Here is a 46,000-nt window from a genome sequence, read left to right on the forward strand (position 1 = left end):
GTAAAAAGTAAAGTACCATATAGCCGAGATTATATATGCCTTGACCCTAGAGAAAAGAATATTAATAATAGCTCCTCAAAAAATGTGGCTTAAAATTTTGATTTTACTAGAGTATATCACCCGACCGCACTTAGGTATTGCAATAAGAATCATGATCTTTTTAATGTAGCCTTGACCTTTTTGCTTCGTTTTTGGGTCAAGCCAAAAATGAAGAGCCCATCCGGCTCGAGGACAAAAACAATACACTTTCGATCGGACCAAACCAATCCGCAAAAAATATATGAGCCTTTCAGGCTCTTTCAATACCAATCGGTATTATTTTCCTACATTTGCGCCACTCAACCAATCAGCTTAAAGTTCAGCCATCATGGAAAACAGCAAGAACAACACCATAGGATACATTTACGCTCTTCAAGCCTTTTTTGCCTGGGGTATACTTCCTTTATTCTGGAAACTCCTAAGTCATGTTCCCGCAGTCGAAGTTTTGGCACATCGAATATTTTGGTCTTTCGTGTTTTTGGCAATTCTTATTCTTTGGAAACGACAAAAAAACCTTCGTGAACTTTTATCTCAGAAAAAAACTCGCAACAGCCTCTTGCTATCCTCAATTCTGATAGGTGGCAATTGGGGATTGTTTATTTATGCTGTAAACAGCAATCAAATAGTAGAAGCCAGTTTAGGATACTATATCAATCCCATTGTTAATGTTCTACTGGGCATGATGGTATTAAACGAGAAATTAGACAAATTAAAACTCACTGCCCTACTCATCGCTACATCAGCAGTAATCTACCTAACCATCGATTACGGACAATTTCCTTGGATATCAATTATATTGGCTTGCTCATTCGGATTGTACGGATTGGTAAAGAAAACAGCCGGCATAGAAGCAATTCCCGCCTTAACGGTTGAAACCTTAATATTAACCCCTTTTGCAGCCATATTTATCGCCTACAAGTTAATTGACAGTACCGGAGCTCTATTTGTAGGTTCTTACTCTACCGATTTGTACTTAATGCTTACCGGAGTGGTAACCACATTGCCATTGTATTGGTTTGCAAAAGGTGCTCAAAGAATTCCTTTATCTGCGGTTGGATTCATGCAATACATAGGTCCAACTTTAATGCTATTGATAGGAGTAGTTATCTACAAAGAAGAATTTAGAAAAGAACAAATTATTGCTTTCGCATTGATATGGTTCGCACTTGCTTTGTACACCACATCGATGATTCGAAATACACGAAAGAAAATCAAATCGAATTAAAGAGGAACAATTACCGAAAAGGTACTTCCCTTTTCATACACACTTTCTACTTTTACTTTGGCGCCAATCTTTTGCGACAATAATTTTACAATGTATAAGCCCAATCCGCACGATGATTCTTCATTGGTTGGGCGCGAACTTAATTTGGTAAACTTTTTAAAGAGCATGGGCATTTCCTTTTCCTTAATGCCTTTTCCCTTATCGATAAAACTCATGATCAAATTATTCTTTTCGGATTTTAAGCCCACAGTTACCTGAGCACCAATAGGACTGTACTTTATCGAGTTCGATAGTAAATTATCAACTATTCGATTCAATTCATTGGTTCCTGTTTCTATATCGTTCTCAGAAACATTATAATCTGCAACAATTTCAATCTCTTTCTTATTTGCCAAAGGAGCAAAATCCTTTATTTTTTGATCTAAAAAATGAACCAGATCAATTCTCTCCTTTTTCAATTCCGCTTTATCGTTCTCAAGTTTATTCATCTCCAGAACATCAGCAATTAAGTCCTGTGCAGAATTAACCTGCGATTTTAACAAAGAGAAATATTCCTTTTGTTCAGAATTCAACTCTCCAGCAAGACTAACCAGATTAATTACACTTTCTATACCTCCTATCGGATTTCGCAAATCATGCGCCATGATACCTAAAAGCGCATCTTTTTCTGAGGCAAGATCCTGTAGTATCATATTCTTCCCTCTCAGAGTTTGATTCTTTTCCTTGATCTCATTATTCACTTTTGCCAATTGTGCATGCTGGGCACTTATCCTAAATTGATATTTCTTCACCTGATAATGAGTCACAAAATAAGATAAAACAGAAAGAAAGACAGTTAATACAATTCCACCCCAAAGTAATGGCAACGATTTTTCACGAGCATGCCCTCTAATCATCTTAGCACTTTGATGCACCAGCATTTTATAGCCCATCATATCATAATTCATGGCAACAACAATATCTGAATAATCGTATTGTTCATACTCATAATAACCAGTAAAGGGTTTAGATTCATAAAAATCAGTAAAGGAAAAAGATTCATCTCGATTAAGTGAACGAAACGATGCGGAAGCAATATTTACTTTCTTATCTGCCTTAAGACCTGGTGCAGCCAGAAGATTTCCTACCGAATCAACCAAGCAAATGTATCCCTCGTTGGGCAATTTTAAAACATCGCAAGTCTCTTGTACCAATTGCAAGAACTCTTCTTTATTTTCGACAGGAACATCAGCCTTTTCAAACATATCAAATACCGATTCACCAATGGTTAAATTATCATCCAAAGCTTGTTTGGTCAAATTGTTATAAACGATATTCTCTACCCAAACAAAGTACAGGAAGAAGCCTAAGAACAAAATAACAAAAACACTAAACGATAAAATAAATTGAAATCGATTCTTCATTCGCTGATAAAATAAAAGACTATTGTACTGTACGCGAAAATATAGAAATAGTTGGACTTATTAGAATGGTTTAATAAACAATACATACAACTATTTGCCGAGTCCCTCATTGCCAGAATCTAAAACATATTTCCATTCCCCTTTAGCATTCTGCTTCCAAATCGAAACATAGGTTCCTTCTAGTAAAGTATCCGCAGTTTTAATTTTATAAGTTCCATAAGTATACCCTAATTCTCCGGAATTTGCAACATCCGCATCAATGGGTTGCCAGCTAAATTCAAAAGAATTGTCATTTCTTTCCACAAACAAATCCCTGATATTTTCCCGCCCAACAATTGGATAAGAATTCTCACGCAGCATCACAGCATTATCCGCTGCATACTGGTAAAATGCCTTTTTCATTCCATGCTTTAAGCAATAATTAGAAAACTCTACATCTGTATCTTTTAATTGCTGTTTACTGTTTTCATTACTCACATTCATATTACAAGACATTACGGTTAAAGATATTAGAACAATCACACTTGCATTAAATCGTTTTGAATTTCGCATCGATATTTTTGTTTGAATGATACAGCTACTTTATCTTCGGAATTTAATTATTTTACGCCTATAAAACTAAACACTCTAAGCATGTTACTAAAAAACCTATCCGATAAACTGAATGTTTCTAAAATTCAAAAAGAACAAATCTACTCCAACGAAAAGTTTGAAAGTTTAATTGTTACGCTCGAAAAAGGAATGGAAGTACCTGCTCAACCAGCCCCTGCAAATGCCGGTTTATATCTTATCTCAGGTGAGCTTATCTTTGATATTGAAGGAGAAACGTATACGGTTAAAGCAGACGATTTTTTTAGTTTTAACAAAGATCAAATGCATGGCTTAAAAGCAATTGAAGATTCAAAGTTTTTAATTTCGAGAATTTTACCAGAATAAGAATAAAAAAAGCTTGATCAGCACCACTACTGATCAAGCTCATTTTGAATTGATGTAATGAACTGCCTGTTAAGGCATTCTTATCGATAACCCTAAGCTAATAAAAAAATCCGGAGAAACCTCACTTAATCCAAGTCCGGTTGAGAAATCTAACTGTAAATCAGCATTTACTGCATAGGTTAAACCTCCATTCCATCTGTGATCATTTTTTCCTTCTCCTGGCAAATAACCATACAATTCCGCGAATACATTCAATTTTTCATTCAAACTGATATCAATAACTGTTGAATAAAAACCAATAGCGTAATCTTCATTCTCTTTTCCACTCCATATCACTCCAAGATTAGCTCCCAGAGCCATGCCCTCGTTTAAAGAATAATCTGCATTCAATCTAAAATCAACACCTAAATTATTATTCTCGAAAGCACTACTACCTGAATTAGGAATAAATAAGGTGGTTAAAAATGCCAAAGCCGGCATTGTTTCACTCTCTTCCTTTAAGAAAAACTTCCCTCCAATAGTAATGGGTCCAAAACCATTTTCATCAATATCTCCGCCATCCAATGAAATTTCAGTTCCCAAATATTGCAATCCTAATCGAAGCTCTACATTCTCAACTAATCCATATCGAAATACAGAAGAATTATAGGTGGTATTGTTAATACGATCATTCACTTTCTCAAAAGCAAACCCAGTTTCCAATTGCAACTTCTTTACAGGAATTACAACAGTAGATTCCGACTGACTTGGTCTGTCAGTTGATATTTTCGCTTTTCCCTGCCCTCTTATCTGTCCACAAATAAATAGAACAAGAACTATTATGAATATCTTTTTCATTATCAATTTGAATAATTGCTCTCTTTATTCCTGACTTTGCAAATTCGCAATACATTTTCTAGCTGATTCTGCATCACTTTCAGCAACCAAGAGTTCAACACTATCTGGAGTTCCTCCCATTCCTACTATTGTTCCTGATTGAAACTCATCTTTCCATAAAGATGCTATTCCAATCTCATCCAATCTCTCTTTATAATATTTTACATCGATGAGCGAGCCAACAAAAACGCAAGTTAAATCTGTTCCTTCTGTCATAATTCTAATATTTAATTTATGTTTTCTATTTCTAAGATAATTAAATTCCAATCACTTTCCTATTTCTTATAATATCTGTATTGTAATTTATCAACTATTTATAATGATGAATTTAATAACAAAAAAGTATCTAAGGACAATTGTCCCTGTTTCTTTGTAAATTCATGTGTTATTTTACAACTCAAATAAATCATACAAATGAATTACGCAGAGCTTGTTGCAAAAAATGAATCAGGCATACTAAAAGACAAGGTTAAACCAATTGAACTAACCAATGGTGAATTCGTTATCCGACAAGGAGAGTTACCATATTATTGTTATATATTATTAGAAGGTAAAGTAAAAGTTTTTCATACAACCTCAATTGGGCAACATTTCCTTTTTGGTATTTTCGATCAATCTCAACTTTATGGCGATTTGGAAATACCCAATAACGACGTTTTCTTCAACTCGGTTCAATGTGTTAGCACTTGTAAGTTTATTAAGATCGATAAAGACACATTCAAACGCTGGCTAAAATCGGATTTCGATTTTGCTACCAAAGTGAATCAAGATTTATGCACCAAACTAATGAAGTCATCGTACAGGATGGTGGATAATAATTATTTTCCCCTGGAATATCATGTAATAAAATACATCATAGAATCTTCGAACAATTTTGAAACCAAAGCATTTAGCATTAACAAAGAGGATTTAGCGAATTATATTGGAACGAATATTAGAAGTATAAATCGAATTTTAAAGCAACTAAGCTCCGATAAAGCGATTTCACTAAACAAAACACAAGTTCAAATTTTAAACCCTGAGATTTTAAACTCTGGAATTAAAAAACACTTTTAATGAAAAAAATAGATTTATCTACCTGGAAAAGAAAAGCACAATATGACTTTTTTAAAGATTATAAAAACCCCTATTTTAATATCTGTTCCGATATAAAATGCACCGCATCCTATCTTAAATCAAAAGAAGAGGGCAATTCGTTTTTCATTACATATATGCACAAAGCATTAAAAGCTTTAAACGAAATTACGGAGTTCAAAACCAGGATTATTGAAGATGAAGTATTCGAATTTCAAATCATAAACGGAACAAGTACCGTATTCAAGGATGATTACACTTTTAGTTTTTGTTATTTCAGATATCATGAGGATTTTGAACAATTTAAAAATGAAACTCACAAAGCCATTCAGGATGCAAAAAACTCAGACGAATTGGAATCTAATACAGACGTAGATTTAATATATGTTTCGGTAATACCCTGGCGAAGTTTTACCAGCATTCAACATCCGGTAACAAATCAAGAATCAAATTCGGTTCCCAAAATTGTATTCGGTAAAGTATTTGAGCAAAATGGCGAATTTTATATGCCTTTGAGTGTAGAGGCTCACCATTCCCTGCTTGATGGATATCATGTGAGTACTTTTTCGAACCGACTAGAAGAATTACTATGTCAGTAAAATTACAATCGGTAAATTAAATTCTCCATTTCATTAACTACAAAAGCTTTGTATTGTTTAGATAAAGTGTTTTTTACAAAAAAAAATACTTTATCAGATAATTTGATCACTTTACGACATAAAAATAAAAACTGTTAAAATATTTCTCGAAAAATCTAAATTTATTTCTTTTCATCGTTCAGAAAAGCTATTTTTGGTATACTAAAGAACGCCAATTATGAGTAAATCGGGTCAAAAAACAATATTAATCGTTGAAGATGAAGAGTTCAATCGCATCTATTTCGAAGAATTGCTTAATCAGATTAATTGTAAAGTTGTAATTGCAAAAAATGGTATTGAAGCTGTTGAAATTTGCAAGAAAAATGCCTCCATTGATTTAGTTTTAATGGACATAAAAATGCCACTAATGAATGGCTATGAAGCAACTCAAGCCATTAAAAAAATTCGACCAAATTTACCTATTATCGCCCAAACAGCTTTTGCATTGCTTGGAGATAAGAAAAAATCATTGGAAAATGGTTGCGACGACTATGTTGCAAAGCCAGTTAAAAAGGACACCTTAGTTAAATTGATTAATAAACACCTCACTCTTTAAGAAGCTTTATGGCATCCTTACTCTATAAATATTATTGAGTATTGATATTTTAAGAATTAATAACATTTTGCCTCTTGCATTTCAGACAAAAAAGTATTTTATTACATTACTTGTCTAAATAATACGCAAATGGAGGGGAAATGAAGAGAAAGATTAAGAAATTCGTATTGATATTTAGTACAACCATTCTACTGGTTGTTCTCCTCGCATTCTTTTTAGTATTTAAAATCAGATCTTCTTTTGATCATCAAACTGTATTAACTGAAATACAGGCTAAAAATGTTTTCCCAAAATCTAAGGACATTCCTTTTGGAGATTTTACCATCCACACAAACTATACTGGCAATTTAAACAATCAAAAAGTTCTGTTTATTCATGGATCACCAGGTTACTGGTTCGATTTTAAAAACATCATTACAGACTCTACTCTCCTTGAAAAGTTCTGTTTAATTACTTTCGACCGACCTGGTTATGGTAAAACAAGTGTTCCTTCACAAGCAAATTTGAACAATCAGGCTGAAATTGTAGATGCAGTAATGCAACATTTCCAAACAAATAATGAGAAGTTTATTGTATTAGGACACTCATATGGAGGAGCTGTTCTGGAACAAACCATTCTCAATTATTCTAAGAAAATAAAACATGCTATTTATGTTGCACCATGTCTTTCGCCTAAGCATCAAGAAGCAAAGTGGTACAACCTACTCATATCGGGAGGATTGCCAAATAAAATAATGCCACATGAACTTAGAACAAGCAATTTAGAAATGATGGCTTTATCTGAATGCTTGGAAAAGAATGAACAAAAACTAAAGGATATTAAAGTACCAACTACATACATTCAAGGTAAAAAAGACATTTTAGTACCTTATCAAACTTTGGATTATTACAAATCGCATCATCAAAATATAGATTTTAGCTTACTGGATGAATTGAATCATTTTGTTCCTTGGTCAAATCCAGAAATTATCATTAAAAATATAAATAAGCTACAATCTACATACAACAGTAAATAAAGACATATGCACCAAGGAAACGAAACAAGAAACTGGATTATGAGAAAAATATTAATTTTAACAGGAATTGTACTTCTTATTAGTACTAACCTAATAGCGCAGAAAGCAATGAATAAAGAAAATTACAATAAATTAACCGAAGCCGAAAAAAGAGTAATAATAGATAAGGGTACCGAATATCCGGGTACAGGAAAGCACTTAAAGAATAAGCAAGCAGGTATATACACATGCAAGCAATGCAACGCCGCTCTATACAAATCGGATGACAAGTTTGATTCACATTGTGGTTGGCCAAGTTTTGATGATGAAATTGAAGGAGCGGTGACCAAAATATTAGATGCCGATGGAAAAAGAACTGAAATTGTTTGTAGCAATTGCGATGGACACTTAGGACATGTCTTTATCGGAGAAGGATTTACCGAAAAAAATACCAGACATTGCGTAAATAGTATTTCTCTAAATTTTGTTCCGGCAAATGAAGTTAAAAAGAATTAAAAAAACATTCATTTATATCATGTAAGAGTTTCATCAAGGTGAAACTCTTTTTTATTCGCTAAACTTCAAGAAATTCATTTTCAATTTTCAATCTAAAAATATATCTTCGCGCAGAATTTAATTTTTAACACAATAGAAGATTATTTGTTGTAATTTTAACATTAGATCCTATTTTGTGAAAATTCATTCATTTAATTGCTCCTTACTTTTTAAAATCATTTCGTTTAAGTTATTGAGCAGCAGAAAATATTGTAAGTTTACAAGTAAATCAAAACTAAAACCTCTTAAAAACACATATTATGAATCTAAATTTTCTTGAGATTGTTTCCGCCTTTATGGTTCTTTTTGCTGTAATTGATATTATTGGATCTATCCCAATTATTTTGGATTTAAAGAAAAAGGGAGGTCAAATTGAGGCATTAAAAGCAAGCTTAGTTGCATTGACTGTTCTAATCATATTTACTTTTCTTGGAGAAAAATTATTGGGTCTTTTTGGCGTAGATATTTCGAGTTTTGCCATTGCGGGTTCCTTCATCCTTTTCATTATGGGTGTTGAAATGGCTTTGGGAATAGAAATCATTAAATACGATGGTCCAAGTGGAGTTTCCATTGTACCAATCGCCTTTCCATTAGTAGCTGGAGCTGGATCTTTTACTACGGTTGTTGCACTTCGTGCAGAATATGCTGTCGAGAATATTATAATTGCCTTAGTTCTAAATTTGGCGGTTGTCTATCTTGTATTAAAATCAACCAGTCTTGTTGAAAAATTTCTTGGAGATAGTGGAATTCATATCCTGAGAAAAGTTTTTGGTATTATTCTTTTAGCCATATCTGTTAAGCTTTTTATGAGTAATGTTGCAATTCAAATTCATTCACTTTTTCCTTTTCTGAAAGAGGCTTTATAACATCTTTACATCACCATTTTTAAGCAAATTTAACACTGAACTTTAGCGTGATTCAAATAACTTTGTCTCATTCTAAATCCTCAATTAAAGTAAGTTTGCCTAATGCATGATATTAGTCTGATACAAATTGTACTTTGCGGTATCGTAATTCTGTCGGCAGCATTCATAAAAGGAATGACTGGTTTCGGATTTGCGCTACTTGCTGTCCCTTTTTTATCATTGATTTTTCCAATGCAGGTTTTGGTACCTGCGATGAGTCTTTTCAATCTTATTACCAGTTTGGTTATTTTATTTAAGCTAAAGGAAAAAATAAAAGCTAAATTATTCATCCCAATGTTTATTGCAAGTTTAGGTGGTATCCCACTTGGAATTTATGCATTAGAATACATGAGTAGTGATAATCTGAGATTATTAACTGGCATATTGGTAGTACTTTTCTCCTTAAGAATGCTTGGGAAAGAACGTTTGGCAAAACACTTTATAAAATTACCAATCGTATTTGCAGGCTTTGTTAGCGGAATACTAAATAGCTGTATTTCAGTAGGCGGACCTCCTTTGGTTATTGCAATGAACAGAAAAGGTTACTCAAAAAATACTTTTAGAGGTGTATTTGCATGGTTTAGTACTTTCTCATCATTCTTTACAACAGCTGCTTTTATCATGAATGGAATGATAGAATCAGAATCGGTAAACCTGGCATTATTTTGCTTACCAATTCTGTTTTTTGGATCGCATTTAGGATCTAAATTTTCAGGAAAAATAGAGCCAGAAAAATTCCGTAAAATGGTTATCGGAATTAATATCGTTACAGGAACTTTTATTGTTATTTCAGCTTTAATACACCATTAATTACTTCTGCAAGCCGTACAAAAGTTCAATTTCCTGTTGCCAGTTATCCGAGTTTGGTGTTTCCAGTACCATAGGAATATGATTAAACCTTTCATCATTCATAAGGTACTCGAATGCTGTTAAGCCAATAAAACCTTCACCAATTACTTCGTGGCGATCTACCCTGCTAGCAAGTTCCTTTTTGGAATCATTAAGGTGCATTCCTTTCAGATATTGAAATCCAATGGTTCGCTCAAAATCTGAAAATACTTTGTTAAAGCCTTCCTTTGTAGATAAGTCATATCCTGCAGTAAATACATGACAGGTATCAATACAAACACCTACTCTATCTTTATCTTCCACTTGATGAATAATAGAGGCTATTTGCTCGAATGTGAATCCCAAATTACTCCCTTGCCCAGCAGTATTTTCTATAACAGCTGAAACTCCAGATGTTTTATCCAAAGATAAATTAATCGATTCAGCAATTGTTCGTAAACACTCTTCCTCCGATACTTTTTTCAAATGACTACCAGGATGAAAATTCAATCGATCCAATCCTAAAAGTTCACAGCGTTGCAATTCATCCAAAAAGGCGTTTCTTGATTTTTCCAAAGCCATAGCTTCCGGATGTCCTAAATTAATTAGGTAACTGTCATGTGGCAATATGTGATTCGGTGTATATCCGTACTTATCACAATTCTCTTTAAACTTTGCAATATTCTCCTCTCCCAATGGCTTAGCAGTCCATTGTCTCTGATTTTTAGTAAATAAAGCAAATGCCTTTGCTCCAATTTTATGAGCATTTAGCGGAGCATTTTCTACTCCACCTGCTGTGCTTACATGCGCTCCAATATATTTCATTTGCTTATCATTTATCACAATTCTTATTTCTGCAAAATAGCACAAAAAAACTCACGAATAGATATCCGTGAGTTTCTAAATCGTTTAAATTTGCTCTTACATTTCAAACTCTTCCACATCAACACCATTCGCCGATCTTCTTCCTCTTTTCATCTTATAGTTGTTAATTTTATAACTTAACTTCAAACGAACCATTGGTGTTTTTGGGTCCATTTGGCTATAGTTGTAAAAATCGGTTCCTGTATATAAAGTTTCATGTTTCGATGTACCAAACACATCTCTTACCTGCAAAGTTGCAGATAGTTTGCGCTTAAAGAAATCCTTTTTAAAAGCAGCCGAAGTACTTATAAATCCTTCTCTTTTTCCCTGAGCCCAATCTGTATCCGATCTGTAATTTACGGTAAATTGAAATCTGGTTGATTTGTTTAAAATTAAAGTTGAATTATTTCTTAAACTCCAGTTGTAACTTTCTGTAGAAAAATCTTGAATAATATCTTCTCCTGCAGAGTTTTGTGTTGCAAAATCTCCTTCCTCCTTGTAGTGGTAGAAATTACCTATCAAATCATTTTTAAACCATTTGGCAAAGGAAAGATTTAAGGTAGCCTCAATTCCTAAAGAGTAATCTTTACCTACATTTTCCATTGTACTCAACATCACATTTTCCTCATAAACGCTTCGTACTCTTTCTATTTTATTGTGTGTTACTTTATAGTATGTCTCAACAGAAATAGCTTGATCCCCAAAACGTTTCATATATCCCAACTCATAAGAATCGATATATTCCGGATCCAAAGCTGCATTTCCCTGACGTACATTATAAGCATCTGTCCATGTTACAAATGGTTCCAAATACCAACCTCTCGGACGTTGAATTCTTCGAGTATAACTAGCCATTATTTGGTTTTTATCTCCTAAATCCATTTGCGTGTGAATGGTAGGAAAGAAATCCCATCTGTCAATTTTAAACTTCTCAGAATTATCTTTGTATTTGATTTCTCTACCGGTATGTTCCGTCCTAAAGCCTACTTGATAACCAAAACTTCCAATTTTACTAGCATATGTAGTGTACAAACCATGTACATTTCTATCGTAAGTCACATCATGGCTAAACAATGGCATAAAAACATACTCCCCAGTCAATGGATTATATTCTTCTTGTCTTGTATCAGCTTCGGAACTTCTTATTTGTCCCTGATACCCCATCTCAAATTTCTGGTCCTTTCCTAATGGCAAAGTATAGTCTGAACGAATTTCCCATCTGGAACCAGGTCCTTCTTCTGTAGCAATCTGACCTGATGTTTGTATACCATTTTCATCAAACAACGAATTAGACGATTGCTCATCACCACTACCTCGTCGTGAGTAACTCAACTGGCTAGACCATTCATGTCCTTTTCCTTCGAATTTACGAGTGTAAGAAAAACTTGAATTCACAAATGCCATATCTCTCTCCCATTTGTTTTTGCTATCAGATTTAATTCTAGTTGGATTCTCACTGGTGTATTCCTGATAATCCTGTGTGGACTTACGTTCCATATCACGCATTCCCATTCTAAAAGCAAAAGAGAAGCTATTTTTCTTGTTTAAATCATAATCAACTCCAGTCCTAAAGCCATATCCAACACGAGACATTTCAGAATCTCCATCAGATAAAACAAAATTGGTTACGTTTTCAAAAGTAGTTCTATTCTCACTTTCATTCTCAGCTTCAAACTGTCGGTTGTTATAATCAACTCCGAAATTAAAATTCCACTTTTTCTTTCTGTAATTGATTAAAATATCTGCACCATTATTATTCTGTGTACCTAAATTTAAATTGGCAACTCCATTTAAACCGGATTCTTTATTTTTTTTGGTTATTACGTTGATAATACCTGCTGTTCCTTCCGGATCGTATTTTGCCGATGGATTGGTAATAATCTCGATATTTTCGATAACACTGGCAGGCATTTGCTCTAATATATCGGATGCCTCTAATATTGAAGGCTTTCCGTCAACCAATACCGTAAAATTCGAACTTCCTCTTAAGCTGATATTCCCCTCAATATCCACACTAACAGATGGTACATTTTCCAATACATCAACAGCTGTTCCACTGGCAGCTGTAATTTGACGACTTACCGGAATTACCTTTTTATCAATTTGATATTGTACTGGCAATCGTTCCGTTGTAACCGTAACCTCATCCAACGACTCGGTAGATTGACGAAGATTAACCACCTTAAGATCTATAACTTTTCTTTTTTTATTGATAGGGATATTTCGAACGGCAGCCTTATTGTATCCTATAAATGATACTTCGACATAGTAACTCCCGGGTTTTAATTTCTTAAGAACAAAAGCCCCTTTAGCATCGGTTATTGTTCCATCAATTAATGTAGAATCAGACATGGTATAAACCGAAACGGTTGCATATTCTACTGGTGTATCATGAGAATTGTCTTTTACGATACCTTTAATTACTCCCCCTTGTAATTCAGGTTTAACAGCCGGTTCTACTGCTTTAATAGATATTGCCGCAAAAAGAAAGCAAAGCAATAGTGTTAGTTTGTTCATGTAAGTAGGTTAAAAGGTTATTTATTTTGTTCAAGCAAACTTACAATTCCTATTCGGTTTTATATTTACCAAAAGTGCATTTTAGATATTTATTAACATTTCCCCGATAAGAAATAAGAAAGCCTGGTTCTATATCTTACCATAGACTATAAAAACAAGAAAAGGTTTAATAGCTTTATTGAAATTTCTGAAAAAATCGGATAAATTTAGATAATCGTTCTACTGATTCCAACTTTGGATAGCATCTCTACCCGCCTGTAATCCCAATTGGTAATCTTTCATTAACATATCGTAATCCTGAGTAAAACGTTTTGTCTGGAATGTTTCTGGTGGACTAACATCAATCATTTCAATTCCACTAGGTGGATTTTCAATAAAATCTATTGATGAATTATATGTTTCAGGACGTTTCTGTAGAGCAGTTACCAATCCTGGATGCTTCCGAAATAAAAGCTTGGCGAGTTTTGATTCCATCCCTTTTTCCATTCTAAAACTATGAGGACGCGATCGAATTACCATAATTTTATTTGCACCTTTCTCTATAGCTCTGTTTACTGGTATTGGAGCAGAAACACCACCATCAGAAACGATTTGATTATCTATTTCAAGAAAATTACGATAAAAAAGTGGTACAGTGCAACTGGCTTTCATTACATGACTTAATGTGTCTGAATCTGGCTTAATAAACACAGATCTACCATCTGAATTCATAGTTACACCAATCTCAAAATCAGGATTATCTTCAAATAAAACATCTGTATTAATTGGTAATTCTTTGGTTGTAATATCCCAGGACCAATCCAAATCCATTAAATGCCCGCCTTTAAGAAATTTCTTCCAACTGATGTATTCCGGTCGTAATGAATAATCGGTAAAAACTTTAAGATTCCTTTCCTTTTGCTTAGATAAATAAGCTGCTGCATTAATTGATCCTGCAGAAACCCCAAGTATCATATCAAACGGATTAAAATTCTCTTCTATAAAAGTATCTAGAACACCTGCGGCAAAAATTCCTCGCATCGCGCCTCCTTCAACTACCAGTGCCGTCTTTACAGAATTATCCATCAATTATTGATTTAACTTTTTGCGAATCACTTGCTCAGCTTCTTCAGTAACTTCGGTTGCAGTTTTCCCTTTTGTTTCAATTGGATCAAGAATACTGTACTTTACTCTCTGACCAATACACAACGGAAACATTCCTCTTTTTTCAATTTTATAATTTCCGTCGACGGCAAAAGGAACAATTAAAGCATTTGGAGCCGCTTTTAATAAGGTCTCTATACCACCAGCTTTAAACTTCTTCATCTTTCCAGTCTTGCTTCTGGTTCCTTCTGGAAAAATACAGGCTGCATAATTATTCTTAGCAATCAATTCTCCTAATTTATAAATTTCAGGAATTGCCTGTGCTCTATTTCTTCTATCGATTAAGGCTGCACCACTATGGCGAAGATTATAGGAAACACTGGGAATATTTTTCGCCAATTCAATTTTTGAAATAAACTTTGGATGATGTTTACGAAACAACCAAACAATTGGGGGAATATCATAGGTTCCCTGATGATTGGATACCACTATGATAGGACGATTATTTGGCAAATTTAACTTGCCCTCGTATGTAATTCTAACACCTAAAATTCCTACCAGTCGCATAAGGAAAAAGTTTAGAACATCAACCGAATTCTTATGAGCTTGATAGCCAAACAGCTTTAAGCTTATTACCTGTATTGGATGAAAAATGACCAATAAAAGGAAAAATAAAATATAAAATATTGGTGTAAGAATGTATGCAATAATCTTCAACATCGATAAAATTGTAATTTAAATTTTCACAAAAGAACAAAAAATTCGTTTATCGATAAAATTCAGTCACAAAAAATGCAGCTAAAAAGCTGCACATCTTCAAATATCAAAGAGAACATTGAGTAATATGCCGTCCTCCAACTTGCATAAAACACAACGATCTCCATGAAAATTTTTAAATAAATTTATTACAAGGCAAAACGCAATTGCACAGTATATTCCAGTTTAATTTTTTCGAAATCCAACGATGGCATTTTTACTTTTCCTAAACTTGAAGCACCTCTGATACGAATAGCTGTATTGGCATAATCATTTTGATATCTCGAGCCTGTTTCATTGATATAAATCGCTTTTCCCAATTGCTGTCCTAAAGCTTCAGTTAAAGCTTCAGCTTTTTCCTTTCCTGCTTTCACAGCATTCACTTTAACCTGTCGTCGGTATTTTTCAATTTCGGAATGAGCCGTTCTAACGATACTCACATTCGAAATTTTAATTTGCTCTAATTCGGCAAATACTTTAGCGAGGGTATTCGATTCATGAACCACAAGTTCGAATACTTTCGATTTTAGAACATTTGCTCTTTTGAACAAGTGAAATTTTAAATTGCTAGCGAAATCGGAAACTGCTAACTGCTTTTCCAAATTTACTCCAGCCTTCTCAAGAGCAACATACATTTGTTGTTCCAACTCCTCAATACTTTCCTTATTTTTCGTAGCTTTTTCATCCAAAACAATGTTTAGATAAATTTCATCTGGAACAATCTCCATTTTGGCTACTCCATTCACCTCAATGTAATTTTGATCAATAAAATTCTTTTGAGATTGAGCCATAACATTTAAGCTCAGAACCAATGCCAATAATATGATGATACTTTTTTTCATATGTAATTATTTTACGTTATTATTTGATTTTGTAACGCTGCAACAAATAACATATATTGTGCCAAAACGCAATAAAATAGGGATGTTTATTAGATTATTTTCGAGAGTTCATCCTATAAAAAAATACCCCTCGTATAAATACAAAGGGTAAAATATTATGTATCAACCAATATCTCTCTTAAAAATTGAATTTTCCATTTTTATTTTGAGACTCTGATTCAGGAATCAATTTTTCAATGGTATCCCAATGTTCAACAACTTTGCCGTTCTCTATTCTGAAAATATCGTAGAATGCGACTTTCTCTTTCATGAAAATACCCTCGGATACAGATAGCACGAAATTCCCCTCGCCCAAAACAATATGATTCTTTTCGTAAACCATTGGCATGCCAGCCTCGGCAAGAGCTGTCAAAGCTTCTCCTAATCCCACTAATCCATCTTTTACTCCAGGATTGTGCTGATCGTATTGTTCTGTCGAAATATAATCTGTGATTTTATCTGGATTCGCACCAAGAAATACATCATTCAATAGACTCTTAACCATGTTCTTATTTTCTTCAGTCTTATCAAGATCTTTCACCTCGGTAGGTCCATCAATCTGGCTACGCCCAGATGCAGTTTCAGTAACTTTTTCTTGCAAGTTATCCCAGTGCTCAACAATCAATCCATCTTCGAAACGAAAAATATCTATTCCGATTTTTGGACCAAAAAAATTGTAATCAGTATGTGCAATCACATAATCACCATATTCAAAAACACGCACTGTATTTACTTTTGCACTGCCTTCGGGCAACTTCTGTAGTAAAGCTCCAAATCCTGCCAAACCATCCCCTACAGCTTGATTGTGCTGAATGTATTTATTCGGATTAATGTAAGCAATTGGTTCTGTTGCTCCAGTTTCGATGCTTTTTAAAAGCTCAACAACTTTTTGTTTGTTTGATGTTTCCATTTTAACCTCGTTATTATCTGCCTCACATGCTACAAATGAGGCTATTGTTAATACTGTAATGATGAATAATTTTCGCATTATTTTAATTTTTAAGTACAATGCAAAGATGAGGTGAAAAGAATGGCAGATAAAGGTAAGATTACTCCCTAGTATGATACATTTACTCCAAAGTAGATTATTTACTTAAAATTGCTCTCTAAATTCTGATGGAGTTGTAAAAACATGTTTCCTAAAGTATTTTATAAAATTGGTTGGCTCATTAAAACCAAGCTCATAGCCAACCTCTTTAATACTCATTCTACTGTGAACCAATAAACGTTTTGCTTCTAATAAAACACGTTCATCAATTATTTGTTTAGGAGTTTTATCAAGTAAGTTGGTAGTCGCTTTATGCAATTGCTTCTCCGAAATACTCAACTGAGAGGCATAACTTTTTACAGCCTTTTCATTACTAAAATTCTGTTCCAACAAATCTTTAAATAATATCAAATAATCAAGATTTGCACTGGCTTTCAATTCTTTAAATCCTTGTTTACGTAATTCACGTTCCGACTGTAATAATAGAACATGCAAAATATTATGAAGAATCAGATAATGGGAATCATCTGCAGTTCTTTGGTATTCTGTCTCCAATGCATTAACAAGTACGCTTATTTCTGAGATTATCGGATCTACCTTTATTTTGGCAATATCATAAAGATCGCTAAATAAAATACTAGAATGTAAAAATTGCCTGTCCTGATTGTTCTTCGAAAAAAAACTATCCGTAAAAAGAATCGTTTTTCCCTTGTAGCTTCCACTTTTATCGAATAGGTTTACGCAATTCTGTGGGATGAAAATTATGGAATTATCCCTTATCTCAATTGGATTAAAATCAACAAAGTGTGTTCCTTCCCCTTTTTCTATCCAAAGCACATGGTAAAATTGCGCTCTGTGAGGAACAGTCATCATATGCTTTTTGGAATTGAAAATTTCAGAAAGATCTAAAATTTCAAATTCTAGTTTCAGATCTTCTCGAAATGGGTATTTCTTTATTGATTCGCACATATTAAAACTAATTGAATGATTCAGTTTATTGATTCTCCTCTTCCATTTTTTGTCTTGCCCAAGCTCCCAGGTGATCAATAAATGGAATTAACTCTGCGCCTGTTTCGGTAAGAGAATATTCAACCTTTGGAGGTACTACAGGATATACCTTCCTATTAATTAGCTTATCTTCCTCCAATTCTCTTAAGGTTTGGGTCAACATTTTAGACGTAATATTTTGTATCATTTTTTTTAGCTCACCATACCTTAATACATTGTTTTCAGTATGGATATACCATAAAATGCGCCCTTTATGTTTTCCGCCTATTCGTCGAAATGCATAATCCAATGCACAAATGGGTGAATCTAATCTTTTTTTAGTCATATTTTATTTTTCACAATAGTGTATCTTACTCATAATCAACAATACTATCTTTTTAGGTACTATATATCAAAAAAGTATGTACTTGATACAAAAGTATATATAAAATATATTTGTACCAATTCTTGTAAAGAATGTAAGCATAAAAGGCTCTGTACCAAAAAAGCATTCTCAGATCCTTTTGGCAAGTAATGATAAAATAGAAGAATCATGCAAAAGAGAAAAGAAGAAATATTAAAAGCACATGGATACAGACGTGCGATAAAAGAGTTTGAAGCTAGTCAAAAAATTTCTGATGAGGATTTTGAGTTTATTCTGGAAGTGGGAAGAAGATCACCAAGTTCATTTGGTTGGGAACCATGGAAATTTGTGGTAGTACAAAATATGGAATTACGTGAGAAGTTAATGGAACCAAGTTGGGGTGCACAAAAACAATTGCCCACGGCAAGCCACTTTGTGATTCTTTTGGCTAGGAAAGGAAACGAAATGCGCGTAGGCTCTAATTATTTAAAATACAAATCGCAAGAGGTAGACAAATTACCTACTGATGTCGAAGAAATGAAATTGAAGTTCTTTAAAGGATTTATGGAAAACGAATTTGATTTAACAGATGATCGTAAAATTTTTGACTGGGCTTGTAAACAAGTTTACCTTCCATTCGCGAATATGATGACTGCAGCAGCTCAAATAGGAATAGACTCTTGTCCTATTGAAGGTTTCGACCGAACAAAAGTAGAAGAAATTTTAGCCACTGAAGGTGTTGTTGATATTAATAAACTTGGTGTTGCTGCGATGGTAGCTTTTGGTTATAAAAAAGAAGATTCACCATTTCCACAATCGCGTTTTCCTATGGAAGAAGTCGTCGAATGGGTAAAATAAATTATAAATTTTAGGAGATAATTAACTTCTAATAAAACTACTCAAGCACGGATGGATAATCCGTGCTTTTTTTTTATCACAAAAACACTAATTGCTACTTATATAGCATAACATATTTTTTTTAACTAATTTTACATTTACAATATAAAAATCAATCCTATGAACTTTAAAAAATCAATTTTTACCCTTCTTCTATTTTTCTTCACTGTAATTCTAGTTGCACAGGAATACAAGTACGAGGAAAACAATGGAATACGTACCTTTCATGAAGGTAGTATGTTTATGAAGGAAGGCGTATCCTTTTTAACAGTAAAAGGTGAATCCTATGAAATGGGCTTACAATACGGCGTACTTATGAACGATCAAATTCTTGATTTGAATGTTAAAGTAGACAGCATAGTAGATTCTTTCGTAGGCAAATTTTTCTTAAAAAAATGGATTGCCAATAGGGTCTTAAAATCTAAGATTAGGAAGATTGAAAAAAGAATGCCTCAAGAATTTCTTGAAGAATTGGAAGGTATGGCTGATGGCTGTGATTTGAATCTAAGAGAAATTAAAACCATAGCATATTTCCCTCAGATATTTTTTGATATCAGTTGTACCTCCTTTGTATTAAGAAATGAAAATGAAATTGTTCATGGACGAAATCTGGACTGGCCCGATATTGAAATATTTACTCATTATCCTTTAATTGTAAATTATCACCGCAAAGGAAAAATCCCAACCAGTATCTTAACCTTTGTTAGTTACCCTGGAGCCTACACTGGCATGAATCACAACGGTTTAAGCATGTCTATTAACATGAATGGATGTCCAGTTCCAGAAGGAAAAGAGAGCAATGACTATAATACAGACATACCAATACCTTATAAACTAAGACAGGTATTGGAAAATGCAGATGAATTATCGGAAGTAGATGAATTGTTCAAAGATTACAGTACTCACGCATGGTTCATTACGGTTGGCAGTAAGAAAGATCATTCGGGAGCAATGTATGAACTTACTCGCGGTGAATTCATTAAAAACAAAATGAAGGACAATATGGTCGCCGTCACCAATCTTTCTTTATCGGATAAAGGACGATTTAAATACAGTCCTATTAACATGCATGGTGATTCGAATATTGCGCGAGAAGATAAGTTAAACGAGTTAAATCAAAAGTTGGATAACAGTGATTTAACCGAAAAGGCATATCAAATGATTTCTTCTACCGAATATTATCATCTGCAACACGATCCATATAATAATGGCATTAACAATGATATGACTGTAAAAAGCTGTATTCTAGACAATACCAATAATAAAATCTATTTTTCGTATGCAGAACAATTAGCTGGTTTAGGACGATTTTTAGAATATGATATTAGCACGCAAAAAGTATCCCTTTTTAAAGAAGCTAAAGCTAGCCAAACTCAAATAGACTTAAATAGCAAATTAGCTTACTACAAATGGCATAAAGAGAACTTTAATAAAAGAAAGAAACATGACAATGAGTATTATATGACTTTAATAGAATATTTTAAAAACTCATCTCTGGAACCTGCCTATAAAAATAGACAGATTGCCAATTGTTATACTAATATCGAGAATAAAGAAAAATCTTATGAATTTGCTAAAAAGTACTTACAAGAGGTACCAAAGTATAATTCCGCCTATTATACCATAGCGCATATTCAAAATCATTTTAAAGATTATAAAGCAGCAATCGAAACGTATAATCAAATGATGCAAAACGCAATAATGACTCCTGCTGATTATTTCTGGTGTAAAAGAAATCTAATCAAAATTCACGATAAACTGCAGGCACAATCTCCTGATCAAAAAAACATCGATAGAATTAAACAATTGTCTAAGGAAATTAAGGAAGAGGCAAACAAATACTTCTTAGCAACGTGGATCAAAAAGGATTTATCAAAAATTGATGAAATTGTAGCCAAATACAATTAAGAGAATTAACAACAAACACTCCAAATCCCGTTCAATTTATATTGTTCGGGATTTTTTTAATGTCCAATTGAAAATTCCAATTCAAAATTGGCAAATCTGTTTTCTAATTTTTATATGTTTGTAAAGTGAATTTACACACCAAAGTTCACCTCACACCAAAGAAACCCCGATTAATTCTGCCTTTCAGTAGTTAGGTATTTTTTTTTATCTAATTTTACCCACGGGTATAAGAATTTAACAGAATTGTTCTTTTACCCATATTTTTTTTAACAACATACACTAAAATGAAAAGAACAATTATTTTCTTGTTCGCTGCACTTTTATGTGGATTCGTCTCGGCTAAAGGAAATACCGAATGGATACGCTACGCAGCGATTTCTCCAAATGGAGAACAGATTGTATTTGCCAATAGAGGAGATCTTTACTTGGTATCAGCAAATGGTGGCGAAGCTCGTCCACTTACCTTTCACGAGGCACACGATTTTATGCCTGTATGGAGTCATAATGGAAGTAAAATTGCATTTGCATCGGAGCGATTTGGAAACTTTGATGTATTCGTAATGAATGCCAATGGCGGAGCAGCAAAGAGATTAACTTATCATTCAAAATCGGAATATCCTTATACATTTAGTAGTGATGACAAGAATGTAATTTTTGGTGCACAAAGATTGGATGCAGTAAATCACCGTCAATATCCACACAGGTCGCAAACTGAATTGTATCAGGTAGCTGCCAGTGGTAGTCGCATTAATCAGGTTTGGACTATTCCTGCAGAAGATGTAAAGGTTAGCAGAGATGGATCACAAATGATATATCACGATAAAAAAGGTGGTGAGGATGAGTTCCGTAAACATCATACTTCAGCCGTTACTCGCGACATATGGAAATACGATGTAAAAAGCAACAAGCACAGTATGATCACCAGTTTTAATGGTGAAGATAGAAACCCTGTTTACAGTACCGATGAAAAAAGCATCTACTACTTAAGCGAAGAAAGTGGTTGTTTCAATGTTCACAAATTAGAATTGGCGAATCCAGCTAATAAAGAACAAATCACAGCGTTCAAAATGCATCCTGTTCGTTACTTAAGTATGGCGAATAATGGAACTCTTTGCTATACTCACAATGGTGAATTGTTTACAATGACCAATGGTAAGCAGCAAAAGATAAATGTAAGCATCAATACCGAAGGTAAAAGCAATAATGAAAAAATTATTTCGGTTAGTGGAAATGTAAAAGAAATGGCTGTTTCGCCTGATGGAAAGGAAATTGCATACATTGCCAGAGGCGAAGTGTTTGTTTCATCGGTTGGTGCTAAAATGACCAAGCGAATTACTACAACTCCTGCCGAAGAGCGTTTTGTAAGCTTTTCTCCTGATGGGGAAAGCATTATTTATGCTAGCGAAAGAAATGCCAAATGGGGAATTTATCAAAGTAAAAAAGTAAGCAATACTGAACCTTACTTCTACGCTTCTACCCTACTAAAAGAGGAGCCTTTGATCGTAAACGAAAATGAAAATTACGAACCTAAATTCTCTCCAGACGGAAAAGAAGTTGCTTTTATTGAGAACAAAACTTCATTGAAAATTTTCAATATCGAAAGCAAAAAAATCCGTACCATTATGAATGGTGATCAATTGTTCTACATGGGCGATGGCGATCAGTATTTTTCATGGAGCCCGGACAGCAAGTGGTTGCTAGTAGAATATTCACCTGTATTGGCAAATAGCGAAGTTGCATTGATTGCTGCTGATGGCAAACAAAAAATGATCAACCTTACCGAGAGTGGTTATGGTGATGCAAGTCCTATTTGGGTAAATGGTGGTAAGCAAATGCTTTGGTTTAGCGATAGACACGGTTTGCGTTCTTATGCCAATAGCGGTTCTCGTCAGATGGATGTGTACACTATGTTCTTTACGAAAGACTCATGGGACAGATTCAATATGAGCAAAGATGATTATGCTCTGTTGAAAGAGATCGAGAAGAAAGAAAAAGAAGAAAAGGAAAAAGCTAAGAAAGAAGCGGATAAGGATAAGAAAAAATCGAAGAAGAAAGATAAAAAGGAAGAAGTTAAAAAAGACAGCACTCTTACCTTCGATTGGGATGAATTGAAAGATCGTAAGAAACGATTGACGCTTCACTCCTCGAAATTGGCTGATGCGGTTCTTTCTAAAGATGGTGAAACACTTTACTATCTTGCTAAATTTGAGAAGGGATACAATCTTTGGAGTACAAAGTTGCGCACTAAGGAAACCAAAATGTTGATCAAATTAGGTTCAAGAAATGGTAGCCTGCAATGGGATAAGAAAAAAGAAAAGTTATTCCTGCTATCGAATGGTAGTATTTCTACTGTTGATTTAAAAGGGAAATCAACCAAACCTGTTTCTATCCGAGGAGAAATGACTCTTGATGTAACTGCAGAGCGTCAGCAAATGTTTGATCATGTTTGGAGACGTAACAAGAGTATGTTCTACATTTCGAATTATCATGGTGTAGATTGGGATGCGCTAAAAGAAAACTATGAACCTAAGCTACAATCCATCAGCAACGATCTTGAATTCTCACAATTGCTTGGTGAAATGTTAGGTGAATTGAATGTTTCTCATTGCGGTGCTCGATATTATGGTGGTATTTCGAATGGAGACAAAACAGCATCATTGGGTATTTTTATCGACTACGATTACAAAGGCGAAGGAATTAAAATCGCCGAAATCATGAAAGGTGGTCCTCTTGACAAGAAAAACTTAAAGGTTTCTAGAGGTATGATTATAGAGCAAATCGATGGAATTAAAATTGGTAAGGATGTTGATTACGCCAAATTCATGAATCGAAAAGCTGGAAAATTCACAGCTCTGCATATTGTTGATCCTACAACAAAAAAATCTCAAAACATCACTGTTAAACCAATCTCAACCAGTGCTGCAAATGATTTACAGTACAAAAGATGGGTGAAAAAGAATGAGGAAGAAGTTGACAAATTGAGCAATGGAAAATTGGCTTACGTTCACATTCCTGGAATGAACGATGGTGCTTACCGTAATACCTACGAAAAAGTAATGGGTAAATATTACGATAGAGATGGCGTAATAATCGATACTCGTTTTAATGGCGGTGGCGATTTGGTAGGTGACATTACCATGTTCTTAACCGGAGAAACTTTTATGACCTATGCAATTGAAGACAGAGCAATTGGTTACGAGCCAGGATACAGATGGACAAAACCATCGGTAGCAATGGTTAACGAAGCTAACTATAGCGATGGTCACTGTTTCTCATGTGCATATCAGGATTTAGGAATTGGAAAACTAATTGGTATGCCAGTTCCTGGAACTTGTAGTTTTGCAGGTTGGGAAATGTTGCAAAACGGAAACGTACTTTGGGGATCGATTCCTGTTAGTGCAAAAAATAAAGCAGGTGAATGGTTGGAAAACAACGAGACCGTTCCAGAAATTCAAGTGAAAAACATGCCTGGGAAAATTGACAATGGCAACGACCAGCAACTGGAAGCTGCCGTTAAAGCATTATTGGAAGCATGTGAATAAAAATTAATCTGTATTAAAATACAAAAGCCGTTGAGTAAGTTACTCAGCGGCTTTTTTTATATTGATGTCTCGTCCTGAAATAAGTTGACAAAAAGTTGACTTTTTTGAAAATGTAAATCAATTCTCCCCTTTATGTGGAATGTCCTAAGGACAGAAGAGTATTCTTGTTATCTGCTCATCTCTAAAATGCATTCAACCTGACCTGAAACTCCTCCATTTTTCGATGGAAATTCCATAGCAAATGCAGCTGTACCAACAGTGAATCCGGAAGCTCCTTTGGTTTTCACCACTTCAATTCTCTCCTCACGATCGATACTACCTGCAACGATAACCGGTTTTTTTGAAGTGTTGCAAACTTCCTGAATCAACAAAGGAACATCTTCACCTGTAAATCGATAGGCTAAAAGATCCAAACCATCTACACCTTCAATAGAAGTAATCTGCTCAGCATGTGCTGCGATTTCAGAAATACTTCCGGTAAGTATACTTGGATGGTCTTCAATTTTTCCTACAAATGGATAATATTTTAGAGAATGATCTTTCACCAGTTCAGCAATCAACTCAGGTCTTGTTCCGCCCAGCAAATAGTCAACATTCAAATCCATGGCTACTTTAGCTGATTGTTTTTCACTTTCAGCATCTAAACTTACCACCTCTAAATAAACTGTTACTCCTTCTTTTCGTAAATCCTCAGTAAGATTCTTTAATTCTTCAATAGACAAACCTATATCCTTAAATCCTATGTGCTTTGCTCCTGCTGCCGCAATCTCCTTCACATATTTTCTGGCATCAGAAATGGTCTGATCATCCTTGGTCAGCATAAATATAAAATCGATACTCATCTTTCTTGTTAATGTTAGTAGTTGTGTGTTTGAAAGGCAAAAGTAACATTTTATTGAATGCTTTATTCATTATTTTGCGCTCTATTCATCTAGTCTCATATGCAGTATTGGATAAGGTTTACCTGAGGAATCCAATTCGGAACGATTGTAAGTAGTAAACCCAAACTTTTCATAGAATCCAATCGCTTGTGGGTTGTCTTCGTTCACATCTACTTTCGTTACATTTTGTTCTTTTAGAGCATACTGCAAAAGAGCTTTTCCTATTCCCTTTCCACGTGCATTTGGATGAATGAACAGCATCTCCAAATTCTGATCTGCAACACCACTAAAACCAATTATATTGCCATTTTCATTTTTTATACATCTCAATTTTACCGCATCCAAATAGGTATTTAAGATCAGCGGCTTAAAATATTCTATATCCTCTTCCTTTAAAAAATCATGAGTTGCCCGAACAGATTCTTCCCAAACATCAACTACAGTCGAATATTCTTCCTTTTTTATTTTCTCAATCTTGTAGTTCATCTATACATTCTTTCTTTTTCAAGTATGAATAGTCATACTTCTATTATCACATAATATATCCCCAAGCATAAATCTCTTTCCATTTATTATTAATTCTTTTATAAATGGAAATCCACTCGTCACCGCAATCTTCTCCACAATCATAATATCTCTTTATAATAACAATATTCATCGATTTTGAAAATAAGGGCATACTTATTCTGAAACACTCCTCATTCATTTCAAAATCTCTAAAATCAAATGTATTGTACTTAATAACCCAAAGAAACTCTTTTCTGGATTGCTCTTGTCGAATGATATACAATTTATCCTGTGGACTAAATATAGAATCCACATTAACTCCTTCAACTTCAAAAAGAGAATTCCAGTCGGTGAATTGACTTGAAAGTTTTTTAGGATTCATCAACTCAACTGGCTGTTTAATAAACGATAATGAATCATTAGTTCCAGTGTTAAATTCATGAGCAATTTTATCTAAATATGCATTTAAAAATTCAATAACAATTGAATCCGAAATGACATCATTATAAGATTGAGCTCGGGCTGAAACTCCTAATATAATTAGGATTGTAATGATTAGAAAATGTTTCATTTTGTAAATTTCGTAACAATAGAACTATAATATTCTCACACTTATTAATTTTTATTAATGACTCGTGTTTCAGATATTTTATCGTGCCAGCCAACCGAACTATCCATAAGAAAAGACAACTGTTCAAAAGGAATAAAACGACTAAATGTTCTTAAGAGAAAATCTAAAAAACCGACCTTATCATTATCAATACGAACAATTTTTGTTCTCGTAATAAGTTTCCCTATTGTTGTTTTAAAAATACCCTCAAAAATTAAATAGTACAGTAGTGCAACTGGCAAAAATGTGAATTCCAAATCCATACTTTCTCCCTCTTTCAAATTCTCAAAGAGCCCCATCTTTGTCATTACTATTATGAATAGCGGCAATAGAATCAACCATAAAATGGAAATGCAGATTGTATCAACCAGCCAATTTGTAAACCTCTTTGTTTTTGATGCAATTGAATTAGAACTCATTTTTTAACTCCGTTCGTATAATAAATTGTTTTTTCTTTTATGCCTGTATTTGACCAATAATTCCATTCTCCCTCTCTCAATCGATGTTTAAAATATCCGCTTATTTTTATCCTACCATTTTCATGATATTCACTATACTTACCATCCAAAACTTCAGGATTTAAATTGGAGCAATGAGATTCACCTTGCAATGTATCATTCATAAAATAATCTCTCATAATGTAATCTCCAGTTACACTGTCCTGGATTGTTTTACGGTAAAATCTGGCTTTCCTACTTTTGCTTGTTACCTGCCAATTTTTATCAAAAAATAAAAGAGTAGAATTGGTGGTAAGAAAATCTTCATCACAATACTTTATATCTTTCCACTCATTTTTTTCTGTAGAAAGCAAATCTGACAAATAGTAAGAATGCTGATCTTTTTTCAGTTCTTCATACAAGTTTATTTTCACAAGCTGAGAAAAATTGCCATTAATACAAATATGAATGTCTCCAGTGTTTAAATTACAAACTGTAGAATAAATGGTTTTTGAAAATAAGTTATTCTGATGTGTTTCTTTAAGAACAGACATAAAGTTATTCACACTTACATCCAGATTATTACAAAGTTTACTCGCCTTATTATATCTTCCACTTCCTATATTGTACCAAGCGGGTTTCTTTTCAACATTAGCACTTTCAATTCTAAAATTAGAACAAACTTGATAATTCTTTTCTTTCCTGCTAATTACTAATCCCTTTTTATCATGAGTTATAATTGCACTTTCACCCTCAGCATCAACCACCATTAATTGAGATATCGAAAAACCTTCCCAATGGTATTTTTCAAACACATGTATTACTTCATTAACAGTAGCACATTCTTCCAGTATTTTATACAATACATTCCCTCCAATATCCAACTTACCAGTAATATTTTCATTTGCAACATAAGGATAAGCTCTTAATCCATCCCAAAACAATCCTTTTTCGTTTATCCCGGACTGAACTGAGCCATTGTATCCAAATAATGCATGTCCATATCTACCCTGTTTGGCTGGAATAATAAAAACCTGAGAATTGCTCGGCTTAAAATCCTCGTTACTACCAACCAATGTTACTTTCTTATTTGCTTTAGTAAAAACTGTACATGCATATGAATCTTTACAGATAAAACAGCTAAGTAAAAAACACAAACCAAATAAGTATTTATTCATTTTTTGATACAATCTATTTAAACAGTGTTAATAATTTCACTATCCACTGCTATACAAAACTTAATAATCTTAATTAAAGATCTTTATGTAAGAGTAGAAGAATTCCTTTATTGGTAGCTAGAAAAACATTCCCCTCACGATCAATAACAAAATCATTTATAATATTCTTATAATTCTTTTGGTCATATCCAAACCGCACGATTCTCTTCTCTTTCATCATATATAAAGCATTAGACTTCGAATTCATCCAAATCTCATTGCCGACTCCTCCCCTAACTTTATTAATATAGTTTGATTTTATAACACTATTCGAAGGATTTATATTTTCCCATTTGTCTTCTTTGTAATATAATAATCCACCGTCATCAACAGACCCACTAAAAGCCATCAACAATCCATTATTTTTTTCACAAAATGATCCGATCCAATTGTTACTTATAAAAGAGTTGACATCTTCTTCATAATGCTCAATTTTATTATCACCATAAATAAACAATCCATCATAAGTTCCAACCCAAATTTTCCCGTTATAAGATTTAATGGCTTTGCAATAGTTGTACGCTTTATTAAAATAGAAGGAATTATATTTACTTTTTGAATCCAATTGAATTGTATCGTATTTTGTTTTATGAATCTTAGGATTAAATAATTTCGACCATTTTTTTGAATTCTTATTAAATATATTGATACAATTATCTGCACCTATAAGAATTGAATCATTTACTGAACTTATACTAGTTATATAATTACAAGTTAAACCTGAATTTTTGGTGTTTAATAAGCGTAGTGAATCATTTACAATATGTATCAATCCAGATTTAGAATAATCTCTTCTGTTTTTATATGGAACCCATATTTCACCATCTTTATCTGCATGTATTTTGGCTTCAAACAAGCGATCCCAATTATCAGTACCATAGGAGTATACTGTTTTATTTTTCAAACAAAATATCCCCTTATATTCAGTAACAAACCAAATAAAACCAAATTTATCAATTTCAATTGCTATAATTCTGTCATCCGGAAATCCTTTAAAACTCTCCTTATTAATAACATAGCTATAATTATCAAGATGTGTAAAGAAGTTATTAATTTTCGGAATTTGCTTATAACTCACCTCTGAAGATAAAGTATAGCGATTTGTTACATAAAGATGATCTGAAAAAAATAAATCATCTATAGATAAAAGAGGCTTTGTAGTTGTCTTTTTATTGAGTAGATTCTTTCCTATCAAAAAACTATCATTTGAATATTTTTCTGTTAAAACTACTTTATCATCAACAGTAGAAACAAATATCCATTTTCCATGTTTTAAACCATTCTTAAATTTACCATTCAATCTGTATTGTTTACTTCCTATTAAAACAAGGTGATCAATTTCGCCATTACCATTCTGCAAAGTCTGAGTATTTTTCGAATTGTAAAATTCCAGTACTTTCTTTTTACCATCAGTATATTCCATTTTTATCAACGGCTTACCTGTCGCATAATAAAATGTCCAGATTCCTTTTTTCTTGCCATTCTCAAAAAAACCTTTTATCAACACATTTTCATTGCTATTTCTTTTAATATATTCCCCAGAAAGCTTCGCATTTTTGTAATTTCCAGATGATATTGAAATAGAATCGTTAATGAGTAAATCTTTAAAACTACCTTCATATACCCCATTCTTAACAGTTGTCAGTCTACAATAAGTTGCTTTATTTTTTACGGTTAATTCCCAGTTAGCATTATAATATAAAGTGTCTTTTTTAGCATCGAAACTTAGTACTGTACTGATATTTACAAAAAAAAGTAGTAACGTTATTCCTAATTTCATTTAATCGTTATTTAAAACAAGTTTTAGTGTAAAATGGATATTGCCTTTTTAAATTGATTTTGATATTCATTCTACCTCCTATTTTTTCAATAAATTCTCTCGCTAAATTATAAATCCTATTATCGAAACAAAACTTCAACTATTTCTAGTTAAAGTTTTACATTCTTCAATCTATCAATACAGTATTTAAACATGTTTATTGCTTCTTCAATTTCTTGTTTATCCATTTCATTTATTACAAAATAAATGGACAATGCATTCTTCGATTTTATCGTATTGAAATCGAAATAAGCAATCTTTAGTTGTTCCAACCAACTCCTAATTTTATGATCCAAAAATGAATTCAATAGTTTTGATTCATTTGTTTCAATGAAAAATTTATCATCAAATTCTTTATCATTTATCTGCAGTTCCTTCTGTCCGAAGACTTTCGATATTTTATCAAAGTAATCTTCGCAACGAATCGAAAAATTGAATTGATTATTAGTAATTAATGGATAGCTAAATATTGGAGTCTTAACCTCGCTGGTAGATACTTTAATATTATTTCTCCCGTACGGAATGTGAACATCTAAAAATAAAAGACTATTGTACATCACATCCTGCCTCTCATAATTTGTTATCTGCTCCAAAAGTCCTTTATCTGAAAAAACTCTCTTTCTTAGCTCAAATTTTCCAAACTTCTCACTGGCAATTTCTTCCCAATTCCTTACCTGTTTATTTACCTGATCAATCGTAAATCTACTTCCTTCTCTTTTCATTTTATAATTGTTCATTTAGATTAAGGTTTGAATCTGCATTCACTGTTTCCTTCCAAAGGATGTTACTATATTCTCTAATGTTATCATTTTATTCATTAGAAAATCTAACTTGATCACTTTAAATATTTAATGCAAAAAAAAGCGTTCCATTGCAATAATTACTACTGATATACTATTTCGGAAAGCATGAATAAAAGATGTTATCCAGAAACTTGATTCTTTCCTATCTTGAAAAATCAGGTACGATTTCGCAAGAAAAAATCCAGATGGAACTACCAAAATTGCATACCAAATACTATAGCTGACATGCAATAAGGAAAAAATTAATATTGAGGCTATTAATCCAACATTATGCGAATTTTGTTTAAAGAATTTTTGAGCAAGATAAATTGGGATAAGCTGTGCCATTATAGTTTCAAAAATAGGTGCTATAATAACAGTAAGAATAATTAAACCTAAAAGGCTTATTACATCAGTTTCAAATCCTCCTAAATCACTGATTTTAAATCCAAACAATTGAAATAAATAACCAATAGGAATTGAACACAAAATCATTAACAAACCAGTTATAATAATGAAATTAAATGGTTTCAAAACTAACCATCTGTGATATAATACAACTATTACATTCATTTTAGTGTTTTTAGTAGCACACGTTATTTAGCGTCCTCAGATAATTGTAATTTATTTTAGGATCCAATCGAATAGTGTTCCTGAAGATTGTGCCAATAGAGCAAAGGAAAGAAAGCCTAGCATGTAAGAAGCGAATGCTTTCCAATAGGAGAAAATTCTTTTCCCATTAAAAAATTGTCCTACAGCCCAGGTAGTATAGATCATTCCAAGAATTGATGCAGTTTGCATCACTCGTATATGCGTTACTCCTTCAAAAATTGCAAAAACAGAATAGATCAACATTCCCATGCCTAAAACAAAACAGAGAAGTATTAAGATCTCGAAATAATTGTAATCGTATTTTCTGAAAAATATTTTAATCCAAATGGCCATAAATGCTCCAATTAATATATTGGTATATCCATAATGAGATTGTATCCAGTTGAAAATAAGATTTGTAGTCGCATCATCGCTGCTAAACTCAATATAACCACCAATTACCCCCAAATATCTACATACAATTGTATAAATCAAGGAACTCACAATTATAAATACAAATGGCTTTATAAGCCGATTTCTATTCTCAAGTACAAACTCCCGAACACAAACACCTGGTTTGGTAAGCAATTCTTTTATGGTATACAATATTCCCTTTTCAAATTGAATCACTTTACGAATTTCAAGTAAAATATAAGTACCATCTATTCTTTTTAGATTTACACTCAGCCCGCAATTGGAACAAAAATTACCATCTACTGTATGCTTACAGTTTTTGCATGTATTCATATTTTTTAAATTAGGTTAGGTTTCATTTTTAATTGGGGTTTTCAGCTTATGCATCAATAAACAGCAATTGCAGGTTTCATTTATTCAATACACTTCTCAAAAATTAAATGAAGATTCTTTAAATCACTTTTTTCTTTCAAGTGTTCATCTATTTCTGTCTCTCCCATGCTTTGAATTTTATAATCTGGAAGAACTTCTCCAAAAAATAGTGATACAAATGTGTCCACAACTCTCTCCTTTAGTATATGTGAAACCTTGTACTTTTGAATGATTGATTTTTCCATACCGATGTGCACAATCTCATGTATTATTGTGTTGGCGGGATTTTCATAATTTTTAAAGTCACCTTCCTTAGTTGTAAATAATGTTACCCACCCGGCATCTTGGTTGTAACTCCCTCCACTTCCATATAAGGTAAGAATCACTTTATAATCCTTAAACATCTTAAATTCCCAATTAAAAGATCTCTTTGATAATTCAATTTGATGAATAATATTACTTATTAATTGTTTCTGCTCATTCACTTTTTCTAGAGCCAACTTGTAATCACTTTCATTATATACTTTTGATTCAAGCAATTGATAAATTGAAGCAAAATCATTATTACTAAAAGTTCCATTTTTTGATTTAACAATCAAAGAATCTATCAATTCATCATCAGGAAGTTTAACAGCGTATCCTTGTTTTTCAAAGAATTCAATATCTCTAATGGTTCTCCATATCGAACTTGCCTCTTGTTCTATCGAAGGAATATCAAAAGAGAATCCCTCTCTTCTTTCTTCCGATTTATACGATGAGAATACCAGTAATGCAATTAAAATTGAGTTTATTAGTTTCATTATATTAAGTTATTCCTTATTCTTATCTCCTTTTTTAAACCAATTTTTAGGATTAAAGTAGGCTTTGTATTTTACAAAGAGCTCCTTGCCAAGTAATAATCCTCCACCCCAAAACAGCACCTCTCCTATTATCAGAGATATTGTTGAGAGTGTAATTATGGTTTTGGATTCCAAATCAAGAAATGGAATTGCAGGGATAATTAGAAAAAACGGAATACAGAAAATCATCAAAAATATTCCTACTCTTATTTTCCAGTTCTTTTTTTCCATAATCCTTGTTCTTGATTGTTATTTAAAATGGATGAAAGTCAATTGATCATCTCTTTCAACACTTCTTAACTCTTAATCATCTGATTATAATATTTGCCTTTTGAAAGACAATACTCACTTTCCCAAATTTCTCTATTTAATTTTTCTCTGTATTTACTCCAGTGATTGTGTAACTTATAAGTTGCCTCCCATGCAATTTCTTTATTCTCTGCACACAGGAGCATTTCTTGCATGTACTTATTATTAACAGCCAAAAAAAAGCGATAGGATAAGATTGGATCGATACTCTCAATTTTAACAATTTTCCTTCTTACCAATGAATAAAAGGGTTCAAAATATGTCAAATAATTCGCCATATCGATGATATCATCCTTGGTAAAAGGATTTTCTTTTTGACCATCGGCTTTTGATTCTTCCAACATCTTATATATTCGAACAATAAATTCATTGGTAATGAACTCCGTATTTATTCTTAAAATAAAATCTGCCTCATTTAAATCTCCCTCGCGTTTAAACTGAAAAAACAATGCAATTACACCTCCTGCAGCTGTTAAATTTGCAAGTGTGCTTATATAAGGGCTTACAGTTTGTTTAAAGGGTTCAGTATTCGATATCACAACAATTAGAAAAACCCCTAGAATAATAAGAACTGATTTTTTCATATTTAATTCATTTAATTGCACTTAATGTAAAAGTTAGATCCTTCGGATATTTCTTAATAATTCCTTAAAAACGCAAGGATAAACAACTCAATCCACCATCCAACTTTCTGAACTCAGAAACATCAATTTCTTTTACTTCATATCCTGCATTTTTAATTATTTCCTTCGCCTTAGGATATCCTTTAGGAACCAAAACTCTATCATTTACCCATATGCAATTGGCTGCATAACTTTCCTTTTCATCAATCTCAAGAATAGTAAATTTTTGAAATTCTTCTTTAGATAAGAATTCACCACAGGCTAATAAATTGTTTTGCTCCAAATAAGCCACTCCAGTTTTCAAATGCAATACCTCTTCCAGTTTCACTGTAAAGCCTCTCATACCGTATTTCTCCAAATATTCAATTACCTGCCTGGCACCTTCTTCATTTGTTCTCTCCGATAATCCGATGTAAAAATCCGATCCTACCATCATTATATCACCCGCTTCAACCGTTCCTGGCAACTCCACCTCTTCAATATTGCTATAATGCTCTTTCAGCACTTTCTTAATTTCTACAACCTCTCCACGTCGCGACAATGCTCCGGGATTAGTGACGATTGCACACTTATGGGTTAGTAATGCTGTATCTTCCACAAAAGTTGAATCAGGATAGTCTTCGTCTGCATTTAAAACAATTACTTCCAATCCACACTCTTGCAATGCCTTTACGTATTCAGCATGCTGTAGCAATGCCTTTTCATAATCAGGCAAACCCAATTCTGCAGTGGTCAACCCTTTTAACATGCTTTTTCCAGGCTTTCGTACAATTGCTTTTCTGAACATATCTTTTTCTTTTATTCTTAATTAAAATAAGCAATTTTAAAAAGTACAATACATACTCAATAAATCAGCAGAATGCACTTCTCAATACATCAACTAAAAATAACGATATATAAATGGTAAACAATAACAGGTAAAGATGTAAACCTATAAAAGCATGTAAAATAGAAAGGATCTACATAATAAAAGAGTAGCGTAATTGTGAGAACCTATGGATAGATTCCCCCACTCGTGTTTTTTAACTAAGCGAATGTTAGATTAAGAATGAGCTGTATTGCTTACCTGCTCGAAGATATGAGCAGGCAATAGCAGCGGAAGTCCTAAAAAGAAGATGAATTGTTTTCAGTAAGAATTTGAAATCTTAGCTGATTTGCGAAAGGTTTAGCCTCCGTTTAGCTCTTTTTACGTTTCAGAATTTTTACAATTCTATTGTTTATGATTTCCGACAAATTCCACATATACAGCTTACGATCAGTTGTGCTGTAAAACTGTACAATAACTGCATCAAGCTCTTTGTTATAATTTGCAAAACTTTGATATCCCGGAACCCAACCTGAATGTTCATACTCATAAATGGAAGCATATATTTCCTGCTCTCCTGGTTCAAACAATGATCCATCGTTCAATGCCCTTAGAAAATTACCCACATCTTCTGCTGTTGCATGCATGCCATAGTCGTTTTCCTTTAAATCATGGGGATATCCTATATGATAACCGCTCATCACATCATCAAGATTCACCTCACTCACCGAACTAAAAGTGTTCTTAAGATGTAGTGGATTTAGAATTTCTTCCTGAATGAATTGAAAGTTACCATAGCCCAGCACCTCATCCATGATTTTATTGAGTAACAAATAGTTTGTATTGCAATACTCATAGTCTTCTCCTGGTTCAAAATTGGCTGGTAGGTCTTTAATTAATGCAAGACTTTCTTCATAGGAACCCGTTGGAGCTGCCCAAAAATTCGGAGCATCTGTAAAATTGGGAATGCCACTTCTATGCTGTATCATCATCCTCAGGGTAATTTTCTCAGCATTTTCGATTCTACCAACAAGATCCGGCAGATAATCAGCCAAGCTTTTATCCAGGGAAAGTTGTCCTTTGCTTACCAACTTGGTGACAGCCACAGCATCGTACAACTTACTGATGCTGGCAATTTTATACAAAGCTTGAGCCTTGGCAGGAATCTTAGTTTCTCGATTGTGCCAGCCCGAAGCATAATACTGAGGAGCTTTGCCAGCTTGATCTACATAAACAATCACTCCTTCAAATCCATGACCAACAGCCTCGTCTAACTGTTCCTGAACGGTATCCGGTAAGGGTAGAATCCATGCTTTTACCAAAAGCCATGGCACAAAAAACATAGAGGTAATAGTTCCTACAAACAAGATAATTCTTACTATTCGTGTGCGTTGTTTCTTTGTCATAACCTATCTTTTTGCTGGCAATAAACTCTATTTAAATTACACCTTACTCTTTAATCAGAGATCAAATCATACAGCATATAAAATTTTGCAATGCTTAATTGCTTTCACTTGTTAACATAATCAGGATGAATTGTAAAAGTTTTAAGTGTACTTTGTCTTTTAATTCTAAAAGTAAAACCCCAGTCATCTTTAAAAATTGAATCTCCTTTTTGAATATAGCTATAAAAACCAGTTCTATCATCTTTATAAGGATGAAAACAAAATGAAGAACCATCCGAAAGCCTAATTTCTACGGTATTCCAATTGTGATTGTGCCTGTCCTTAAACTTTCTAAGGATTACGCCTTCATATGACTTTTTGAAATTTAATTTTCTATGATTCTTTTCACCTGTAGTATAAACTGTATCCGTATCTGCTATCACTTCCTCCTTATCCATAAATATTGAATTTATGGCATTAATAATCATACAAATGACTGCAATACCAAAATAAAGACCGTATGTAATTTTTCTCCTCTTAGATATTTCCATGAATAGTTATTCAATTAAAAAACTTAAGGTAGCACTCTTACTTTTCTTGCAGAGAAGGATCATTAATATATTCGACGAACTAATTCTTCCTTTCACAAACCCATATTCTTCTCGAGAAATAGGATTTTCCTTTTTTAGTAACGCTACAACAATCTGATATTTGGAAACCTGTACCCTCAATCACTTTGGTAATGTCCGAAGTAGATACAATAACCAATCGATCTGTAATTTCTGCAGTTGACTCGATAATATGAATCACATCATTCTCATCGGCACAGCTAAATAAATTGTATGGAAGATCAATTATGGCTGCATCATACCTGTTGGCAATATCTTTTATATCCGATCGGTAAACATTTGCCGTATAGTTAAAATGAGCAAGGTTCACACGCGAGTCTCTAACCACTTTCCAGTTGATATCGCAGCCCTCAATTTTATTACCTGCAAAACAAGCTTCAAGCATTATGGTACCAACCCCACAACAAGCATCCAACAGCTTTGTTTCTTTATTCGTACTTGCTGCAATATTAACTAGAGCTTTGGCAATATTTATACTAATCGAGTTACTATACGAACGTGGTTTCTTATTGTGTTTCTCCCAATCAAAACTATTTTTAACCAAAATCCCAAAACACCAAACTCCCTCGAAATAGCATAAGGCATAAGTTGTAGTAGGTTTGTAATAATCCGGTTCGCCATCAATACTGTAACCAATATCCCTTAACTTATTAAGTCTGTCGGCATACCTGGTTTTATCGCCATCAAACACCAAATACTCAACCTTAAAACCATCAATGCAAATGTTTTCCTTTTTAATTTTATCAATTAACTCCTCATAATCTTCCGAAAATAAAGAAATGTCAAGTCTGTTTTTAATAAATGCACTATCCGAAGGTTCTACTTTTACAACTGAACAAAGTAACTTGTTCTCTTCTTCTTTATTAAAAAGACATTTCGATTCCAGCTTGCACAACTCACTTTCAGTATGGTCGTAAATAAAGGAATAGATATAATTGTTTATCTGCATATTTTTTGATTTGATAATCTTTTGGCAATGGTCTCTTGGTACTATTCTACATTCAATCGTTTTTCAATCTCCTTTAACCTGAGTCCTAACCTGCCTTATTTTCTTTTTAGTGTTTCAATCATTTGATCAATTTCATCTTCCGAAAAATCTCCACTTATCGAAGCCTTTCCTCCCACTATCTCAGAAAGTACTTTTGGAATTGAGACAATATGTTTATCTATTACAATGGCAACTGGTTTTCCAATGTTCTCTTTTGTGAGCAAATAGAACTTTCTTGCTCCCTCTTTTGTGAATACAATACTAATCTCTGATCGGTCACTATAAGTACTAAAAACCTTTTTTACTTCTAAAATATCTCTTGTAGTCAAAGAAGGAGTTTCTTCCAATAAGACATCCTTATCTGCCATAGAATTCTTATAACCAACGGTCGCGTAAAAACCATTCTCCCTATCAACAGGTATTGGCTGAAATTTCTTCGTCGGTTTTTCAATACTTTTGCCGAAATTATCACTTATTCTCTCTATTTCATTATTTATGTCACTAAATTTGTCAGAAATCGCCGCGCTCATCTCTCCCGAACTAAAAAACTTTTCAAAAGCACTCGATTGTAGAAATTCATAAAGGTCATTAATTTCAGCATCACTTAACATTTCAGTAAACGTTTCAGTAAGCCGTTTAACAATTTCCTCATCCGTTAATTGCTTTTCCAATTCACTAATCTTTATACTATCATTTCCTTTTGCCTGATATTTTAAAGCTTCTATTTGGAATTGAAAATTTGTTTTTTGATTCTCTATCAAGTTCAATTTATTGATTATAGCGAGAGTCTTATTATTTCTAGTTTGAGTAAAAGCAACAAATACCATGGATAGCAAAAGCAATCCTATACTTACTACTTTTATGCAATGTTTTCTCATCGAATTGTTTTATTAGTGCTGTTATTTTAGTTCGTGATTTACTACTTATAATAAGTAAGTTTGAAATAGAATTGCAAAAATTAAAATGTTTTGTTCAAAATTCTATTTATTCTTGTAAGCAGAACCCTAAAATACATTTCTATAAAAGACCTACCAAATTCTATTGCCTTTATGTTCACACTTAAGACATTTCCCTTTTAAAGAAACCGATCCGTTTTTAGTTCAATAACTGAAAGCAAAAAACAAAGCCTTAAAAGCTAGCCGAGAGACAAACTTTTAAGGCTCTAATCATTTATTCATCTAATTTTATGAGGATGAGCAACGCTTACTTTTGTTACCGCCTGGTGTTTTTACATTTTACTTATTTTTCAATTTTTTCTTTTGTAAATTTTTTCATGTCAAACTTTAATTGTGCTTCAAAATCATTGGTTCTTTCCTTACAATCTACTCTTTTGCAATTCTTACAGTATTTCTTAAAACATTCATCAGTGTGCAAATTGAAAACAATATCTTCCGAGAAATTTGAAACTAATAAGTTTTTTAATTTTTCTCCTTCTTCATGAGCATCTGATAAATACAAATTCCAAGGTAAAACCAAATCACAATTTATATGAAATACATTTCCGTATTTAACAAGTTTAAAATTGTGTATATCAATCCACTCATCAGGTTTGTTGTTTTCAATTATTTTACCGAATTGCTCAATCAATTTGAAATCTGCTTCGTCCATTAAATTCGATGTGGTTTCTTTAAGTATTTTCAAGCCTGTTATTACAATAATAGTCCCAAAAATCAGGGCTATCAAACTGTCTAACCACGCTAATTTTGTATAGTACAGCAAAACTAGACCAATCACTAAGCCAATTGATGAATAAGTATCGGAAAGCAAGTGTTTCCCTCCTGATATTAAGGCGATTGAATTGTTTTTACTGCCAATTCTTATACTATACCAACCAATTAAATAATTTAACAAACCTGCAACGGCAACAATAACAATTCCTATGTCCAATTGCGAAACTTCTGCTGGAACAAAAAGTCGTTTAATTGCTTCAAAAATGATTATTATTCCAGCAATTATTATTAAAAAACCTTCGACAGATGCAGATAAAAACTCAGCTTTCCCATGTCCGAAAGGATGATTTTCGTCTATTGGTTTTAACGAAATATAAACGGCATACAAAGTAATAAATCCAGTTGTTACATTTACTGTACTTTCAAGAGCATCAGTTAATATACCTACTGAATTGGTCAAGAAGTAGGCAGTTAATTTTCCGATAAAAATTAAGAATGATAAAATTGCAATGATTATTTGAACATTGAATTTCACATTTTTATTATCTGACTTATTATTTCTACTTTTCATATGATAATGTCACTTCTCTCTTTACACTTGGCGTGTAACATTTTGCGCTATGAATAGTTGCCTATTGCAGAGTATTATTTTTCAAGTTTTATCGTCACCCAGTTCTTGTCAATCATGTATTTTACAAATTCAGATTCTCCTTTTTCCTTTATCATTTCAATCCCTTTTCTCCGATTGGTACGTGTTATAAACTGACCAAATCTAATCATGAGCGGATTATAGATTTTACAATCTTTTACAGATGCATATTCATCACAATCTACACATGAGTTGATTCCTTTCTCAATGCAACACGGTCTCACTTTACATGCTTTGTACCCTACGGCACATTTGGGACTTTCTCCTTTACATCCCTGACAATCTCCTTTCACATATTTTGGACAGGCACCACAATAGAATCCGCAGTATGAAATTAAGCCAATCTGACTTGAATCATCAGTTTGATTTGCAATATTTTTCTCCATGCTATTATTGTTTAGAATTTATAATTTCAATTCCTTCTAAATCTTCAAGCTGAGCAATAAACCCCCAACCGAATTTATCTTCGGATACTTCAACAATTAACTCATTTTCTCCTTTTACCAAAGGCAATTCTATAGTGTTGTGTTTATCTAAAACATAGCCTCTATCATCATACTTCCCCGAATCATAGAAGCTATTATCTCCCCTAAACAATTCTTTCGAGTTTAGATAAACCTTTATTTTATCGCTATATCCAAAATGTAAGTTTTTCTTTTGTGCCTTTTCTGAGCTCAAAATCGTTTTTGCAAGAACAGTATTTTGGGTTTCCGATTTAGTAAAATACCTGTTCAGGTTTATTAAATAATTTTCTTCAGCACTTATCTTATGCCATTTGTTTATTAAATCTTTATCTAAAAATGGTTTTTCAATTGCTAAATCGAAATTATCGTATGGCTCAGATATAAGCCAGTTTGAAATGTATGTTTTATCATCTAAAATTGGTGGAATCCTTACAAAAAGCATATTGGTAGGAGCGTGCTTTGTTATTTTTAGGTTTGCAAAAATTGCAGGATGATAGCTACAAACACCAACACCACCTGAAATCGATTCATGCTTTAATTTTACAGACAGAACTGAATTGGAATTGTTATCGAGATAAACTTTTGCCGTGTCGTCCACAACTTCAATTTTTACATGAAACCACTCTTTTGTCGGAACATTTGCAGTCCCTTGAAATGCTTTCCCATTGTAAAGTTGCCATGTGGCTGACCTGTTAAAAATTGGGTCATATTGTACCGCATCCCATTTCCCGCTTGTATGAGGTTGAAAATAGATGTACTCAAAGTTGCTAAGTGAACCAACCCGAAAAACAATCCCTAAATACGCTTTAGGCGAAGGTGAATATACATCACACTCAAGTATTCCATTTTGAAAATCTATTCCATCCAGGTATGCGATTCCTGTTCCACTGGAGATACATGTGGATAATTTCGAATCAAACTCTTTTACCTCTACAGAGCCTAATGTTTTCCAATCATTCGATGAAAAATCAACCTCTATACTACCTTTTTGTGCCAAACAAATGTTTGTGCATATTATCAGAAACAGGATGGCAATCGATTTGTATTTCATTCTTTTGATCTTAATTTATCTTCCTTAACCTATCCTAAAAATACATTTCTATAATACACCTTCCAAATTCCATTGCCTTTCTATTCAAATTCAAGCTGCTTTCCCTCTAAAAGCAACAGATCCATTTTAAGACCTCAATAATTTTACTTTTTCAATTAACTGAAAGCAAAAAACAAAGCCTTAAAAGTTCGCCAAGAGACAAACTTTTAAGGCTCTAATCATTTATTCATTTTATATGGATGCGCAACGCTTACCTTTATTAGCTACAGTACTTTTTTCAGGCTTATCCAATCATTTTTCAGTTTGCTATAAACTTCCAAATCGGTAAAAATTTTTCCAGTTAATAGTTCTCCGTCTCTTTCAATTCCCTCGAATTTAAATCCAAGTCTCTTAGGTATGTTAGCACTAACTCTGTTCTCAACTGCACATTTAATTTGTACTCGGTTAAATCCTTGATCTTCGAAGGCAAAAGCACAAAGTTTATCAACTGATTTTGTTACAATTCCCTCTTTTTGAAATTTTTCAGAAATCCAATATCCAATTTCTGTAATCTTATTTATTCTATCAGAGTCTTTTAATCCAATCAAACCAATAAATTTATTCTGTTTCCTGATTGTGAAGGTGTAATCAAATTTATCTTTGGGAGCATTAACAACTGAATTGACAAAATTTTCAGTGTCTTCAAGTTTTTTTGTAAATGCAACAAAAGGTAACCATTTACCTAAATATTCTCTCTGGCTATCAATCGTATTAAATATATCAGTTGAATCTGATAAGTCTAATTGTCTTAATTCTATTTCTGAATCTATTTTGATTTTCATTAATTTCACTTTTCGGTATGTTTGTTAAGGCACATCCTTTACACAAGTTAAAGAGTAGACTTTACACTAAATTAGTCTCTACCCTTGTTGATGTTTCTTTTGATCTTAATTTATTTTCGTTAAAGAATCCTAAAAATACATTTCTGTAATAGACCTTCCAAATTCCATTGCCTTTCTATTCAAATTCAAGCTGCTTTCCTTCTAAAAGCAACAGATCCATTTTAAGACCTCAATAATTTTACTTTTTCAAGAATTGAAAGCAAAAAACAAAGCCTTAAAAGATTGCCTATTAACAAACTTTTAAGGCTCTAATCATTTATTCATCTTATTTTATGTGGATGCGCAACGCTTACTTTTGTTATGCCTCGGATTTCTCAACTCCTTTTTTTTAAATCGAAGGTTATTCCAAATCTAAAACCAGTCTCCATTAATCTTTGGTGGTGATTTTCGGGTGAGAAAGGAATCAACGAATGACCTTTTAAATAAGGGTTTATAAATACTGTCGCTCCGCAATCGAAGTCATATTTTGCCGCTATCCCTAAAAGTCCACCTATACCAGTTTGACTATCTATTGATTTAGAGTTACCTGCATCAAAGTCAAGCATCAGACCACCATTTATAAAAAAATACTTTAAGAAGTTGGCTCTCAGAGTTAGAGGTATATTTAAAAGAGAGAAATCTGCATTGTAAGGAGAATCATCCATGTCAGGTGGCAGATTTGGTTGAATTGAAATAGTATGATTTGAGTATTCTAAACCAGTTTCTATTTCCAACCAATTATTTAATGGATAAATATAATTGATTCCTAAAGTGTAAAAATTATCACTATTATAACTCGCTGCTCCTGTTAAATCTTCGAAACGAATTACATCATTTTCACCAAATGATGAAAATGAAATTCCAATTTTTCCATTTTTTTTATCGTCAGCAGTTTTTTGAGCATTAGATAAATTACAAGTAACTAAGAGCAAGAATAGTATTGTAAAAAATTTCAGTTTCATAGTTCTTTTACATTAAGTTAGTGTTTATCTGAAAGCAGTTTTATATGTTCGTTAAGGCACATCCTTTACACAAGTTAAAGAGTAGATTTTACACGAAATTAGTCTCTACCCTTATTGATGTATCTTTTGATCTTAATTTATCTTCCTTAAAGTAAGCTAAAAATACATTTCTGTAATAGACCTTCCAAATTCCATTACCTTTCTATTCAAATTCAAGCTGCTTTCCTTCTAAAAGCAACAGATCCATTTTAAGATCTATTATTTTACTTTTTCAAGAATTAAAAGCAAAAAACAAAGCCTTAAAAGCTTGCCTATTGACAAACTTTTAAGGCTTTTATAATACATTCATCTAATTTTATTGGGATGCGCAACGCTTACTTTTGTTAGCGGTACACCTTGATTATTAAATCACAATACATCCGATTATACCAAAAGACTTAGATGTTCATTATTCTTTGGATTAGTAAACAAGGTTAATAACTGTTCAAAATTCTCACAAACCCTTTCTGATTCTTCAAATTCAGGCTCTGCACCATAAACAATCGCTCCGTAATTTTCTTCATTCAAGCATATCGCGAGATATTGATATTCACCTTTTACCGATAAAGCTATAATCAGATGTTTGTCCCAGAAATCTCTTATCCTTTTTTGCTCTTCTATATCACCTTCAAAAGCATCTAGACTCTGAATTTCAAAATCATTCCATTTAAATGCGATGTCAGATTCATAATTAAAGTCTCCAATGGAATTAAACCAAAACGTTTCTTCCTTATTAGATAAAAAATCAAATTGATCCAGAAAATTCAGATATGACTTTGGTATATTAATATACCGTTGAGTTATTTCATCAGATAATCCCTTTACTGTATTTCGTTGTTTGACAATAAAACCTTGTTTTTCAAAAACCTTCATCTTATTCATTCCAATTATCTATATGTACACTTTATTCTGTGTTTGTTAAGGCACATCCTTTACACAAGTTAAAGATTAGCCTTTACACTAAATTAGTCTCTACCCTTGTTGATGATTCTTTTGATTTTAATTTATTTTCCTTAACCTATCCTAAAAATACATTTCTGTAATAGACCTTCCAAATTCCATTGCCTTTCTATTCAAATTCAAGCTGCTTCCCTTCTAAAAGCAACAGATCTATTTTAAGACCTCAATAATTTTACTTTTTCAAGAACTGAAAGCAAAAAACAAAGCCTTAAAAGCTTGCCTATTGACAAATTTTTAAGGCTTTTATATTCTATTTATCTAATTTTATGTGGATGCGCAACGGTTACTTTTGTTGGGCACCGTATTTATTCAACTTTTCTAATCAAAACTCCACTTTCTTTATCTGCAACGGTTAAAATCTGAGATTCATCTCTAAATACTCTGACAATTTTATATTTATACTTGTTAAAAATCTCAAAACAGTCGTTCTCAGTCATCCATAAAGCACTTCGATGATTATAATAGTATGAAACTCCACTATTATTAATTATTGAGATCTTTTCCTTCAACCCTTTAGTACCTAATTGCTTCTTATTAATCTTAAATTTTAAACTAACAAATGGATAATATCTACCTTTTACCTCCTCTTCTCCAGGAATGTAGGCTTTCACGGTTAGTATTATTGAATCATTTTGTAACAATGTAGCTTCTTCATACTGACCAAGTTTTAATTCATCAGTTTTAGCAATATAATTTTCATTTAGACCATTTAGAGAATAATTAAGTTCTTTTAGCGAATTATCTATGTTAATCAAATAATCTGTGGGGTCAGCGTGTTGCTCTACTGAAATAATTGTATCAGGTGAATTTGCAATTTTAGCTGACGTTGATTGTTGAATTGGTATTGGTTGTTGAATATCTGCAGGTTGTTTGAATGTTGTATATAAAAGACTAATTGCAGTTACAACTAAACCAAATGCACCAACATAAAAACCCCAAATAGAAAATTGTCCAGCTCTCTTGTTTTGCTCCAACTCATCCTTAATAGGAATTATTACTTCAGATTTTACAGCATTTATATTTTCTTCAATTGCAGAAATATTATCACTATGAGATTTCAATTCTTCAATCGCATCATTCAGAGGCTCAATGGAAATCCCATTAGATTGAATATTTGCAACAGCTTTTTCTAAATCCTCAATTATCCCCTTATAACTCTTTGACATATTTATTGATCTGTTTTATATGGTGCCCAACGGCAGTTTGTCTAAAAACTGATTAAACTGCTCAATTAAGCTTTAAATATAGCAGTTTTAAGGATACATAAAAATTGAAAATCCTTTTAATTTGAAATAGAATTGAGGTTCTTATTTGAGCCAA

The 46,000-nt window shown here is 32.9% G+C and carries 48 protein-coding genes; 12 read left to right on the forward strand and 36 right to left on the reverse strand.

Annotation, left to right across the window (positions count from 1 at the left end):
* The first annotated feature begins 367 nt into the window (after positions 1–367).
* Entirely contained in the window at positions 368–1,264 is an 897-nt protein-coding gene (rarD, locus tag GCQ56_RS19345) for an EamA family transporter RarD (RefSeq protein ID WP_152736189.1), read from the forward strand.
* On the opposite strand, the gene GCQ56_RS19350 is transcribed toward rarD, so the two are convergent.
* Positions 1,261–2,667 (reverse strand): HAMP domain-containing sensor histidine kinase, encoded by a 1,407-nt coding sequence (locus tag GCQ56_RS19350; protein ID WP_152736190.1) that lies wholly within the window; start codon positions 2,665–2,667, stop codon positions 1,261–1,263. The two genes, rarD and GCQ56_RS19350, sit on opposite strands and share 4 nt — an antisense overlap.
* 90 nt (positions 2,668–2,757) lie before the next feature.
* The gene (locus tag GCQ56_RS19355) at positions 2,758–3,219 is read right to left on the reverse strand and encodes a hypothetical protein (RefSeq protein WP_152736191.1); all 462 of its coding nucleotides are present in this window, start codon (positions 3,217–3,219) and stop codon (positions 2,758–2,760) included.
* Positions 3,220–3,300: 81 nt separating this feature from the next.
* On the opposite strand from GCQ56_RS19355, the gene GCQ56_RS19360 reads away from it, so the two are divergent.
* On the forward strand, positions 3,301–3,603 hold the full coding sequence (locus tag GCQ56_RS19360; protein ID WP_152736192.1) for a cupin domain-containing protein: 303 nt from the start codon (positions 3,301–3,303) through the stop codon (positions 3,601–3,603).
* Between the two features lie 69 nt (positions 3,604–3,672).
* Here GCQ56_RS19360 and GCQ56_RS19365 read toward each other — a convergent pair whose 3' ends face one another.
* Together GCQ56_RS19365 and GCQ56_RS19370 are read right to left on the reverse strand one after the other, a co-directional pair.
* A complete protein-coding gene (locus GCQ56_RS19365) occupies positions 3,673–4,440 on the reverse strand; it encodes a transporter (RefSeq protein ID WP_152736193.1) in 768 nt (255 codons plus the stop codon).
* 24 nt (positions 4,441–4,464) lie between these two features.
* Positions 4,465–4,695 (reverse strand): putative signal transducing protein, encoded by a 231-nt coding sequence (locus tag GCQ56_RS19370; protein WP_152736194.1) that lies wholly within the window; start codon positions 4,693–4,695, stop codon positions 4,465–4,467.
* 198 nt (positions 4,696–4,893) lie between these two features.
* Between GCQ56_RS19370 and GCQ56_RS19375 the strand changes: the two genes are divergently transcribed.
* The 7 genes from GCQ56_RS19375 (at position 4,894) to GCQ56_RS19405 (ending at position 10,012) form a co-directional block, all read left to right on the forward strand.
* On the forward strand, positions 4,894–5,535 hold the full coding sequence (locus GCQ56_RS19375; protein ID WP_152736195.1) for a Crp/Fnr family transcriptional regulator: 642 nt from the start codon (positions 4,894–4,896) through the stop codon (positions 5,533–5,535).
* A complete protein-coding gene (locus GCQ56_RS19380) occupies positions 5,535–6,152 on the forward strand; it encodes a CatA-like O-acetyltransferase (protein ID WP_152736196.1) in 618 nt (205 codons plus the stop codon). Before GCQ56_RS19375 ends, GCQ56_RS19380 begins: the two co-directional genes overlap by 1 nt.
* Positions 6,153–6,369: 217 nt before the next feature.
* Positions 6,370–6,747 carry a response regulator gene (locus GCQ56_RS19385; protein ID WP_152736197.1) on the forward strand — a complete coding sequence of 126 codons (378 nt, stop codon included), beginning with the start codon at positions 6,370–6,372 and terminating at the stop codon, positions 6,745–6,747.
* 140 nt (positions 6,748–6,887) lie between these two features.
* Positions 6,888–7,763, forward strand: a complete 876-nt coding sequence (locus GCQ56_RS19390; protein ID WP_152736198.1) for an alpha/beta fold hydrolase — start codon at positions 6,888–6,890, stop codon at positions 7,761–7,763.
* 39 nt (positions 7,764–7,802) lie between these two features.
* The gene (locus GCQ56_RS19395) at positions 7,803–8,258 is read left to right on the forward strand and encodes a methionine-R-sulfoxide reductase (protein WP_152736199.1); all 456 of its coding nucleotides are present in this window, start codon (positions 7,803–7,805) and stop codon (positions 8,256–8,258) included.
* Positions 8,259–8,557: 299 nt separating this feature from the next.
* The gene (locus GCQ56_RS19400; RefSeq protein WP_152736200.1) at positions 8,558–9,163 is read left to right on the forward strand and encodes a MarC family protein; all 606 of its coding nucleotides are present in this window, start codon (positions 8,558–8,560) and stop codon (positions 9,161–9,163) included.
* A gap of 102 nt (positions 9,164–9,265) precedes the next feature.
* Positions 9,266–10,012 (forward strand): sulfite exporter TauE/SafE family protein, encoded by a 747-nt coding sequence (locus tag GCQ56_RS19405; protein ID WP_152736201.1) that lies wholly within the window; start codon positions 9,266–9,268, stop codon positions 10,010–10,012.
* On the opposite strand, the gene nfo is transcribed toward GCQ56_RS19405, so the two are convergent.
* The 8 genes from nfo to GCQ56_RS19445 all read right to left on the reverse strand — a co-directional run bounded on the left by nfo (position 10,013) and on the right by GCQ56_RS19445 (position 18,452).
* Positions 10,013–10,855: a deoxyribonuclease IV gene (gene nfo, locus GCQ56_RS19410; RefSeq protein ID WP_152736202.1), complete on the reverse strand. Its 843-nt coding sequence runs from the start codon at positions 10,853–10,855 to the stop codon at positions 10,013–10,015. It lies immediately after the preceding gene.
* Between the two features lie 96 nt (positions 10,856–10,951).
* Positions 10,952–13,411, reverse strand: a complete 2,460-nt coding sequence (locus GCQ56_RS19415) for a TonB-dependent receptor domain-containing protein (protein WP_152736203.1) — start codon at positions 13,409–13,411, stop codon at positions 10,952–10,954.
* A 219-nt stretch (positions 13,412–13,630) separates the two neighbouring features.
* Positions 13,631–14,476, reverse strand: coding sequence for a patatin family protein (locus GCQ56_RS19420; RefSeq protein ID WP_152736204.1), 846 nt, complete (start codon positions 14,474–14,476; stop codon positions 13,631–13,633).
* A gap of 3 nt (positions 14,477–14,479) precedes the next feature.
* Positions 14,480–15,214: a 1-acyl-sn-glycerol-3-phosphate acyltransferase gene (locus GCQ56_RS19425; protein ID WP_152736205.1), complete on the reverse strand. Its 735-nt coding sequence runs from the start codon at positions 15,212–15,214 to the stop codon at positions 14,480–14,482.
* A 185-nt stretch (positions 15,215–15,399) separates the two neighbouring features.
* Positions 15,400–16,092, reverse strand: coding sequence for an SIMPL domain-containing protein (locus GCQ56_RS19430; RefSeq protein ID WP_152736206.1), 693 nt, complete (start codon positions 16,090–16,092; stop codon positions 15,400–15,402).
* Between the two features lie 178 nt (positions 16,093–16,270).
* Positions 16,271–17,119, reverse strand: a complete 849-nt coding sequence (locus GCQ56_RS19435; protein WP_152736207.1) for a hypothetical protein — start codon at positions 17,117–17,119, stop codon at positions 16,271–16,273.
* A 105-nt stretch (positions 17,120–17,224) separates the two neighbouring features.
* Complete coding sequence (locus GCQ56_RS19440) at positions 17,225–18,088, reverse strand: helix-turn-helix transcriptional regulator (protein WP_152736208.1); 864 nt, start codon at positions 18,086–18,088, stop codon at positions 17,225–17,227.
* A 25-nt stretch (positions 18,089–18,113) separates the two neighbouring features.
* The gene (locus tag GCQ56_RS19445) at positions 18,114–18,452 is read right to left on the reverse strand and encodes a helix-turn-helix domain-containing protein (protein ID WP_152736209.1); all 339 of its coding nucleotides are present in this window, start codon (positions 18,450–18,452) and stop codon (positions 18,114–18,116) included.
* 207 nt (positions 18,453–18,659) lie between these two features.
* On the opposite strand from GCQ56_RS19445, the gene GCQ56_RS19450 reads away from it, so the two are divergent.
* The 3 genes from GCQ56_RS19450 (at position 18,660) to GCQ56_RS19460 (ending at position 24,817) form a co-directional block, all read left to right on the forward strand.
* Positions 18,660–19,328 (forward strand): NAD(P)H-dependent oxidoreductase, encoded by a 669-nt coding sequence (locus GCQ56_RS19450; protein ID WP_152736210.1) that lies wholly within the window; start codon positions 18,660–18,662, stop codon positions 19,326–19,328.
* 159 nt (positions 19,329–19,487) lie between these two features.
* A complete protein-coding gene (locus GCQ56_RS19455; protein WP_152736211.1) occupies positions 19,488–21,275 on the forward strand; it encodes a C45 family peptidase in 1,788 nt (595 codons plus the stop codon).
* A 284-nt stretch (positions 21,276–21,559) separates the two neighbouring features.
* The gene (locus tag GCQ56_RS19460) at positions 21,560–24,817 is read left to right on the forward strand and encodes a S41 family peptidase (protein WP_152736212.1); all 3,258 of its coding nucleotides are present in this window, start codon (positions 21,560–21,562) and stop codon (positions 24,815–24,817) included.
* Between the two features lie 167 nt (positions 24,818–24,984).
* Here GCQ56_RS19460 and GCQ56_RS19465 read toward each other — a convergent pair whose 3' ends face one another.
* The 24 genes from GCQ56_RS19465 to GCQ56_RS19585 all read right to left on the reverse strand — a co-directional run bounded on the left by GCQ56_RS19465 (position 24,985) and on the right by GCQ56_RS19585 (position 45,846).
* On the reverse strand, positions 24,985–25,659 hold the full coding sequence (locus tag GCQ56_RS19465; protein WP_193323850.1) for a 4-hydroxythreonine-4-phosphate dehydrogenase: 675 nt from the start codon (positions 25,657–25,659) through the stop codon (positions 24,985–24,987).
* 81 nt (positions 25,660–25,740) lie between these two features.
* Positions 25,741–26,184, reverse strand: a complete 444-nt coding sequence (locus GCQ56_RS19475; protein WP_152736214.1) for a GNAT family N-acetyltransferase — start codon at positions 26,182–26,184, stop codon at positions 25,741–25,743.
* 46 nt (positions 26,185–26,230) lie between these two features.
* Positions 26,231–26,776 carry a hypothetical protein gene (locus tag GCQ56_RS19480; RefSeq protein ID WP_152736215.1) on the reverse strand — a complete coding sequence of 182 codons (546 nt, stop codon included), beginning with the start codon at positions 26,774–26,776 and terminating at the stop codon, positions 26,231–26,233.
* Positions 26,777–26,820: 44 nt separating this feature from the next.
* Positions 26,821–27,234 carry an RDD family protein gene (locus GCQ56_RS19485; protein ID WP_152736216.1) on the reverse strand — a complete coding sequence of 138 codons (414 nt, stop codon included), beginning with the start codon at positions 27,232–27,234 and terminating at the stop codon, positions 26,821–26,823.
* Positions 27,231–28,430: a carcinine hydrolase/isopenicillin-N N-acyltransferase family protein gene (locus GCQ56_RS19490; protein ID WP_152736217.1), complete on the reverse strand. Its 1,200-nt coding sequence runs from the start codon at positions 28,428–28,430 to the stop codon at positions 27,231–27,233. Before GCQ56_RS19490 ends, GCQ56_RS19485 begins: the two co-directional genes overlap by 4 nt.
* A 73-nt stretch (positions 28,431–28,503) precedes the next feature.
* A complete protein-coding gene (locus tag GCQ56_RS19495) occupies positions 28,504–30,249 on the reverse strand; it encodes a hypothetical protein (protein WP_152736218.1) in 1,746 nt (581 codons plus the stop codon).
* A gap of 149 nt (positions 30,250–30,398) precedes the next feature.
* Complete coding sequence (locus GCQ56_RS19500; protein ID WP_152736219.1) at positions 30,399–31,025, reverse strand: hypothetical protein; 627 nt, start codon at positions 31,023–31,025, stop codon at positions 30,399–30,401.
* Positions 31,026–31,136: 111 nt separating this feature from the next.
* On the reverse strand, positions 31,137–31,643 hold the full coding sequence (locus tag GCQ56_RS19505; RefSeq protein ID WP_152736220.1) for a type II CAAX prenyl endopeptidase Rce1 family protein: 507 nt from the start codon (positions 31,641–31,643) through the stop codon (positions 31,137–31,139).
* Between the two features lie 51 nt (positions 31,644–31,694).
* A complete protein-coding gene (locus GCQ56_RS19510; protein ID WP_152736221.1) occupies positions 31,695–32,408 on the reverse strand; it encodes a DUF3667 domain-containing protein in 714 nt (237 codons plus the stop codon).
* 80 nt (positions 32,409–32,488) lie between these two features.
* Positions 32,489–33,247, reverse strand: a complete 759-nt coding sequence (locus GCQ56_RS19515; RefSeq protein ID WP_152736222.1) for a hypothetical protein — start codon at positions 33,245–33,247, stop codon at positions 32,489–32,491.
* Positions 33,248–33,256: 9 nt separating this feature from the next.
* A complete protein-coding gene (locus GCQ56_RS19520; protein ID WP_152736223.1) occupies positions 33,257–33,517 on the reverse strand; it encodes a transporter suffix domain-containing protein in 261 nt (86 codons plus the stop codon).
* 65 nt (positions 33,518–33,582) lie between these two features.
* On the reverse strand, positions 33,583–34,179 hold the full coding sequence (locus GCQ56_RS19525; RefSeq protein WP_152736224.1) for a hypothetical protein: 597 nt from the start codon (positions 34,177–34,179) through the stop codon (positions 33,583–33,585).
* A 64-nt stretch (positions 34,180–34,243) separates the two neighbouring features.
* Positions 34,244–35,005 carry a dimethylarginine dimethylaminohydrolase family protein gene (locus GCQ56_RS19530; RefSeq protein ID WP_152736225.1) on the reverse strand — a complete coding sequence of 254 codons (762 nt, stop codon included), beginning with the start codon at positions 35,003–35,005 and terminating at the stop codon, positions 34,244–34,246.
* A 389-nt stretch (positions 35,006–35,394) separates the two neighbouring features.
* Entirely contained in the window at positions 35,395–36,429 is a 1,035-nt protein-coding gene (locus GCQ56_RS19535; RefSeq protein ID WP_152736226.1) for a serine hydrolase, read from the reverse strand.
* A gap of 104 nt (positions 36,430–36,533) precedes the next feature.
* Entirely contained in the window at positions 36,534–36,959 is a 426-nt protein-coding gene (locus GCQ56_RS19540; protein ID WP_152736227.1) for a hypothetical protein, read from the reverse strand.
* A gap of 79 nt (positions 36,960–37,038) precedes the next feature.
* Positions 37,039–37,986 (reverse strand): TRM11 family methyltransferase, encoded by a 948-nt coding sequence (locus tag GCQ56_RS19545; RefSeq protein ID WP_152736228.1) that lies wholly within the window; start codon positions 37,984–37,986, stop codon positions 37,039–37,041.
* A gap of 95 nt (positions 37,987–38,081) precedes the next feature.
* Positions 38,082–38,903, reverse strand: coding sequence for a SecDF P1 head subdomain-containing protein (locus GCQ56_RS19550; protein ID WP_152736229.1), 822 nt, complete (start codon positions 38,901–38,903; stop codon positions 38,082–38,084).
* 361 nt (positions 38,904–39,264) lie between these two features.
* A complete protein-coding gene (locus GCQ56_RS19555) occupies positions 39,265–40,266 on the reverse strand; it encodes a cation diffusion facilitator family transporter (protein WP_152736230.1) in 1,002 nt (333 codons plus the stop codon).
* A 74-nt stretch (positions 40,267–40,340) separates the two neighbouring features.
* Positions 40,341–40,730 (reverse strand): DUF3795 domain-containing protein, encoded by a 390-nt coding sequence (locus GCQ56_RS19560; RefSeq protein ID WP_152736231.1) that lies wholly within the window; start codon positions 40,728–40,730, stop codon positions 40,341–40,343.
* 4 nt (positions 40,731–40,734) lie between these two features.
* Positions 40,735–41,859, reverse strand: a complete 1,125-nt coding sequence (locus GCQ56_RS19565; RefSeq protein ID WP_152736232.1) for a hypothetical protein — start codon at positions 41,857–41,859, stop codon at positions 40,735–40,737.
* Positions 41,860–42,122: 263 nt separating this feature from the next.
* Positions 42,123–42,680 (reverse strand): GNAT family N-acetyltransferase, encoded by a 558-nt coding sequence (locus GCQ56_RS19570; protein WP_152736236.1) that lies wholly within the window; start codon positions 42,678–42,680, stop codon positions 42,123–42,125.
* A gap of 374 nt (positions 42,681–43,054) precedes the next feature.
* Positions 43,055–43,681: a hypothetical protein gene (locus GCQ56_RS19575; RefSeq protein ID WP_152736233.1), complete on the reverse strand. Its 627-nt coding sequence runs from the start codon at positions 43,679–43,681 to the stop codon at positions 43,055–43,057.
* A gap of 423 nt (positions 43,682–44,104) precedes the next feature.
* Complete coding sequence (locus tag GCQ56_RS19580; RefSeq protein ID WP_152736234.1) at positions 44,105–44,602, reverse strand: SMI1/KNR4 family protein; 498 nt, start codon at positions 44,600–44,602, stop codon at positions 44,105–44,107.
* 383 nt (positions 44,603–44,985) lie between these two features.
* On the reverse strand, positions 44,986–45,846 hold the full coding sequence (locus tag GCQ56_RS19585) for a hypothetical protein (RefSeq protein ID WP_152736235.1): 861 nt from the start codon (positions 45,844–45,846) through the stop codon (positions 44,986–44,988).
* Between the last annotated feature and the right edge of the window lie 154 nt (positions 45,847–46,000).

Origin of the sequence: Marinifilum sp. N1E240 (genome assembly GCF_009295825.1) — a bacterium.
Lineage (GTDB): Bacteria > Bacteroidota > Bacteroidia > Bacteroidales > Marinifilaceae > Marinifilum_A > Marinifilum_A sediminis.

Coding starts and splice junctions, on each gene's coding strand:
- rarD (WP_152736189.1), top strand. CDS start 368: ATGGAAAACAGCAAGAACAACACCATAGGATACATTTACGCTCTTCAA.
- GCQ56_RS19350 (WP_152736190.1), bottom strand. CDS start 2,667: ATGAAGAATCGATTTCAATTTATTTTATCGTTTAGTGTTTTTGTTATT.
- GCQ56_RS19355 (WP_152736191.1), bottom strand. CDS start 3,219: ATGCGAAATTCAAAACGATTTAATGCAAGTGTGATTGTTCTAATATCT.
- GCQ56_RS19360 (WP_152736192.1), top strand. CDS start 3,301: ATGTTACTAAAAAACCTATCCGATAAACTGAATGTTTCTAAAATTCAA.
- GCQ56_RS19365 (WP_152736193.1), bottom strand. CDS start 4,440: ATGAAAAAGATATTCATAATAGTTCTTGTTCTATTTATTTGTGGACAG.
- GCQ56_RS19370 (WP_152736194.1), bottom strand. CDS start 4,695: ATGACAGAAGGAACAGATTTAACTTGCGTTTTTGTTGGCTCGCTCATC.
- GCQ56_RS19375 (WP_152736195.1), top strand. CDS start 4,894: ATGAATTACGCAGAGCTTGTTGCAAAAAATGAATCAGGCATACTAAAA.
- GCQ56_RS19380 (WP_152736196.1), top strand. CDS start 5,535: ATGAAAAAAATAGATTTATCTACCTGGAAAAGAAAAGCACAATATGAC.
- GCQ56_RS19385 (WP_152736197.1), top strand. CDS start 6,370: ATGAGTAAATCGGGTCAAAAAACAATATTAATCGTTGAAGATGAAGAG.
- GCQ56_RS19390 (WP_152736198.1), top strand. CDS start 6,888: ATGAAGAGAAAGATTAAGAAATTCGTATTGATATTTAGTACAACCATT.
- GCQ56_RS19395 (WP_152736199.1), top strand. CDS start 7,803: ATGAGAAAAATATTAATTTTAACAGGAATTGTACTTCTTATTAGTACT.
- GCQ56_RS19400 (WP_152736200.1), top strand. CDS start 8,558: ATGAATCTAAATTTTCTTGAGATTGTTTCCGCCTTTATGGTTCTTTTT.
- GCQ56_RS19405 (WP_152736201.1), top strand. CDS start 9,266: ATGCATGATATTAGTCTGATACAAATTGTACTTTGCGGTATCGTAATT.
- nfo (WP_152736202.1), bottom strand. CDS start 10,855: ATGAAATATATTGGAGCGCATGTAAGCACAGCAGGTGGAGTAGAAAAT.
- GCQ56_RS19415 (WP_152736203.1), bottom strand. CDS start 13,411: ATGAACAAACTAACACTATTGCTTTGCTTTCTTTTTGCGGCAATATCT.
- GCQ56_RS19420 (WP_152736204.1), bottom strand. CDS start 14,476: ATGGATAATTCTGTAAAGACGGCACTGGTAGTTGAAGGAGGCGCGATG.
- GCQ56_RS19425 (WP_152736205.1), bottom strand. CDS start 15,214: ATGTTGAAGATTATTGCATACATTCTTACACCAATATTTTATATTTTA.
- GCQ56_RS19430 (WP_152736206.1), bottom strand. CDS start 16,092: ATGAAAAAAAGTATCATCATATTATTGGCATTGGTTCTGAGCTTAAAT.
- GCQ56_RS19435 (WP_152736207.1), bottom strand. CDS start 17,119: ATGCGAAAATTATTCATCATTACAGTATTAACAATAGCCTCATTTGTA.
- GCQ56_RS19440 (WP_152736208.1), bottom strand. CDS start 18,088: ATGTGCGAATCAATAAAGAAATACCCATTTCGAGAAGATCTGAAACTA.
- GCQ56_RS19445 (WP_152736209.1), bottom strand. CDS start 18,452: ATGACTAAAAAAAGATTAGATTCACCCATTTGTGCATTGGATTATGCA.
- GCQ56_RS19450 (WP_152736210.1), top strand. CDS start 18,660: ATGCAAAAGAGAAAAGAAGAAATATTAAAAGCACATGGATACAGACGT.
- GCQ56_RS19455 (WP_152736211.1), top strand. CDS start 19,488: ATGAACTTTAAAAAATCAATTTTTACCCTTCTTCTATTTTTCTTCACT.
- GCQ56_RS19460 (WP_152736212.1), top strand. CDS start 21,560: ATGAAAAGAACAATTATTTTCTTGTTCGCTGCACTTTTATGTGGATTC.
- GCQ56_RS19465 (WP_193323850.1), bottom strand. CDS start 25,659: ATGAGTATCGATTTTATATTTATGCTGACCAAGGATGATCAGACCATT.
- GCQ56_RS19475 (WP_152736214.1), bottom strand. CDS start 26,184: ATGAACTACAAGATTGAGAAAATAAAAAAGGAAGAATATTCGACTGTA.
- GCQ56_RS19480 (WP_152736215.1), bottom strand. CDS start 26,776: ATGAAACATTTTCTAATCATTACAATCCTAATTATATTAGGAGTTTCA.
- GCQ56_RS19485 (WP_152736216.1), bottom strand. CDS start 27,234: ATGAGTTCTAATTCAATTGCATCAAAAACAAAGAGGTTTACAAATTGG.
- GCQ56_RS19490 (WP_152736217.1), bottom strand. CDS start 28,430: ATGAATAAATACTTATTTGGTTTGTGTTTTTTACTTAGCTGTTTTATC.
- GCQ56_RS19495 (WP_152736218.1), bottom strand. CDS start 30,249: ATGAAATTAGGAATAACGTTACTACTTTTTTTTGTAAATATCAGTACA.
- GCQ56_RS19500 (WP_152736219.1), bottom strand. CDS start 31,025: ATGAACAATTATAAAATGAAAAGAGAAGGAAGTAGATTTACGATTGAT.
- GCQ56_RS19505 (WP_152736220.1), bottom strand. CDS start 31,643: ATGAATGTAATAGTTGTATTATATCACAGATGGTTAGTTTTGAAACCA.
- GCQ56_RS19510 (WP_152736221.1), bottom strand. CDS start 32,408: ATGAATACATGCAAAAACTGTAAGCATACAGTAGATGGTAATTTTTGT.
- GCQ56_RS19515 (WP_152736222.1), bottom strand. CDS start 33,247: ATGAAACTAATAAACTCAATTTTAATTGCATTACTGGTATTCTCATCG.
- GCQ56_RS19520 (WP_152736223.1), bottom strand. CDS start 33,517: ATGGAAAAAAAGAACTGGAAAATAAGAGTAGGAATATTTTTGATGATT.
- GCQ56_RS19525 (WP_152736224.1), bottom strand. CDS start 34,179: ATGAAAAAATCAGTTCTTATTATTCTAGGGGTTTTTCTAATTGTTGTG.
- GCQ56_RS19530 (WP_152736225.1), bottom strand. CDS start 35,005: ATGTTCAGAAAAGCAATTGTACGAAAGCCTGGAAAAAGCATGTTAAAA.
- GCQ56_RS19535 (WP_152736226.1), bottom strand. CDS start 36,429: ATGACAAAGAAACAACGCACACGAATAGTAAGAATTATCTTGTTTGTA.
- GCQ56_RS19540 (WP_152736227.1), bottom strand. CDS start 36,959: ATGGAAATATCTAAGAGGAGAAAAATTACATACGGTCTTTATTTTGGT.
- GCQ56_RS19545 (WP_152736228.1), bottom strand. CDS start 37,986: ATGCAGATAAACAATTATATCTATTCCTTTATTTACGACCATACTGAA.
- GCQ56_RS19550 (WP_152736229.1), bottom strand. CDS start 38,903: ATGAGAAAACATTGCATAAAAGTAGTAAGTATAGGATTGCTTTTGCTA.
- GCQ56_RS19555 (WP_152736230.1), bottom strand. CDS start 40,266: ATGAAAAGTAGAAATAATAAGTCAGATAATAAAAATGTGAAATTCAAT.
- GCQ56_RS19560 (WP_152736231.1), bottom strand. CDS start 40,730: ATGGAGAAAAATATTGCAAATCAAACTGATGATTCAAGTCAGATTGGC.
- GCQ56_RS19565 (WP_152736232.1), bottom strand. CDS start 41,859: ATGAAATACAAATCGATTGCCATCCTGTTTCTGATAATATGCACAAAC.
- GCQ56_RS19570 (WP_152736236.1), bottom strand. CDS start 42,680: ATGAAAATCAAAATAGATTCAGAAATAGAATTAAGACAATTAGACTTA.
- GCQ56_RS19575 (WP_152736233.1), bottom strand. CDS start 43,681: ATGAAACTGAAATTTTTTACAATACTATTCTTGCTCTTAGTTACTTGT.
- GCQ56_RS19580 (WP_152736234.1), bottom strand. CDS start 44,602: ATGAATAAGATGAAGGTTTTTGAAAAACAAGGTTTTATTGTCAAACAA.
- GCQ56_RS19585 (WP_152736235.1), bottom strand. CDS start 45,846: ATGTCAAAGAGTTATAAGGGGATAATTGAGGATTTAGAAAAAGCTGTT.